Here is a 55,709-nt window from a genome sequence, read left to right on the forward strand (position 1 = left end):
GCCGACTTCACCTGCGCGGATGCCATCGGCACGCGGTAGGTGATCGGGTTCGGGGTCTTCGGGCCATGCAGCGTCACCGGCAAGCGGTCGCCTTCGGTCGAAGAGACCTGCACGCCCATTTCGCGCAGCGGGTTCAAGACGCGGCCCATCGGGCGCTTGGAAAGCGATGCGTCGCCGATGAAGGTCGAGGCGAAATCGTAGACGCCGACCAGACCCATGGTGAGGCGGCAGCCGGTGCCGGCGTTGCCGAAATCGAGCGGCGCTTCGGGTGCCAGAAGCGCGCCATTGCCGGTACCTTGAATGATCCACTCGGCGCCGACCTTTTCGATCCTGGCGCCCATGGCGCGCATCGCCTTGCCGGTGTTGATGACATCTTCGCCTTCCAGAAGGCCGGTGATGCGGGTTTCGCCCGAGGCGAGACCGCCGAACATGAAGGAGCGGTGCGAGATCGATTTGTCGCCGGGAATCCGGATCGTTCCTTTAAGAGCTTCCGAGCGAGCCGACTTTGCCGGCTTCAACGCGATACCATGCGACATTGAGTGTCCCTATTCCTCAAGCGTTTCTGAATTTTGCGCCGTCGTTATCATAAAGCGTTTTGGCGGTCATCCGCTTGTTGGCTCAAGGAGGGCAAGAAAGCCCGGAAAGTTTGGCTTTGACATCAAGAGCCGTTAGCCTTAAGGGGACCGGCTTAGATTTTTCACCCATTCATCCATCGCCGCACCCGCGGCGCGCCGATCTGATCGGCCGGCTCATGAGGCTTAACAGTGGCAAAAGCGGAACTCGGAACCAAACGTACCGACCCGGATACCGGAAAGAAGTTCTACGACCTGAACCGTGATCCGGTCGTTTCTCCCTATACGGGCAAGGCCTGGCCGCTGTCCTTCTTCGCTGAACACAGCGCCGCCATCAAGATGGAGGAGGCTGCCGAAGACGAGGACGACATCAAGGAAGTCGATAGCGAGAGCCAGGAAGCCGAAGTCGTTTCGCAGGAAGACGCCGACGGCGACAACAGCGGTGACGACATCCCGGATATGGGCGATGACGATGACGTTGATATCGGCGACGACGAAGACGACACCTTCCTTGAGCAGGAAGACGAAGACGACGACGACATGACCGGCATTATCGGTGTCGGCGGCGACGACGACGAACAGTAATTGACGCTAACGCCCGACAATTTCAGAAAAATTGTCGGGCGTTTGATTTTTCGGCTTGCACTTCCAAAAATGGCGAAGTAATAAGCCGCCACTTCCGGAGCAAACATCGCTTCGAAGTTTCCCAGGACCGGAAAATACCGGACCACCCTGATGGGGCTATAGCTCAGCTGGGAGAGCGCTTGCATGGCATGCAAGAGGTCAGCGGTTCGATCCCGCTTAGCTCCACCAAATCTTCCCAGACGATAAATCAGAGATTTGAACCAAAACTCAAGCGTGCTTGAATTTGTGCGTATGCGCCATGCAAGCACGGTCAACCTTTCGCCTTGCCAGGGCGGCATTGCGAAGACGCGTCGATTCGGCCTGCAGCGGTCGCTTGCTGCGCGCCGCCCCCTTGAGTGCAAGTTCGTTCAAGGCAAATTCATCGCGATAATGGTCGCGATATGCGATTGCCTTTTGGCGGATCACCAATGCGACCAGAGTGCAGAACAATCCGAAAGTGATGAGCAGTACAGATGCTGTTATCATGACCCTTCCTCTGCCTTATTAACGCAGAGGACGGCATAAGGTTCTCGATCGAGATCAAAGTCCGGGTCTTACAGATTGATGAGGGCCGCTTTTATGCAATTGCCCGGTCGTTTACGTCGAACCGGTGCATGAAGGCCTTGTCCGGTGTGGCGAAGACAATGTCGTCCGCACCATAACGATGCTCACCGAACAGACGTACCGTCACGAGGCCAGCCTGCTCCGTTTCGAGATAGAGGATGGTATCGGCACCGAGATGTTCGGCATGGACGACCTTGCCTTTCCAGTCGCCCGCCTCCCGTGACAGGGCGATATGTTCCGGACGGATGCCGACCGTCTTCGCTCCCGCCTCGCCCAGCCGTTCCGCCGGGATAAAATTCATTTGCGGCGAGCCGATGAAACCGGCGACGAACATATTGGCAGGCTTGTTGTAGAGATCCATCGGCGAGCCGACCTGCTCGATCGCACCGGCATTCAGCACGACAATCTTGTCGGCAAGCGTCATCGCCTCCACCTGGTCGTGCGTCACATAGATCATCGTCGCCTTGAGGCGCTTGTGCAGGCGGGCGATTTCCAGCCTTGTCTGGACGCGCAATGCCGCATCGAGGTTGGACAGTGGCTCATCGAAGAGAAACAGGCTCGGTTCACGCACGATGGCGCGGCCGATCGCCACGCGCTGGCGCTGGCCGCCGGAAAGCTCTGCCGGGCGGCGAGCAAGATAGGGATCGAGCGACAGCATCGACGAGGCTTTCGTCACACGCTCCTCGATCTCCGCTTTCGGTGTGCCGGCCTGCTTCAGGCCAAGGCCCATATTGTCCTTGACCGTCAGGTGCGGATAAAGCGCGTATGACTGGAAGACCATGGCGATACCGCGCTTGGCGGGCGGCACGGTCGCCACTTCCTGGCCGTCGATACGGATCGAACCGGAAGTGGCATCCTCAAGACCTGCGATGACCCGAAGCAGCGTGGACTTGCCGCAGCCGGACGGGCCGACGAAGATGACGAATTCGCCTTCCTTGACGTCGAGATCGATACCCTTCAGCACCTCGTGGTCACCGAAGGCCTTGCGGATGGATGTCAGTTGCAGCGAACCCAAGAGCGTCTTCCTTTAAAATTCCGTACCGGCGTCAGAGATGGACAGGTTTGCCCGTGCGGGCGCTTTCGTCCGCCGCAAGGCAGATCCTCAGCGATTGAACCGCATCGTCCATGTGCCGGGTGAGATCGATATTTTCGCGGATGGCCCGCAGCATATAGGCCTGTTCCAGATCGCAGAGTTCCTGGTGGCCCGGCTCACCGGCCATCCTCATATCCTCGTCGGGGCGGATGAATTTCCCGTCGGGGCCGGTGTCTGCGCTGTGCAGACGGATGACCGCGGTTTTCGTGTGGGTGTCGATGTCGTCCGACTTGGCATTCGGATCCATGACGATCGAGACCGAGCCCTTGGGCGATATGACATCCTTCACGAAGAAGGCGGTTTCCGAGATCATCGGCCCCCAGCCGGCCTCGTACCAGCCGACGGATCTGTCGTCGAAAATCACCTGCAGATGACCGTAATTATACATGTCCGGCGCGATCTCGTCGGAAAGGCGCAGACCCATGCCACGAACCTCCACCGGCTTCGCATCGGTGATCTGGCACATGACATCGACATAATGCACGCCGCAATCGACGATCGGCGGCGTCGTGTTCATCAGCGCCTTGTGAACGTCCCAGGTCGGGCCAGAGGATTGCTGGTTGAGGTTCATGCGGAAGACGTAAGGCGGGCCGAGCTTGCGCGCTTCCTCGATCAGCCGGATCCAGGACGGGTGATGGCGCAGGATGTAACCGATCACCAGTTTCCTGTCCGCAGCCTTCGCGGCTGCCACGACCCGCTCGGCATCGGCAACCGTGGTCGCCAGAGGCTTTTCGACAAAGACGTGGCAGCCGGCCTCGAAGGCGGCAACGGCATAATCAGCATGGCTGTCGGAATAGGTGCAGATCGAGCAGAGATCGGGCTTCAGCTCCGCCAGTGCATCCAAGAAATCAGGATGAATCTCGTAGCCCGACAGCGCCGGATCGAGTTTCGGCACAGAGCGGTTGACCAGCCCGACGATCTCGAAGCCCGGATCGTTGTGATAGGCGAGCGCATGGCTGCGGCCCATATTGCCGAGACCCGCGACGAGAACGCGAACGGGTTTATTCGTCTCACTCATTTGACGGCTCCAGAAGTGATGCCGCGGATCAGCTGGCGGGAGAAGATGACATAGAGAACCAGAACCGGCAGGATGGCGAGCGATAGGGCCGAGAGAACCGCGTTCCAGTTGGTAACGAACTGGCCGATGAACATCTGTGCGCCCAATGTCACGGTCTTGGTCGCTTCACCCGGTGCGAGGATCAGCGGGAACCAGAGATCGTTCCAGATCGGGATCATGGTGAAGACGGCAACCGTCGCCATGGCCGGACGCACCAGCGGCAGGACGAGGCGGAAGAAGATCGCGTATTCCGACAGGCCGTCTATGCGCCCGGCATTTTTCAGGTCATCGGAGACCGTGCGCATGAATTCCGACAGGATGAAGATGGCGAGCGGCAGGCCTTGCGCCGTATAGACCAGAACCAGAGCCGTCAGAGTGTTGACGAGGCCGGCCGCCACCACGCCCTGCAGGATGGCGACGGTGCCTAATCGAATCGGGATCATGATGCCGAGCGCCAGATAAAGCCCCATCAGCAGATTGCCGCGAAAACGGTATTCCGACAGCGCGAAGGCGGCCATGGCGCCGAAGAGCAGCACGAGCGCGATGGAGACTACGGTGACAATCAGGCTATTCTGGAAATAGCCGATGAAATCGCCCTGTTTCAGCACGGTCTCGTAACCGACGAGACTGAAGGTCGAGGGCGTCGGGATCGCCATCGGTTCGCGGAAGATGGCGTTGCGGGTCTTGAACGAGTTGACCAGCGTGAGAAAGACCGGGAAGAGCGCGATCAGCGTGTAGCTGATCAGGGCCAGATGGATCAGTCCGGTGCGCAGGTACGAGGTGCGGGCTGTTGCCATGATCGTCCTCCTCAGAACTGGTAGCGACGCATGCGCCGCTGGATGACGAAGAGATAAAGCGAAACGCCGGCAAGGATGATCAGGAACATCACGGTCGCGATCGTCGCACCCATGGAGCGATCCCCCATCTGGTTCTGGAAACCGAAGAAGGTGCGGTAAAGAAGCGTACCCAGAATATCGGTCGAGCCGTCAGGTCCCGCAAGCGCGCCCTGCACCGTGTAGATCAGGTCGAAGGCGTTGAAATTGCCGACGAAGGTAAGGATCGAGATGATGCCGATCGAGGGCAGAATCAGCGGCAGCTTGATCTTCCAGAACTGGCTCCAGCCGGTAATGCCGTCGCATTCGGCGGCTTCCAGCACCTCGTCGGGAATGTTCAGGAGCGCCGCATAGATCAGCATCATCGGGATGCCGACATATTGCCAGACGGAGATCAGCGACACGGTGATCAGGGCGCTTTCCGATTTGCCAAGCCAAGGGGCAAAGGCCCATTTTAGCCCGACCCAATCCATCATGCCGGGCGCAATGCCCCAGATCGGCGAAAGGATCAGTTTCCAGATGAAACCGACGATGACGAAGGAGAGCAGCGTCGGCACGAAGATGGCGGTGCGGTAGAAGGTGGCGAACCTGAGCTTGGACACCGACAGCATGGCCGCAAGCGCGATGCCGACCGGATTCTGCACCAGCATATGGATGACGAAGAAGATCAGGTTGTTGCCGAGCGCATTCCAGAAGCTGGCAGAAAGTCGCGGATCGGAAAACAGTGTGATGAAATTGGTAAGGCCGACAAACACGGTCTGGCCGTCGACCAGATTATAGAGCGACAGGCGCAGCGTCTCGATCAGCGGCAGGATCATGATTGCCGTATAGACGAGGAATGCGGGCGCGAGGAACACGAGAATGTGCCAGCGGAAGGGACGCTTGATCGGGGCCAGATCGGATGGATTGTCGGCTTCGCTCATCAGTCTCATCTTGCTCTTGAGGCTAGGCAGCTCTTACCGTGCTGAACCTTGAGGAAATAAAGACCCCTCCCCACCCTCCCCACAAGGGGGAGGGCTTAACCCGGCCGACCCGCCGAGATTCAATTGAACCGAGGTGGGTGCAGCAGGTCTTCTCCTCCCTTGTGGGGGAGATGGCCGGCAGGCCAGAGGGGGCTTTTTTATGTATGACGCTCCCACTTACAGGGAGCGGCAGCTCACTTCGCCGGCTTGTACCAGCTATCGAGGCCCTTCTGGGTCTCTTCGGCGGCCTGTTCCGGGGTCTGCGTGCCGTTGATGACATTCGCAGACACGCGCCACATTTCCAGGTCGAGGTTCGGCTGGCCGCGGCCGACGATCGCCGCACTCGGGCGGATGGTCGGCTTGCAGTTCTGCCGCCAGGAGACGAATTCCTGTGCCAGCGGATCCTCCATCTTCACCGCCGTCGAGTTGAGACTGAAGAAGCCCGGCAGCGAGTTGGCGTAAAGCGTGGCGAATTCCGGCGAGGCGACCCAGGCGAGGAATTTCTTGGCCGCTTCCGGGTTCTTGCCCTTGGCGTTCAGACCGATGCCGATGTCGTTATGGTCGGAAATGTAGCAGGTATCGCCTGCCTTCTTCACCGGCGGCGGGAAGGCGCCCATTTCGAAATCGGCCTGCGCCTTGAACGGCGCGATTTCCCAGGAACCGGCCGGATAGATGGCGGCGCGACCAAGTGTGAACAGGTTCTGGCTGTCCGGATAGGTCTGCGCTTCGAAACCGTCGCCGAGATAGGGCTTCCACTTGGCGAGCGTCTTGTAAGGCTCGACCCAGTCGGCATCAGTCAGCTTCTGGGTGCCGGCGATCAACGCCTTGCGGCCTTCCTCGCCCTTCCAGTCGTTCGGGCCGATATTGTAATAGCCCATCGTGGCGGCTTCCCACTGGTCCTTGGTGCCCATGGCCATCGGGATATAGGTGCCGTCCGCCTTGATCTTGTCGAGCAGCGCGAAGAACTCGTCCTCGGTCTTCGGCACTTCGACCTTCAGCTCTTCAAACGCCTTCTTGTTATAGATGAAGCCGTGGATGACCGATGCCATCGGCACGCAGAAGGTCGTCTTGCCATCGTCCGTGGTCCAGGCGGACTTGGCCGTGTCGGAGAAGTTCTTGATGCCGTCGAGATCGTTCAGCGGTGCGAGCTGGCCCTTCTGGAACATGGCGAGCGACAGGTCGAACGGGCGGCAGGTGATGAGATCACCGGCGGTGCCTGCTTCCAGCTTGGCGTTGACGGCGGAATTGTATTCGGTCGGCGCCATCGGTGCGAAGGTCACCTTGATGCCAGGGTTCTTGGCTTCGAAGGCCGGGATCAGCTTTTCCTGCCAGATAGACAGGTCGTCGTTGCGCCAGCTTTCGATGGTCAGCGATGCATCCTGCGCCAGAACCGCGCCTGCCGGAGCAAACATGGTCGTGGCTAAAAGCATGCCTTTCAGTAGACGGGTCATGATGTTCTCCCTGTTTGTTAGCGCCCTCAAGCGCATTTCACGGTATTTTCCGTCATGGTCAGTTCCGTCAGTGCTTTCCTCAACACTTGTCCGGAACGATCTAGTAATTCTCTTGCCGTATCCGCATCGGCGGCGCCTGCGGCCAGCAACACGGCAATCTTGACCGATCCATCCGCCTGGCCAAACCATTCCCTGGCCTCGTCGAAACCGATGCCGGCAATCTCGGCCACCATGCCGGCGGCGCGGATGCGCAGTTTCTCGTTATCGGCGCGCAGATTGACCATATGGCCGTCATGCACATGGCCAAGCCTGACGGCGGCAAGCGTGGACAACATGTTGAAAGCAAGCTTCTGGGCCGTGCCGGCACCCATCCGCGTGGAGCCAGCCACCACTTCCGGCGGCGTCTCAAGCAATACGGAAACATCCGCGCCGTCGAACAGGCGGGCACCGGGATTGTTGGCGATCGCCACGACCTTTGCGCCGCGGCTGCGGGCGATTTCGGCAATCTTTACGACATAAGGGGTGGAGCCGCTGGCGGAAACGGCGAGCACGCAATCGCCCTGCCCGATAACCGCAGCATCCGTTTCAGCCAAAGCCACATCGTCTTCCGGAGCGCCCGGCATTTCGCCATGGCTCGACAGGCCGCCGGCCAGCAAAAGCACGATCTGCTCGCGGGGAATGCCGTAGGTTCCCGGAAGCTCTAGCGCATCGGCCATGGCCATCAAGCCCGAACTGCCTGCAGCGGCATAAACGAGCTTTGCCCCCGAACGAAGAGCATCGGCCACGAGCTCAGCAGCGTCGGCCAAAGCCGGGATGGCCGCGTCAACCGCGCGTGCCGCTTCCTGCTGGCCGGATGCCAGAAGCGCGAGAACATCCTCCGGCGCTCGCGTATCGAGGCCTTCCGCTTTCCCGTGCCTGGCTTCGGTGGCTTTTTGGCTCATCCGTTTCTCCCTCTGACTAAAATGATGCCAAAAAAATACCAATTGTCCAGCGAGAAATTAATAAACGTTACCACGCAAGGCTGCATCAATCCGATTGAGCGCTAAAACATTAGGAAAATCGGCCTGTTACGCTTGAAATTCTTGATCCGTTCATTTCTCCCTTGGTAAATGGTATTTTTTTGGTATCATCCGCATCGGAGGTACCAATGACGGGTTACATTCTCGGGATAGATGGCGGCGGAACGAGTTGCCGGGCGGCGCTGGCCGATCAGGCCGGCACCATGCTCGGCCGCGGCAAGAGCGGTGCGTCCAATATCCTGACCGATCCTGATACCGCACTCAGGCATATTACCGAGGCGGCAAGGCTTGCCTTCGAGGATGCGGGGCTGACAGCGGATCTCGGTTCGGCATCGGCCATTCTCGGGCTTGCCGGCAACAATGTCGGTGATGCCGTCGGTTATGTGACGGCACGGCTGCCCTTCAAAGCTTCGCAGATCGTTTCCGATGGCGTTATCGCGCTGCAGGGTGCGATCGGCGACGAGGATGGTGCGATCGGCATCGTCGGAACCGGAACCGTCTACATCATTCGCGACCAAGGCCAGTTCAAATCCATAGCCGGATGGGGTTTTCAGGTCAGCGATCTCGGCAGCGGCGCAAGGCTCGGCCAGCTGGCGCTGCAGGAATCGCTGCTCGCTTTCGACAAGATCCGGCCGATGAGCGCTCTGACTGAGGCCATCCTTCAAGAATTCGATGGCAATCCCGAACTGATCGTCGATTTCGCACGGTTGGCAAAGCCGGGTGATTTCGGCCGCTACACGCCGAAGGTGTTTGAATTCGCGGGCCGGAACGATGAAACCGCGCTGCGCATTCTGAAGGCAGGCGCAAACGGCGTCGACGAAGCGCTCGATGCAGTCAGCGCGGTTACCGGAGCCAAGGGCAAACTCTGCCTGCTCGGCGGTCTGGCGCCGCTTTATCCGCCCTATCTCTCCGAACGGCACCGGATACGTCTTTCCGAGCCTCGCGCCGATGCGCTGACGGGTGCTGTCGAACTGGCCGTGAAGGCTTATGCGGGCAAGGCGGAGATGCGCGCATGAGCGATACGCTGACCGCCATCCTGCCGCTCGACGGCCTGCAATCTGCAGGTTCCGGACCGCTTTACCTGAAACTGCGCCAGAGCCTCGAAGAGGCCATTCTTTCAGGCAAGCTCGGTCACGGCGATGCGCTGCCGGCCGAACGGGATCTTGCCGATTATGCCAATGTCAGCCGTGTCACGGTGCGCAAGGCGGTCGACGATCTGGTCAAGGACGGGTTGCTTACGCGCAAGCACGGGTCCGGCACGTTCGTCGTCAAGCCGCTGTCGCGCGTGGAACAGCCGCTCACCAAGCTTACCTCGTTTACGGAGGACATGGCGCGGCGCGGCCTCATCTCCCGTTCCGAATGGCTGGAACGTGGGCTGTTCCATCCGTCGCCGGAAGAGATGATGATGCTGGGCCTCGCCCCCGGCACGATGGTGGCGCGGATCGGCCGCCTGCGTTTCGGCAACGACATGCCGCTGGCAATAGAGCGAGCCAGCATTTCCGCCGAATTCCTGCCCGATCCGACCTCGCTCACCGGTTCGCTTTATGCCGAGCTGGAGAAAAAGGATGCGCGGCCGGTGCGCGCCATCCAGCGGATTTCCGCCACCAACATGAAAAAGACCGATGCCGGGTTACTGGAAGTGCCGATCGACGCCGCCGGCCTTTCGATCGAGCGGGTTTCCTATCTGGCATCCGGCCGAGTGGTGGAGCTGACGCGCTCGCTTTATCGCGGCGACGCCTATGATTTCGTGGCCGAGCTTTCGCTCGGAGAAAACTGACAATTCGAGGATTGCAAGATGCTGACCCATATGCGCCAGGAGATCAACGAGATACCGGAAGCGGCGGCTCGGCTGCTCGACCGATCGGCTGCCGACCTTGCCAAGGCGGGTAAGGCACTTCGCGAGAAGGATCCGGCATTTCTCGTGACAATCGCACGCGGCTCTTCCGATCACGCCGCAACCTTCATCAAATACGCGATCGAACTGACCGCTGGCCGGCCGGTCGCTTCGCTCGGACCATCGCTTGCTTCGATCTATGGCGCCGACCTCAAGCTTGGCGGCGGCGCGGCAATCGCCATCTCGCAGTCCGGCAAAAGCCCGGATATCGTCGCCATGGCTGAAGCGGCAACCAGGAGCGGTGCAGTAACGGTGGCGCTCACCAACACGCTTCCCTCACCGATCACGCAGGCTTCGCTGCATGCGGTCGATATCAATGCCGGGCCCGAACTTGCTGTCGCGGCGACAAAATCCTTCGTCAATTCGATCGTTGCCGGACTTGCGCTCCTGTCGGAATGGACGGGCGACGATGCGCTCAAGGCTGCGGTTCGCGCCCTGCCGGACCATCTGGCAAAAGCCGTCACGCTCGACTGGAGCGAATTTGCCGGTCAGCTGGGTGACGCGGAATCGCTCTACATGCTCGGCCGCGGCCCGGCGCTGGCGATCGCAAGCGAGGCGGCGCTGAAGTTCAAGGAAACCTCCAACATGCATGCAGAGGCCTATTCCGCGGCAGAGGTGCTGCATGGGCCAGTGGCCTTGGTGGAAGACAAATTCCCGGTATTGGCCTTTGCCGCGCGTGATGCGGCCGAGGCTTCGATCGTCGAAATCATCGACAGCCTTGCCGGCAAGCGGGCTCTGGCCTTCGCCACATCCGGCGAAGTGAAAGCCGCCAGTAAGCTGCCTTTCATCGCGACCGGCCATCCGCTGACCGATGCGCTGGCGCTGATCGTACCGTTCTATGGTTTCGTCGAGGCGTGGTCCCGCTCGAAAGGCTTCAACCCCGACCAGCCTGCAGCTTTGAAGAAGGTCACGGAAACGCTATGACCCAGCAAAAGGCTCTCATCGGCAAGCGTATCTTCGATGGCTCGGACTGGCATGAAGATGCCGCCGTCGTTTTCGAAGGCGGAAAGATTACGGGCATTCTTCCGGTCGATCTGCTCTCTGCGGAGATGGAAACGATCGAGGGTGGCGAGATCATCGCACCGGGCTTCATCGACCTGCAGGTCAACGGCGGCGGTGGCGTGCTTCTCAACGAGGAGCCAACCGTCCAAGGCATCGCAACGATCTGCGCAGCGCATGCCAAATTCGGCACGACGGCGCTTTTGCCGACGCTGATTACCGACACGTTCGAGATCACCAGCCGCACGGTCGCGGCCGGGATCGAGGCGAAGAAACAGGGCATTGCCGGTTTCCTCGGCCTGCATCTGGAAGGTCCGCATCTTTCGCTTGCCCGCAAGGGCGCACATGATCCGGCGCTGATCCGGCCGATGGAAGATGAGGATCTCGACCTGATCCTTTCCTGCGGCGAGGCGCTCGACGCGCTGATGGTGACGATCGCGCCGGAAAGCGTGTCTCCCGAACAGGTCAACACGCTTGCACGCGCCGGCATCACCGTCAGCCTCGGCCACACGGAAGCCAGCTACGATACGGCCCGGCTCTATGCCACGGCAGGCGCCCGGACCGTTACCCATCTGTTCAACGCCATGAGCCCGCTTGGTCACCGCGAGCCGGGCATGGTCGGCGCGGCGCTCGACACGAGAAACCTGCATGCCGGTCTGATCGCAGACGGTATCCATGTGCATCCGGCAGCGATGACGGCCGCCCTGCGCGCCAAGAACGGGCCGGGAAAGATCTTTCTCGTCACCGACGCCATGTCGCCGATCGGTACCGACATGACATCGTTTACCCTCAACGGCCGGGAAATCCTGCGCCATGACGGCCGCCTGACGCTTGCGGACGGCACGCTTGCCGGCGCCGATATCGACATGGCTGCCTGTGTGCGGCTGGTTCACGAGACGCTCGAACTTCCGCTCGAAGAAGCACTGCGAATGACCTCGCTCTATCCGGCGGATGCCGTGCAGATTGCGGATAAAAAGGGATCGCTCAAGCCCGGGTTCGATGCCGATTTCGTGGTGCTGGATGCCAGCCTTCACACGCAAAGCACATGGATTGGCGGCGTCAGCGTCTATCAGGCTTGATCAGATCATCAGAAAAGTAACGCGTACCTTGAGGCCTCTGCCTTCTGAGCCATCTTCGAGGCCGAGGCTTGCGCCGTGCAGCCGGGCGATTTCGTCCACGATCGGAAGGCCAAGCCCGGTTCCCGGCCGCCCCTGGCCGCTTGTATCGCCCCGCTCGAAGCGCCTCAGCACGGTTTCGCGGCGTTCGGGCGGAATGCCCGGTCCGTTATCCTCGACCTCGACAAAGGTCGCGCCCTGCTGCGTCCCAACACGCACCGTCACCTCGGCACCCGCCCCGGCATAGAGCAACGCGTTGGAAACCAGATTTTTCACCAGCTCACCGATCAGGATGGGTTCGACGACCGCCATCACCTCCCCCTCTCCTTCGAAACCGAGATCGATGCCTGCTTCGGCGGCGCGCGGCACATGCTCGGCAGTTACGGTGCGGGTCAGATCGACCAGATCGAGCTGGCGCATGGCGGTCGAACGGCTGGCAGCGTCGATGCGGGCCATGAGGAGAAGCTGGGCAAGGATACGCTCGGCGTCGCCTACGGCTTCATCCGCCTTTTCCGCCGCCTGCTGGACTTCACCGAGATTGCCCGAACGTCTGGCAAGCGTCAGCTGGGTGCGGACAATGGCAAGCGGAGTGCGCAGCTGGTGGCCGGCATTGCCGGTGAAATGGCGAAGCGCATCGAGCGCGCCTTCGAGCCGGACCATGAAGGAATTGACGGTATCGACCAGGCCTTGCACCTCGTTCGGAACGCGTTCGGTTATCGGATGCAAGTCATCGGGGCTGCGCTCGGAGAGTGCTTCGCTGAAGCGATAGAGCGGCCGGAGTGACAGCGTGACGGCGACCCAGACGATCGCCGCTGCACCAAGAATCATGAAAAGAATACGCAAGGCCGAGCGCAGCAGGATCGCATGGGTCAGTTGCTGGCGGGCAATGGTGGTTTCGGCCACAGTGACGGTGAAGGGAACCGAATTGATGCCGGTAGAGGCCGAGCGCGCCAGTGCCGCCACCCGGATCGGCTCGCCACGAAAGACGGCATCACCGAAAGCCGCCGCCTGTCCCTCGCGTCGCTGGATCGACGGCAGGTTCTGGTACCCGGTGACAAAAGTGCCGGGCGGCCCGTCGACCCGATAAAAGACCCTGTCCTGCGCGGCGGATGTCAGCATTTCCAGCGCGACATAGGGAATATCAACTTCCAGCGAACCATCTTCCGAGACGATCACTCGCTCGGCGATGGCAAGCGCCGAACCGGCAAGCACACGGTCGGAAACCTCGTTTGCGGTATCGATTGCCTCGTCCCATGTATCAATCATGGCGATCGCGCCGATCGCAGCCGTGGAAACCAGCAGCCAGGCAAGCAGGCGGCGACGCAGGGAATAGGCGCTCAAGGCAGCAGCCGTCATGGCGCGGCGCTCGCGGCTTCGAGATAATAGCCAATGCCGCGAGCGGTTTTCACGGTCAGGCCGTGCGGCACGAGCCTCTTCCTTAGCCGGCTTACATATTGTTCGATGGCATTGGCCGACAGGTCGTCGTCGAAACCGGTGAGGGAGGCGACGATCGCTTCCTTGGAGACGACTTTTCCCATTCTGAGGAACAGCAGTTCGAGAAGCGCGATCTCGCGCGCCGGAATGTCGAGCGGCGTGCCACTGCAGGAAAAGGTGCGGGATGTCAGATCGAAGGTAACACCGCCATGGCTGATGACCGAACTGCGCAGGCCTGCCTGACGACGCAGCAGAACGCGGATACGCGCTTCGAATTCCGGCACATCGAAAGGCTTGATCATGTAGTCGTCGGCGCCGAGATCGAGCCCGCGTACCCGCTCTTCCGGCAAGCCTCGCGCCGTCAGGATCATAACGGCGGCACGATTCTGCCGGGCGCGCATGGCGCGCAATACGTCGAGACCATCCATTTCTGGCAGATTCAGATCGAGGATCACCAGATCATAGGCCTGAGCGGCGGCAGCGGCTTCCGCAGAGGCACCATCAGCGACGAAATCTACGACATAACCGCTACTACGCAGGATGGCCTGCAGACCTTCGGCCAGCGCCAGATTATCCTCGACCAGAAGTATGCGCACGAAATCCCCCCGCTTCACCCCGGATTATATGCGGTGAAGCAGAGAGATGTCACGATGGCGCTACGCTTATAGTCAGGGACGGCCGAGATAATCCATCTTGCCGACCGGCACGCCCTTATGGCGCAGGATGGCGTAGGCCGTGGTGGCGTGGAAATAGAAATTCGGCAGCGCGAAGCCGAGCACATAGTCCTTGCCGCTGAAAGTCATTTCGCCCGAGCGGTTCTTCAGCACGACTTCGATATTCTCGCGATCCGCCATGCTGGCCGGAACGACCTCCTTGAGGAAGGCGACGGTCTTTTCGATACGGGCATGGAGATCGGCGAAGGTTACTTCCTCATCGGCCATGGCGACGTTTTCGACGCCGCCGATGCGAACCGGCACGAATTTAGCGCTGTCGCTTGCGCGCTGGATCTGGCCGGTCAGCGGCAGCATGTCTTCGATCAGCCGGGCTTCGAGAAGCTCCTTGTGAGCGATACCCTTTTCATCGGCAAATGCCTCCCCCTTTTTCAGGATTTCGGTAAGGTTGGCAAAGCCGCGCAGGAAGGCGGGTACGGAAACGTCATAAAGCGAAAGCGACATGGGGTTCTGACCTCGTTGAGGGGAATAAAACAGGAAAGCCGCCCTCAGATAGTCCGCCAAAATCGCGAAACAAGACAGGCCGCAAGAAACTCCATCGACCGCTGCCGGAAGGTCCATCCGCTGCGGCGGCTTGCCGCAAGCCGTAGGGTCGGGCATTCTCAAATGATGATGCGATCCCTTATCCTCTGTCTCTGTCTTGCCGGGCTCTGTTCCGGCGCGCTGCCCGGTTCTGCGACGGCGCAAGTGCTGATGTTTCCGGCTCTCTCGGGCAAAAAAGATGCGCCAGTCCTGACCGTTTACTCCTCGCTCGACGAACCGCTGGCCAAGCCGATGATCGACGGTTTCCAGGCGGCTAATCCGGACGTCGCGGTCTCCTACGAGGATATGCTGACCGGCGAGATCTACGACCGGATCGTACGTGAGACGGATGCAGGCAAAAAGACGGCCGATTTTGCCTTTTCGTCAGCCATGGACCTGCAGGTGAAGCTCGCCAATGACGGTTATGCCCAGGCAAGCGACCTGCCGATGAGCGACCGCTGGCCCGACTGGGCGAACTGGCGCAACACCGTCTATGCACTCACCTTCGAGCCTGCCGTCTTTGTCTACAACAAACCGAGCTTTCAGCACGAGGCGCCGCCTTCCACCCGCGCCGAGTTCATCGAGTTCCTGCAGAAACACGGCGATTCGATCCATGGCCGGATCGGCACCTATGACATCGAGCGTTCCGGGGTCGGCTTCCTGTTCATGTCGCGCGACCAGGAGCAGTTCGGCGACATCTGGTCCGTCGTGCGTGCCATGGGTGCCGCCGGGGTAAAGCTCTATTCCACCAGCGGCGCGATCCTCGAGCGTGTCGCGGACGGGCGTTTCCTGCTCGGCTACAATATCGTCGGATCCTATGCAGCCGACTGGGCTTCACGCAGCCCGAATGTCGGGATCGTGTTGCCGAAGGATTATACCGTCGTCATGTCGCGTATCGGGCTAGTGCCGCAGGCTGCCGCCCATTCCGATCTCGGCAAACGTTACCTGGAATTCTTCATGTCGAAAGAGGGCCAGACGATCATGGCGCGCGAGCTGCAGATCCCGGCTGTCAGCCCGGAGGTCGCCGGCAACAACACGGCCACGACGATGCGCGAAATGCTTGGCGGGCAATTGAAGCCCGTGCCTGTCAGCCTCGGACTTATGGTCTATCTGGACCAGGTGAAAAGGGCACGGCTGATCTCGAAATGGAATGAGGAACTGCGACATCAGTGAGACTTGAAAAAGCTGGCGCCTTCATTGCGCTTGCTGCAAGAATGACAGCCATCAAGCGATGTCAGGTAAATGTCAGGTTCTTGTGATCGCTTGAGCGCATTCGGGTTCCATGGAGGTGGAGCCGTCGATAACGGGAGGAGAACCGGCGGGCGTCCATCGCTTCGCTCAACATACCCTCTCGTTGCGTAAAAAACACTTCGTCCCGCGGGACGACAACGGAGGACATACCTTGAAACATTTCTTGCTCGCTTCCTTCCTCGCGGGTGCAATCGCCCTTCCGGCGGCTGCGGCCGATTATTCGATCATGGCACCGGCGGCACCGGGCGGCGGCTGGGACCAGACAGCGCGCACGATGCAGAACGTCCTGCAGCAGGAGAAGATCTCCAACCGCGTCCAGGTCATGAACGTACCGGGCGCCGGCGGCACGATCGGCATCGCGCAGTTCGCCAGCCAGCAGAAGGGCAACCCGAACGCGCTTCTCGTCGGCGGTTACGTCATGGTCGGTGCGATCCTCACCAACAAGTCGCCCGTCACGCTGAAGGACGTCACCCCGATCGCACGCCTCACCGGCGAATACGAAGTTATCGTGGTTCCCTCCTCATCCGACATCAAGTCGATCGGCGATCTGGTTGCCAAACTGAAGGCTGATCCGGGCTCGGTTTCCTGGGGCGGCGGTTCGGCCGGCGGTACCGACCATATCGGTGCAGGCCTGATCGCAAAGGCGGCAGGCGTCGATCCGACCAAGATCAACTACATCGCGTTTTCCGGCGGCGGCGAAGCACTGGCCGCAATTCTCGGCAGCCAGGTGACCGCAGGCATCTCGTCCTATGGCGAGTTCGAAAGCCAGATCAAGGCCGGTTCGCTGCGCCTTCTCGCGATCTCTTCCGCTGAAAAGATCGACGGCATCGACGCTCCGACGCTGAAGGAAAGCGGTCTGGACGTCGTGCTGCAGAACTGGCGCATGGTCGCTGCTGCTCCGGGCATCACGGAAGAGCAGAAGAAGGCGATCGCCACGGATATCGAAAAGCTCGCCAAGTCCGGCAAGTGGCAGGAAAACCTGAAGACCAAGGGTTGGATGGATACCTATCTGTCGGGCGCTGCCTTCGACGAACAGCTTGCCAAGGACATCGCCTCCACGGAGACGATCCTGAAAGAAATCGGACTGGTTAAATGAGTTCTGACACCAACAAGAGCTCGAGCGAGCGCCGCCCTGATTGGGCGGCGCTTGTCATCGCAGCCGTTCTCGCCATCGTTGCCGCCGTCATCTTCGTCGATGTTTCCCGTCTGACGAGCACGACGGGTTATTCGCCGGTCGGACCGGCGTCGGTTCCCTATTGGATCGGCTTCGGATTGATCGGCCTTGCCATCTGGACGGTCTTTGCGGCCTTCCGTCACGATTTTCCCGAGCGAGAACACCAGGAAGTCAGCCCGGTCCTCTGGGTCGTCGGCGGTCTTCTCGCCCAGATGATCCTGATCCGTTTCGCCGGCTTCTCCATCGCCACCGGCCTGCTGTTCGGTCTTGCTGCCCGTGGTTTCGGCGCACGCAAGCTGCATATCAGCATTCCGATCGGCATCGTCATCTGTCTTGCCATCTGGTGGCTGTTTGCGGGCGTATTGCAGCTCTCGCTTCCCGCCGGCCCGCTTGAAAACCTGCTCCAGTAACCGGAGCCGGAGAGTAGACCCATGAGCACATTCGAATTCCTCCTCCAGGGCCTGGCATCGGCAGCAGAGCCGATGAACCTGCTCTATGCGCTGATCGGCGTGACGCTCGGCACCATGGTCGGCGTCTTGCCGGGCATCGGGCCTGCGACCACCGTCGCGCTTCTTCTGCCCGTCACCTACCAGCTCGACGCCACCGGCTCGCTGATCATGTTCGCCGGCATCTATTACGGCGGCATGTATGGCGGCTCGACGACGTCGATCCTGCTCAACACGCCTGGCGAAAGCGCCTCGATCGTCACCGCGCTCGAAGGCAACAAGATGGCCCGTGCAGGCCGTGGCGGACCGGCGCTGGCGACAGCCGCGATCGGCTCCTTCGTCGCCGGCCTGATCGCGACGCTCGCGCTTGCCTTTATCGCCCCCTACATCGTCAAGCTGGCGCTGGTGTTCGGCCCTCGCGAATATTTCGCGCTCATGGTTCTCGCCTTCGTCACCGTATCGTCCGCCTTCGGCAATTCGACCTTGCGCGGCCTCACCTCGCTGTTCATCGGTCTTGCCCTGTCGCTCGTCGGCATCGACCAGCTGACCGGTCAGAACCGCCTATCCTTCGGCGTGCCTGACCTGCTCGACGGGATCGAGGTCACGACCATGGCGGTCGCGATGTTCGCCATCGGCGAGACGCTGTTCATCGCAGCCCAGGGCGCGCAGGCGCCCGATAAGGTGGAAGCGATCAAGGGTTCAGTCTGGATGACCGCAAAGGACTGGGCACGTTCGTGGAAGGCCTGGCTGCGCGGTACCGTGATCGGCTTCCCGATCGGCGCCATGCCGGCCGGTGGTGCTGAAATCGGCACGTTCCTGTCCTATGCAACGGAAAAGAAGCTGTCCAAGCATCCGGAAGAATTCGGCAATGGCGCCATCGAAGGCGTCGCCGGACCGGAAGCCGCCAACAATGCGTCTGCTGCCGGTACGCTCGTGCCGCTTCTGACGCTCGGCCTGCCGACGTCTGCAACGGCCGCGATCATGCTTGCCGGTTTCCAGCAATACGGTCTGCAGCCCGGTCCGCTTCTTTTCGCGACCAATCCGCAGCTCGTCTGGGGCCTGATCGCCTCGCTTCTGATTGCCAACCTGATGTTGCTGGTTCTGAACCTGCCGCTGGTCGGCCTGTGGGTGAAGCTGCTGACCATCCCGAAGCCGTGGCTCTACGCCGGTATTCTGGTGTTTGCGACGCTCGGCACGATCGGCGCCAATCCGTCGGTGTTCGAACTCGGCATGCTGCTGGTCTTCGGCCTGATCGCTTACGTCATGCGCGTGTTCGATTATCCGATCGCACCGGTCATCGTCGGCCTGATCCTCGGCCCGCTGGCGGAACAGCAGCTGCGTCGCGCATTGTCGATCAGCCAGGGTGATTTCACCGTGCTGTTCACCTCGCCGATCGCCGCCGTGCTGCTGTTCATCGCCGCCGTGGCGCTGATCCTGCCGCTGGTGCTGCGCATGCGTGGACGCGGCGACGTGCTGACCCAGATGGCTGCCAGCGAAGACTGAACAAGTCCTCCCAGGACGAAAAAGCCCGGCACTTCGACAAGAGGTGCCGGGCTTTTTTATGGCTGCCTCAAATGAAGTGTCAGTGGCCGAATACCGACCAGCCTGTCCGATCCGCCAGCATTTCGAGCGCCAGCGACCCGACCAGCGAATTGCCGTTGTGATTGAGCCCCGGCGACCAGACGGCGATCGAGGCACGGCCCGGCGCAACCGCCATGATGCCGCCGCCGACACCGCTCTTGCCAGGCAGGCCGACGCGATAGGCAAATTCGCCCGACCCGTCATAATGGCCGCAGGTCAGCATCAGTGCATTGATGCGCCGCGCCCTCTGCCTTGAGACGACCGTGTGCCCCGTCATCGGGTTCCGGCCATTGGCCGCCAGAAAAAGGCCCGCTTTGGCAAGCTGGGTGCAGGTCATGGCGATGGCGCAATGGTGGAAATAGACGCCGAGCACATGTTCCACCGGATGGGTAAGCTTGCCGAAGGAGCGCATGAAATTGGCGAGCGCGAAATTGCGGTATCCGGTCGCCTCTTCCGACTTCGCCACGGCCGGATCGATGGCAATCTCCTCGTCATCCGCCAGATAACGGACAAAGCGCAGGATTTCGCCGATCGCCTCGCGCGGCGTGTGACCGGCCAGCACGAGATCGCTGACGGCAATAGCACCGGCATTGATGAAGGGATTGCGCGGCTTGCCTTCCTCCTGCTCCAGCTGGACGATGGAGTTGAAGGCAGAACCGGACGGCTCGCGGCCAACGCGGTTCCAGGTCGTCTCGCCGTGCTTGCCGAGCGCCAGTGTCAGGGTGAAAACTTTCGAGACGCTCTGGATCGAAAACGGCTCGTTGCAATCCCCGGCGCTATGAACCTTGCCATCGACAGTGACGACCGCGATGCCGAATTTCTTCGGATCGATATGGGCAAGCTGGGGGATGTAGTCGGCTACCTTGCCTTCGCCAAGCCGCTCCTGCAGCTTCACATGGATGTCTTCAACGATGGCCTGCAGGTCGTCTGTCATTGCGGCTCCGGGAACAATGGTCGACAAACACCTAGAGTGTTTTCGGGGCCGATGAAAAGCCCCTATTCGTCGGCGCTGCCGGAAAGGTGATTGCTGGCGGATACCTTGACCGCGCCGATTTCACTCCAAAGCGAAGAGACCATGTCCGGATCGACATCGGCCATGATGTCCTTGAGCCAGCGTTCGTGCGCCGCCGCCATGCCGGTGAAAAACTCGACGCCAGATGGCGTCAGCCTTGCGACGGTCACACGGCGATCGGCATGCGGTGTGACACGCTCGACATAACCATCCGCCTCCAGCCTTTCGACCAGCCCGGTGACATTGCCGTTGGTCACCATTGTACGTTTCGACAGCTCGCCAAGCCGCAGGCCTTCCCGCTCGCGATAAAGCTGCGCCAGAAGGTCGAATTGCGGCAGCGTGGCGCCGAATTCGGCGCGCAGGCGGCGGCGGATCTCGTTGGTGATCAGCTTGGTGGTCGAGAGCATGCGCAGCCACAGCCGCGTCTCCGGCTTGTTGTTGCCGTGGGCATCGTGAACGATAAGCTCGAGATCCGCGCTTGCCGCTTCCATTGTCATACTCCGAGATAGCGATCCTGGACGTCGGCTGATACTTCGCCGCTTAATCCCTGCCAGACGCTTCGCCCGTTTTCGAGGATGACGCAACGGTCCGCAACCGGCAAAAGCTCGGAAAGCGTCTTGTCCACCACGAGAATGGACAGGCCTTCCACCTTCAACTGGCGGATCGCCCGCCAGATATCCTGCCGGATGACCGGGGCGAGCCCCTCCGTCGCCTCGTCGAGAATAAGCAGGCGCGGATTGGTCATCAGCGCACGGCCGATCGCCAGCATCTGCTGCTCCCCGCCCGAGAGCGATTTTGCCATCTGCGCATGCCGCTCTTCCAGCCGCGGAAACAGCGCATTGACCTTTTCCAGTGTCCATTCGCCGGGCCTTGCGGCCGCGACGAGATTTTCATGGACGGAGAGATTGGGAAAACAGCGACGGCCTTCCGGTACCAGTCCGACGCCAAGCCGCGCCACCTTGTAAGGTGCCATCCGCTCGGTGGCTTTACCGCCGAAGGTGATGCGGCCGGTCTTCGGGGCCAGGAGATTGCAGATCGACTTGATCGTCGTCGACTTGCCCATGCCATTGCGGCCCATCAGCGCCACGACCTCGCCTTCCGCCATTTTCAGATCGACGCCGAACAGCGCCTGGCTTGCGCCGTAATAGGTGGTGATGTCCTGAACATCCAAAAGCATCAGGCGTGATCCCCCAGATAGGCGGTGCGCACCGTCGGATTGCTGCGGATTTCATCCACTGTCCCGGTGGCGATGACCTTGCCGTAGACGAGAACCGAAATCCGGTCGGCCAGCGCAAAGACCGCATCCATATCGTGTTCGACCAGCAGGATCGGGGCTTCGCGACGCAGCGCATCGAGAAAGCCGGTCAGCTTTTTCGAACCTTCAGGCCCCATGCCCGCCATCGGCTCGTCGAGCAGAAACGCCTTCGACTGCAATGCAAGCGCCATGGCGATTTCCAGCTGGCGGCGTTCGCCATGGGAAAGCTCGGCCGCCGGCAGGCGCGCGCGGTCGGCGAGACCTACCCGTTCGAGGATCGCCATTGCCGGATCGACAAGCGAGCGATCCCGCATCACCGGCCTGAAGAAACCGAAGCTCGAACCCTGCTTGGCCTGCACGGCCAGCATGACATTCCTCAGCGCCGAAAACTCCGGCGCCAGCGACGAGACCTGAAACGTCCGGCCGAGGCCTTTCTGCGCGCGCTGCGCGGTATTCAACGCACCTATATCCTCGCCGGCAAAACGGATCGTGCCGCTATCGGGCCTCACCGTGCCGCAGATCTGGTGGATCAGCGTCGACTTGCCGGCACCGTTCGGGCCGATCAGCGCATGAATTTCACCCGGACGAAGATCGATCGAAACGCCATCCGTTGCTCTCAGGGCGCCGAACGATTTGGTGAGATTGTTTATCTGGAGGACCGGCTCAACCATGTTTCGCCTTTCCGGCCAGCAGACCGAGCAAGCCACCGCGTGCGAACAGCACGACACCAAGAAGGATGAGGCCGAGGAAGAACTGCCAGCGTTCCGTCAGTCCACCGAGCGCAAATTCGAAGGCGACATAAAGGGCTGCCCCCGCCAGCGGGCCGAACAGCCTTCCGGTGCCGCCGAGAATGATCAGCACGATCAGTTCGCCCGACATGTGCCAGGAGAGCATGGACGGGCTGACGAAGCGGTTGAGATCGGCATAAAGCGCACCGGCAAGCGCCGTGATCATCGCCGAAATGACGAAGCCGGTCAGGCGGATGCGATAGGGATGGATGCCGACGGTCGCGACACGCGTCTCGTTCTGCCTTGCCGCCTGGAGGGCCGCGCCGAAACGCGAGGCGCGGATCAGGGCGAATAGTCCGATGCCGGCCAAAAGCACGAGATAACAGACGAGGAAGAAGCTCAGCGGCTTCATCGTATTTGCGCCGGGAAACTGGTTGCGGACCATGATCGACAACCCGTCTTCGCCGCCATAGGCCGGCCAGGAGATGGCGAAATAATAGACCATCTGGGCGAAGGCGAGCGTGATCATGATGAAGTAGACGCCGGAGGTCCGCAGGCTGATCGCGCCGATCGCCAGTGCCACCAGACCCGAGGCGACCACCGCGACTATCCAGATTACCGGCATCTGCACCGTGCCGGGCAGACCGAAGATCATCGGCTCATAGGAAAGCGCATGGCTGGACAGAATGCCCGCCGCATAACCGCCGATACCAAAGAAAGCGGCGTGGCCGAAAGAGACGAGGCCACCGAGACCGAGCGCCAGATTAAGGCCAAGCGCCGCCAACGCCAGGATGGCGATGCGGGTGGCGAGCGTGACATAGAAAGGCTGGCCGAATGCATTGGCAGCCAGCGGAGCGACCAGCAGCAGAAGGGCAAGCACAAGATTGACGGTATTTTCGCGTGTCAGCATTGTTTGCCCTCACGCATGCGCCGGCGGGAAAAGCCCGCGCGGCTTGACGGCCAGAATGACGGCCATGACGACATAGATCAGCATCGAGGCCATGGCCCCGCCGATCATGCCCGCTTGGGACGGATCGACGAACAGCGCCAGAAGCTGCGGCAAAAGAAAACGCCCGAGCGTATCGGTCACGCCGACCAGTAGCGCACCGTAAAGTGCTCCCTTGATCGACCCGATGCCGCCGATGACGATGACAACGAAGGCGAGGATCAGAACCGGTTCGCCCATGCCTACCTGCACCGATTGCAAAGCGCCGACAAGCGCACCGGCAAGGCCTGCAAGCGCCGAACCGAGCGCAAAGACCAGCGTATAGAGCGTGCGGATATCGACGCCGAGCGCGCCGATCATCTCGCGGTCGCTTTCGCCGGCGCGGATGCGCATGCCGAGACGGGTCTTGCCGATCAAGAGATAAAGGCCGAGCGCGATCAGCGCGCCGACGGCAATGATCGCCAGCCGGTAGACGGGATAACTCGCGTCACCCGGCAAATTGACGATGCCCTGAAGCAGTGGCGGAATATCGAGATAGAGCGGGAAATCTCCGAAGAGCCAGCGGGTGCCTTCGGAAAAGATGAGGATAAGCGCAAAAGTGGCGAGCACCTGATCGAGATGATCACGGTCATAAAGCCTGCGGATAACGGCAAGCTCGACGATGGCGCCGGCCGCGGCCGCGCAGGCGAGACTGGCGATCAGGCCGAGCCAGAACGAACCGGTCCAGGCGGCGACGGTGGCGCAGGCAAAAGCGCCGACCATGTAGAGTGAACCGTGAGCGAGGTTGATCAGGCCCATGACGCCGAAGATCAGCGTCAGCCCGGCTGCCATGAGAAACAACATGACGCCGAGCTGGATGCCGTTCAGCAACTGCTCGAGAGCAAGTGCGATGGTCACATCTATGCCTTAGATCTTGCAGTCTTTGGCATAGGCATCACCGTGATCGGTGAAGATCTTTTCGACCGTCTTGTTGGTCAGAACGCCGTCCTTCTTCACCACTTCCGTCAGGTAGATGTCCTGGATCGGATGCTGGTTGGTGTTGAACTTGAAGTTTCCACGCGGCGACTGGATGTCGGCTTTCAGCAGCTCGTTGCGGAATGCATCTGCATCCTTGACGCTTGCTTTTCCGGCAGCCGACACAATCAGCTGCGCCGCATCATAGGCCTGAACGGCATAGATGGACGGAAGGCGGTTATATTCTTTCTGGAAGTCGGCCGTGAACTTCTTGCTGACTTCGGTATCGAAATCGGGCGCCCACTGGCCGGAAGCCTTTGCGCCCAATGCCGCATCACCGATGGCCGGCAGAACGTCCTGGCTGAAGGAGAAGCCGGGGCCCATGACCGGGATCTTTACGCCCGACTGTGCGAACTGCTTCATGAAGGCGATGCCCATGCCGCCCGGCAGGAAGACGAAGATGCCATCGGCACCGGATGCGCGCATCTGGGCGATTTCGGCAGCGTAATCCGTCTGACCGACCTTGGTATAGACTTCACCGGCCAGCTCGCCCTTGTAATAACGCTTGAAGCCGGTGAGCGAATCCTTGCCGGCCGGATAGTTCGGGGCGAGGATGAACATCTTCTTGTTGGTTTTGTTGGCGTATTCGCCCATCGCCTCGTGAAGATTGTCGTTCTGATAGGCGGCGTTGAAATAGAGCTTGTTGCAGCCCTGGCCGGCCAGTGCGGCGGGCGCCGCGTTTGTCGAAACATAGAACTTGCCCTGCGCCACCGCGCCCGGCACCACGGCCATCAAAAGGTTCGACCAGACGATGCCGGTCAACACGTCGACATTGTCGCTCTGGATCATCTTGTCGGCGATCTGGACGGCAAGTTCCGGCTTCTGCGCGTCGTCCTCAGTGACGACGGTGATATCCTTGTTGCCGGACTGCTTGATCGCCAGCATGAAACCGTCGCGGGTGTCGACGCCGAGGCCTGCACCGCCGCCCGAAAGCGTGGTGATCATGCCGATCTTGAGCGGCTCGGCCATAACCAGACCCGATGCACCGAGGCTGAGCGCCATCGTGGCGGCTGCCAGCATTGTCTTCATTGCGGTACTCCCCTTTTTGTCGTTCCCCTGTCGCCCGGCGAGTTCACCGTGGCGGAACCGTTACCTTCCACATTCACACAGAAACTTCCACCGTTGACCAAGACGATTTCGCCGGTGGGAGCGCAATTTACGCCGAAAGAGCCTGCTTTAATCGGAAGCGCTGGATCTTGCCGGATTCGGTCTTCGGAAGCGTGTCGGTGAAGACGACCGAGCGCGGATATTTGTAGGGCGCGATCACCGTCTTCACATGTTCCTGCAGAAGCTTCGCCATGGCGTCGCATGGGTCGGAACCCGGCACCAGCACGACATGCGCCTCGACGACCATGCCGCGAATATCGTCCGGCACACCGATCACCGCGCATTCCTGCACCGCCTCATGCTTCAGAAGCGCCGCCTCCACTTCCGGGCCGGCAATGTTGTAGCCACCGGAAACAATCATGTCGTCGGAGCGGGCGGCGAAGTGGAAATAGCCGTCCGCATCCTGCACGAAGGTGTCGCCGGTGACATTCCAGCCGCCACGGACGAAGTTTTTCTGGCGATCGTCGGCGAGATAACGGCAACCGATCGGGCCTCTGACTACGAGATGACCGGGCGTGCCGCGCGGCACTTCGTTGAGCTCGTCATCCACCACCTTGGCCTGATAGCCCATCAGCGGCTTGCCGGTGCTGGATGCCCTGAAATCGTTCAGGCGGTTGGAGATGAAGATATGCAGCATTTCCGTGCCGCCAATGCCGTCGAGGATCGGCGTGCCGGTCTTTCTCATCCACTCGTCGAAGACAGGCCCCGGCAATGTTTCGCCGGCAGAGACTGCGATCCGGAGCGAAGACAGATCCGCGCCACCATCCATTGCCGAAAGCATGGCGCGATAGGCGGTGGGTGCGGTGAAACAGATGGTCGCCTTATGCGTCTCGATGATCTCGATCAGCTTCGGCGGCGATGCGTTTTCGAGAAGCGCCGCGCTCGCGCCGAAACGCAGCGGGAAAACAGCAAGACCACCAAGCCCGAAGGTGAAGGCAAGCGGTGGCGAACCGACGAAAACATCGTCCGACCGGACGCCGAGAACTTCCTTGGCATAGGCATCGGCGATGATCAGGATATCGCGATGGAAATGCATCGTCGCCTTGGGCACGCCGGTCGATCCCGATGTAAATCCGAGCAGCGCCACGTCGTCGCGCCCCGTCTTCACCGCCTCGAATTTCACCGGCTTGTTGAGGGCTGCACGATCCAGTTCGGCATCGTGATTTGCGGTGCCGTCGAAACCTATGACCTGGGTCAGGAAATCGCTTTCCTTGGCGGCGGCGACCAGTTCGTCCATCAGCCGCGTGTCGCATAGCGCCAGTGTCACTTCCGCCTTGTCGATGATCTTGGCGAGTTCACCTGAACGCAGCATCGGCATGGTGTTGACGACGACGGCACCGGCCTTGGTCGCGGCCAGCCAGCAGGCGACCATGGCCGGATTGTTGGCCGAGCGGATCAAAATGCGGTTACCGGGCTTTACCCCATAATCCTCGGTCAGCGCCCGGGCGATGCGGTTCGTCCAGTCCGTCAGTTCCTTGTAGGTGCGCTGCCGGCCATTGCCGATCAGCGCCGTATGGTCGCCGAAACCACGCTCGACCATACGGTCGGTCAGCTCGACGCCGGCATTCATCCATTCGGGGTATTCGAAGCCATCGAGCCTTATTTCCGGCCATTCTTCGAAGGGCGGAAGGTTATCGCGGGCATAGGTATCCTGATGGCCTGACGGTCCCAGCATAATCACGTTCCCATTATTCTTATCGATGCGGCTTTTTGCCTTTTGTTCAGAATTGCACCGAGTTTCTGGACTGGCAAGAGAGAAATTTTAAGTTTGTAATATTTTTCGGAAGCGCCTGTTTTCACGACATTCTTTCCGATGAAAGGACTGGTCAGAGGCTTCCAATGCGGTATGTCTGAAGCAAAGGAACAGGTTAAGGAGAGCCGCATGCGCCATAAGATCATCGACTGGGACGACGCCTACGCCAACGGGATAAACATTCCGCAGGGCGAGCGCTGGCCGGATGCATGGGCAGAACCGGCCAAGACCTATCGTGATCGCATGGTCGAAACCGGTCGGGCGAAACTGGGCCTGACCTATGCCGACAAACCGCGCAATCGCTTCGACCTGTTCCTGCCGGCCGGCGATCCGATCGGCCTCGTCGTCTTTGTCCATGGCGGTTTCTGGATCAGGCTCGACAACGGCTATTTCTCGCATCTGGCCCATGGCGCGGTGGAAACCGGTTATGCGGTCGCCATGCCGAGCTACACGCTGGCACCGGAAAACCGGATTTCGGAGATTACCCAGGAAATCGGAAAAGCCATCGAGGCCGCTGCGGAAATCGTATCCGGTCCGATCCGGCTGACCGGGCATTCGGCCGGCGGGCATCTCGTCACCCGCATGGTCAGCGCCTCGTCTCCATTACCGGAGGAAATCCGCAAGCGGATCGTCAATGTCGTGTCGATCTCGGGCGTCCACGACCTGCGGCCGCTGATCGACACGCAGATGAACAAGATGCAGCAGATCGACATCGAGGAAGCCTATCTCGAAAGCCCTGCTTTGCTCGAACCGCTCAATCGCACCCGACTCACCTGCTGGGTCGGCGCCTCCGAGCGCTCGGAATTCCTGCGCCAGAACGCCCTGCTCGCCAATATCTGGAAGGGACTGGGTGCCGAGACGGATTGCGTCGAGGAACCGGATCGCCACCATTTCAACATTCTCGACGGACTTGCCGATCCGCATCATCCACTGACGGAAGCGCTGCTTACCTGACGCAGCTGCGCCCCCCTCGGCAACGGCTGATGCGTTTGCGGCATGGGAATGCGCAAGCAGTGCTTGTGGCGGTTCGAAGCCGGGATTAACGTCCCGGCTTTCTTCATTCTTGTCGGGGTCGCAACGATGTCCAGCGAAGACAGCCAGTATCGCCTGGGGGTGATCTATGTCGGCCTGTCGGCGCTGGCCTGGTCGCTGTCGGGACTATTCATGCGGGCGATCTCGACCGACCTGCCGACGATCATCTTTCTGCGCGGTCTGGTGTCGGGCACGGCAACGCTGCTTTTCTTCTTCTATCTGGAACGCGGCCGCGCCTGGCCGATCCTGAAGGCGATCCGCTGGCCGACGATCCTTGCCACCCTGTTTTCCGCCGGCAGCATGATTTCCGGCCTCGGCTCGATCTACTACACCTCTGTTGCCGATGCGATGGTGATCTATGCGACCGTGCCCTTCGTCACGGCCGGGATCGCCTTCCTGGTGATCGGCGAAAAGGCCAGCCGCTCGACCCTGATCGCCAGCAGTGTCGCCTTTGCCGGTGTCGCCATCATGCTGACCGATGCGGGCGGCGGCGGATCCATGCTTGGCAAGGGACTGGCGGGGATCATGACGCTCACGGTCGCCGCACTCGCCGTCATCATGCGCCAGCATCGTGACGTGCCGATGCTGCCTGCCATGGCATTTTCGGCCTATCTCTGCTCGGCCGTCACCTTCTTCTTCGCCAGCCCCGGCACCGCAACCGGGCAGGACATGACGCTGATCTTCCTGTTCGGCATCATGCAGAATGCACTCGGTCTCATTCTCTATACCTTTGGTGCAAGGCGCATTCCGGCCGCGGATGCCAGCCTCATCATTGCGCTGGAAGTACCGCTTACGCCGCTTTGGGTGTGGATGTTCATGGCCGAAATACCGCCGCAGGCAACGTTGATCGGCGGCCCCATTGTGCTTGCCGCTCTCTTCGGGCACATCTTCGTCGAATTTCGACGCAGTCGCGGGCCACTTCCCGCCGCATCACAACAAAGTCTCTGACTGACTGAGCGCATGACAAAGACAATCGCAATCATCGGCGGCGGCCCGGCCGGGCTTGCGGCGACAGAACTGCTTTCCGCGGAAGGTCTTTCCGTGACCGTCTATGACGCGATGCCGACATTGGCGCGTAAATTCCTGCTTGCCGGCAAATCCGGCCTGAACATCACCCATTCGGAGGATTTCGCCCGTTTTGCGGAGCGTTTCGGCAATGCTTCCCCTCGCCTGCGCCCGGCGCTCGATGCATTTACCCCGGATGATGTGCGCCGATGGGCAGCGGAACTCGGCACCGAAACATTCGTCGGCACGTCCGGCCGGGTTTTTCCTAACGTGATGAAAGCCTCTCCGCTGCTGCGCGCATGGCTGAAGCGGCTGGAAGCGCAGGGCGTGACACTCAAGACCCGGCATCGCTGGATCGGTTTCGACGGCGACGGATTTCGGTTAGAGACACCCGACGGCGAGATCACCATCCAGCCCGACGCTACGCTTCTGGCGCTCGGGGGCGCAAGCTGGCCGCGGCTTGGTTCGGATGCCGCCTGGGTGCCGTGGCTGAAGGATCAGGGCGTAACCGTTCACGATCTGCAACCCGCCAATTGCGGTTTCGACGTCGCCTGGAGCGATATCTTCGTCGAGCGTTTTTCCGGCGCGCCGTTGAAATCCGTGTCGACGACATCCGATGCCGGCAGCTATCCCGGCGAATTCGTCATTTCGAAACACGGTATCGAAGGTAGCCTCGTCTACGCCCATTCGGCTGCGCTGCGCGACCGGCTTTTCCGCGACGGCAAAGCTGCCATTACCGTCGACCTGATGCCGGGTCGAACACAGGAACGCCTTGCCCGCGATCTGGCAAGACAGGATGCCAAGGCAAGCTTTTCCAACCGGTTGCGCAAGGGTGCCGGGCTGGATGGCGTAAAGGCCGCGCTTCTCCGCGAACTGTCTAAAGGCGCAAACCGGATGCCTGCGGAACAACTTGCCGATCTGATCAAGACCCTGCCGATCCCGGTTTTGCGCCCCCGCCCGATCGCCGAGGCCATCTCGTCGGCCGGTGGCATCGCGTGGAGCGACATCGACGAGCGCTACATGCTGAAATCTCGTCCCGGATTGTTCGCAGCCGGTGAAATGATCGACTGGGAAGCGCCAACGGGCGGATATCTTCTGACCGCCTGCTTTGCGACCGGGCGCGCGGCGGCACGCGGTATCCAGAACTGGCTGTCGGACAGTTAGTTTGGACAGGACTGCGGCCCTTTCTGCCGCTATTGTCTTGGATCAATGCCATGAAGCCGTTTTGCGGCAGATTGCGCGACAAGCCACCCCAACCACGTTCGTCAAATGACACGCCAGAGACGTCGACACATCATCCGCAAACGGCGGACCACAACCGGTTTGGCGCTTGTCGCCGCAGTCTCCTTCATTGCCGGCATGACGGACGCGATCGGTCTCATCCTTTCCGGTGACTTCGTCTCGTTCATGAGCGGCAACACGACGCGCGCGGCGATATCCTTTGTCGATGGTGACTATGGTCATGCCTTGACCCTGTTCGGCGCGATATGGGTTTTCATTCTTGGCAATGCGCTGGGTATCGTGCTTGCCCACCGCGTCTCGGCGCGGCGCGCCTTTGTGGTGCTTTCGACCGTGGCAATCCTGCTCGCAGTAGCCTCGACCTTACCTGCGGATTATCTACGGGCGCAATTCTACCTCGTCGTGCTTTCCATGGGGCTGATTAACGCGACAGTTGAACAGATCGAAGGCCTGCCGATCGGACTGACCTATATCACCGGGGCATTGTCCCGCTTCGGTCGCGGCATCGGGCGATGGATGATCGGCGATCGCAATCCGCGCGGCTGGCTGATCCAGACGGTACCATGGACCGGAATGGCGGCCGGAGCCGTGACCGGAGCCTTTACCACTCATTATATGGGCAAGGATGCACTGTCCGTCGTCGCCATGCTGACCATCGTCGTTGCGCTCGCCACAAGGGCGTTGCCACGTCCGCTTCACCTGCATTTCCAGCAGCCGATCGTTCACCGCCGCCGCGACGCGCTGTAGACTGCCCGCGAATCGAATTCGCGAGCCTCAATGTTTCTTCTTTCCAAGTTGTTCTGGGTTTTCGCCCAACCGCTCTCCATCGCCTTCCTGCTTGCCACGCTAGCGGCTGTGCTTGCTGTCATCGGCTGGCGCAGGCTTTCCGGCCTTTCGGCTTTCCTTTCAGCGCTGACGCTCTTCATCACGCTGTTCACGACAATGGGTGTGGTCGCATTGCAGGTACTGGAAGCGCGGTTTGAAAGACCGGCAGAGGATCCTGCCGAGGTCTCGTGCATGATAATCCTTGGCGGTGCCTTCGACAACGAGATCAATACGGCGCGGGGCGGCATGGAGCTCAACCAGTCGGCCGACCGTTTCGTCGAAGCCCTGCGGCTTGCCCGCAACCATCCTGAGGCGCGCATTCTGGTTTCGGGCGGCGACGGGTCGATCAGCGGCACTTTCGAGGGCGAGGCGCAGACGGCGGAACGTTTCTTCTCGGCCTTCGGCATTTCTAGCGACCGGTTGATCAAGGAAAACACCTCGCGCACGACCTACGAGAACAGCCTCAACACGGCCGAACTTCTGAAAGCGCAGGGGCTCAAGAACTGCCTGTTGATCACCTCGGCCTTCCACATGCCACGTTCCGTCGGCCTGTTCGCCAAGGTCGGCATCACCGTCACGCCCTGGCCGGTCGACTATCGAACGAGCGGCGTGGTCACGCCCGGCCTGGATTTCACCCAGCCGGCGCTCAACGCCCAGATCACCACCACTGCCGTACGCGAATGGATGAGCCTTGCCGCCTATTACCTGACGGGCCGGATCAGCTCGTTCTTCCCGAGATAGCTATTTCTTGGAGATCGTGACGAATTTCGTTCCGCGAACACGGACACGCATTTCGCAAGGCACCGCATCGGTGCGTTCGCAAAAGCGCGGATGCATTTTGAACATGAAGACCATGTTGCCGAAATACTGGACGAAATCGTAGCCATAGACCTGAGCGGTGGCGATCATGATATAGCCGCCCTCCTTGGCCTGGACATAGAAATTCTGCGGGCAGCCGTCCTGATTGCATTTCGGGCCGCGAACACCGTCACAGGTGAGCGCGCTGTGGTCGATGACGACATCGGTAATATTGTCGTTGTTGATATCGAAGCGCTTGACGAAATTCGGACCGAAATCGACCGTCTTGCAGCTTTTCCGAAAGAAGCCCTTTTCGAACATTTCCGGATCCTGCAGCAGCTGTTGCTGGGCCAATGCCATCACGGGCATCATCACCAAAAGGGCGATGGCTTGGATTATCGCGACAAAATGCTTATTCACGGCGTTCACCACAGGCAAATTGATCTGTCTATGACGCTGCAGCACGAGTTACGTATATGCAGGTCACGAGCTAATGTCCTCAACACTTAGGCTCAGGCACTTGCGCGACGCTGGAGAATGACATGCCGCTGCTGATGATACTCGATTATATGGGCGTGGCGGTATTTGCTGCAACAGGCGCGCTTGCCGCCTCGCGCAAGGAGCTTGATCTCATCGGCTTCCTGTTCTTTGCCGCTGTGACCGGATCGGGTGGAGGAACCGTGCGTGATCTGATCCTCGGTCGCCCGGTGTTCTGGGTCATCGATCCGATCTACATTCTGATCTGCGTCGCCACCGGCGCCTTCGTCTATTTCACCGCCTATTACGTGGAATCGCGTTACAAGCTGCTTTTATGGCTCGATGCGATTGGCCTTGCCGCCTACTGCGTGCTCGGCGCTGCCAAGGGCATGGCCGCAACCGGATCGCCAACGATTGCGATCGTTACCGGCGTGATGACCGCGACCCTGGGCGGCGTGTTGCGCGACGTTCTGGCAAACGAGCCTTCGGTGCTGTTGCGTCCGGAAATCTACATCACGTCCGCGCTTGCCGGAGCCGCAACCTTTACGGCCGTACACGCAATGGGCCAGCCGCTTTTCGTCAGCGCCGGCTGCGGTGTGGTAATTTCCTTCGCGCTACGCGGCGGCGCGCTCCATTACGGCTGGACCCTGCCGCGCTATATGTCGCGACCAGGCAGGCCTCCCGAGGAAGCTCTGAAGTCAAGCAAAAGAAAGAAGCGCCGCTAAAGCGGCTTCAACGAAATTTCAGCAAAACCGGTGCCCGGTTTTGTCGGAATGTCTTCAAGCGTCAGGAGCGCTTTTCACGCAGGCGGATGACGACGTCCACATGGGCGATCTCCATGCCTTCCGGAGGTTCCGGCAGATTGCCGATCTCCAGATTGCCGACGGGAAGGTCCATGACCTCGTTGCGGCCTTCGATAAAGAAGTGATGGTGATCCGACGTGTTGGTGTCGAAATAGGTCTTGGCGCCCTCGACGGCGAGAACGCGGATCAGGCCGGCTTCGGTAAACTGGTGAAGCGTGTTGTAGACGGTTGCCAATGAGACCGGCACGCCTGCGATGATCGCTTCTTCGTGCAGTTCCTCGACCGTCAGGTGGCGGTCACCCTTGGCAAAAAGAAGATCGCCCAGCGCCACGCGCTGCCGTGTCGGCCGCAGGCCATGATGGCGCAACTTCACTTCGATTTCGGGTATGGCTTCTGCCATTCTGATCTGGAGCTCCTGCAACTCGCGATACTTCTCGAGTTTCGGATATAACTTTTGGCGGCTTGAGTTTCAACAGTTTCCCGCGTCGGATGCGCACGCAATGCCGCAAATATTCGGATTTTATGCCCGTCCCTCTGGTTTGCACGCTCCGGTTCCTATATGCGGACGTGACAAAATGATGTTCCAAGGCCCAATATCCCGGACCCGGAATGTTCAACGCTTCAATCATGGCTGTGCCTGAAACAGGGCCTGGCCCGCCTGACCTAGCGATCATAGGGGATGCGGAATTCGATGACGACCAGACAATCCAGCTTCAATTACGAAGAAATTCTCGCCTGCGCACATGGTGAGCTCTTCGGGCCGGGTAACGCGCAATTGCCGCTGCCGCCGATGCTGATGGTCCACCGTATCACCGATATTTCCGAAACCGGCGGCGCCTTCGACAAGGGCTATATTCGCGCGGAATACGACGTGAAGCCGGATGACTGGTACTTCCCCTGCCATTTCGAAGGCAACCCGATCATGCCGGGCTGCCTCGGCCTTGACGGCATGTGGCAGCTGACCGGTTTCTTCCTCGGCTGGCTGGGCGAAGAAGGCCGCGGCATGGCGCTTTCGACCGGCGAGGTGAAGTTCAAGGGCATGATCCGCCCGACCACGAAGCTTCTCGAATTCGGCATCGACTTCAAGCGCGTCATGAAGGGCCGGCTCGTGCTCGGCACCGCTGACGGCTGGCTGAAGGCCGATGGAGAAACTATCTATCAGGCAACCGACCTTCGCGTCGGCCTGTCCAAGGACAAGACGGCCTGAGGCAAACTCAAGGCCAACTGACGGAAACAACAAGGGTTACAGCAAATGAGACGGGTAGTTGTCACGGGCCTCGGTATCGTGTCCTCGATCGGTAACGACGCAGGCGAAGTCACCGAATCCTTGAGGGCTGCGAAATCCGGCATCTCTTTTTCTCCCGATTTCGCCGAGCACGGCTTCAAGTGCCAGGTCTGGGGAAAGCCGAATATCGACACGACGGACCTCGTTGACCGCCGCGCCATGCGCTTCCTCTCTCAGGGCGGCGCCTGGAACCACGTTGCGATGAAGCAGGCGTTGGCAGACAGCGGCCTGGAAGAAAAGGACTACGCCGAAAACGAGCGTGCCGGCATCATCATGGGTTCGGGCGGTCCTTCCACCCGGACGCTGATCGAAGCCGCCGATATCACGATCAAGAACAACAGCCCGAAGCGCATCGGCCCGTTTGCGGTGCCGAAGGCAATGTCGTCCACGGCATCGGCAACGCTTGCCACCTGGTTCAAGATCCACGGCGTCAACTACTCGATCTCGTCGGCCTGCTCGACTTCGGCGCATTGCATCGGCAATGCCGCTGAGATGATCCAGTGGGGCAAGCAGGACATCATGTTCGCCGGCGGCCACGAAGATCTCGACTGGACCATGTCGAACCTGTTCGACGCCATGGGCGCCATGTCTTCGAAGTATAACGACAACGCAGCCAATGCCTCGCGCGCCTATGACGCCGATCGCGACGGTTTCGTCATCGCCGGCGGTGCAGGCGTTCTGGTTCTCGAAGAACTGGAACATGCCAAGGCTCGCGGCGCCAAGATCTATGCCGAAATCACCGGTTACGGCGCAACCTCGGACGGTTACGACATGGTCGCTCCGTCGGGCGAAGGTGCCATCCGCTGCATGCGTCAGGCACTTTCCACGGTGAAGGGTGAAGTCGACTACATCAACACCCACGGCACCTCGACGCCTGTCGGTGACTCGAAGGAAATCGGCGCGATCCGTGAAGTCTTCAAGGACAAGATCCCGCATATCCAGTCGACCAAGTCGCTGACCGGCCATTCGCTGGGTGCAGCCGGCGTGCAGGAATCGATCTACGGCCTGCTGATGATGCAGGCCGGCTTCATCGGCGAAAGCGCTCATATCCAGAACCTCGATCCTGAATTCGATGGCGTGCCGATCGTGCGCAAGCGTATCGACAATGCCAAGATCGATACGGTTCTGTCGAACTCGTTCGGTTTCGGCGGCACCAACGCAACGCTCGTCTTCCAGCGCTACAACGGATAAACCCATGACGGGTATCATGCAGGGGAAGCGCGGCCTCATCATGGGGGTCGCGAACAACCATTCCATCGCCTGGGGCATCGCGAAAGCCCTTTCAGCCCAAGGCGCGGAACTTGCCTTCACCTATCAGGGCGAGGCATTGGGCAAGCGGGTAAAGCCGCTTGCGACGGAAATCGGCTCCGATTTCGTCATTCCCTGCGACGTTGAAGATATCACATCGGTCGACGCAACCTTTGCGGCGATCAAGGAGCGCTGGGGCTCCTTCGATTTCCTCGTTCATGCGATCGGCTTTTCCGACAAGAACGAGCTGAAGGGCCTCTACGCCGACACCACGCGCGAAAACTTTTCGCGCACCATGGTGATCTCCTGCTTTTCCTTCACCGAGATTGCCAAGCGAGCTGTCGAGCTGATGCCCAATGGCGGCTCGCTGCTGACGCTGACCTATAACGGCTCGCAGCGCGTCATTCCTAACTACAACGTGATGGGCGTTGCCAAAGCGGCTCTCGAAGCCTCCGTGCGCTATCTGGCGGCCGACTACGGCCCGCGTGACATCCGCGTCAACACGATCTCTGCCGGCCCCGTACGCACGCTTGCCGGCGCCGGCATTTCCGATGCGCGGGCGATCTATTCCTGGAACCGGGAAAACGCGCCCTTGCGCCGCACCGCCACGATCGAGGATATCGGCGGCTCCGCGCTCTATCTCCTCTCCGATCTCTCGCGCGGCGTAACCGGCGAAGTGCATTACGTCGATGCCGGCTACAGCATCACCTCGCTGCCGACACTCGACAAGTTGCGCCGAGCCGACGCCGAGTAACAACAGCGTCCCGCGTCGTATTCTAGTGCTTGGGATCAATCCGTTTGAGCTCCTCAGCGGCTTGGGCGTTCCCAGCCTCTGAGGCCTCTTTCAGCAACGATTTCGCCCTCTTTGGGTCGACAGCTTCGATCAGCTGGGCCAGCTTCCATTTCGCCCAGTGGTCGTTTGTCTTCGGCAGGCTGAGCTCGAGATAGCGCCTTGCCAGCCCGACATCCTTCTTCATGCCCTCACCATCCGCGAGCATGAAGGCCAGCATGTGATAACCCCAGATATTGCCGTTCTCGGCCGCGACGCGATACCAGATGGCGGCGATCGATGGATCAGCCGTGACAGCGATCCCCTTCTGGTAACACCAGCCGACCTTGAGCTGGCCATGCTTGTCGTTCCCGGCCGCCGCCTTCATGTACCATGAGAAAGCCTGAACAGGGTCTGGAGCGAGCCCCTGGCCGTTCTCGTAGATCTCACCGAGCTTGTAGGCAGCCGCGATATTGCCCTTGTCTGCGGCAAGCCTGAAATAATGAGCCGCAAGCTTCTGATCGGTCGGGCTTGCCACCTTGCGTCCCTGATGGACCTCGGCGGCGTTATACCATTCCCATGTGATACGGGCTGAATCGGCAAAGGCCACATTCGCTGCGGCCAGCCATGCTGCGAAGATCAAGATCAGCCGTCTCATTCGCCTGCCCTAACGCCACCCCGTGCAACTCTAGTTTGCAAGCGTGACTTCAGGCAAGCGATGAATATAAGGCGGGCCCTGCTAGTCGGAGGCGCTTACTTCTTGCCCCACATAACCTTGAACTTGGAGTTACGGCAGGTTTCGCCGTATTCACGGAAGGCTTCAGCAAGGACCGGCTCGTAGGGCAGGCCGCGATTGGCGACCATCATCAGGCGACCGCCCTGCTTGAGTGCAGCTGCAGCCGTGCGGATCATCGTCCTGCCCAGTTCCGGATCGGCGGCCTGCGCCTCGTGGAAGGGCGGGTTCATGATGACGAGATCGTATTTTTCCTTCGGCGGCTCGGCTCCGAGATCCTGCCAGAAGAAACGTGCCTGCAGATCCGGGCAGTTATGCGCCAGGTTCTGCTTGGCGAATTCTAGCGCCCGGTAATCAGCCTCGAACAGGTCGATGCGGTTCACCCGTGGAGACTTTTCAGCCAGCATCACCGAGAGATAACCCCAGCCTGCGCCGAAGTCGGCGACATTGCCGTCGAAATCGGTCGGGAAACGGCCTGCGAGCAGTTCGGAGCCCGCATCGATGCGATCATGGCTGAACATGCCCGGAGCAGCCTGGAAGCGTCCCTCGACCGTCACAGCGGTCTTCTTCAGTGCCTTGATTGCATCGCTTGCATCTTCCGGCCGTGCGAACCAGATGGCGACGCCGTGATATTTCGGCGCGTAATCGAGAATGATGCCGAGCTTCAAGAGCATGGTGCGGATCGGCTGGATGCCGTCTTCCTTGCCGCCGGCAACCACGATCAGGCCACCGACCTTGACGCGGGCCAAAGCCTCGGCGATGCGGTTCTCGTTGTCACCGCGATGTTTGCCGCACAGAACCAGCGCGCCGTCATAATCCTCGCCCTCGGCTTCCGGAAAGGCGTTTTCGCGCAAGGAGCGGAAGAGCGGACGGAACGGTTGCACGGAGGTGATTTCCGCGTCAAAGCCTTCCGGCCTCGCATTGCCGGCCTCGGCGCCGAGAAAGATCACCCGCTCGCCTTCGCCGGGCATGGGCACGGCATCGGTAACGAAGGGATGGAAGAGGGTTTTCAGGGCGTCGCGGCTCATGGGTTCGGACCTTAGCGGATCGTGTTTCGTATCTATGAATAAAGAAAAGGCGCGGAAGAAGAAACTTCCGCGCCCCTGATTTCAATCGGCTGAAAGCTTATTCGGCGGCAGCGTCGCCGTCGGCCTTCTTGATTTCCTCGCCGGTGGCCTGGTCTACGACCTTCATCGACAGGCGAACCTTGCCGCGCTCGTCGAAGCCCATCAGCTTGACCCAGACCTTGTCGCCTTCCTTGACGACGTCAGAGGTCTTGGCAACGCGCTCGGAAGCGAGCTGCGAGATGTGGACCAGACCGTCGCGGGCGCCGAAGAAGTTGACGAAGGCGCCGAAATCGGCGGTCTTCACAACGGTGCCTTCGTAGATCACGCCGACTTCCGGCTCGGCAACGATCGAGTGGATCCACTTGCGGGCCGCTTCGATTTCCTTGCCCGAGGAAGATGCGATCTTCACGGTGCCGTCGTCTTCAATGTTGATCTTGGCGCCGGTCTTTTCGACGATTTCGCGGATGACCTTGCCGCCCGAACCGATGACTTCACGGATCTTGTCGACCGGGATGTTCATCACTTCGATGCGCGGTGCGAATTCGCCGAGCTGCGAACGGCCTTCGGAGATCGCATTCGACATTTCGCCGAGGATGTGGGTACGACCGCCCTGTGCCTGGGCAAGAGCGACCTTCATGATCTCTTCGGTGATGCCGGCGATCTTGATGTCCATCTGCAGCGAGGTGATGCCGTCGGCAGTACCTGCAACCTTGAAGTCCATGTCGCCGAGGTGGTCTTCGTCACCGAGGATGTCGGAGAGAACCGCGAAACGGTCACCTTCGAGGATCAGGCCCATGGCGATACCGGCAACCGGCTTTGCGAGCGGAACGCCTGCATCCATCAGAGCGAGCGAGGTGCCGCAAACGGTTGCCATCGAGGACGAGCCGTTGGACTCGGTGATCTCGGAGACGACGCGCAGGGTGTAGGGGAACTGTTCTGCCGAAGGAAGCATCGGACGGATAGCGCGCCATGCGAGCTTGCCGTGACCGATTTCGCGGCGGCCCGGGGAACCCATGCGGCCGGTTTCACCAACGGAATAGGGCGGGAAGTTATAATGGAGCAGGAAGCGCTCCTTGTACATGCCCGTGAGGCTATCGACATACTGTTCGTCTTCGCCGGTGCCGAGCGTGGCGACAACGATCGCCTGCGTTTCGCCACGGGTGAACAGAGCCGAACCGTGGGTGCGCGGCAGGAGGCCGACTTCCGAGACGATCGGGCGGACGGTGACGAGGTCACGACCGTCGATACGGCTCTTGGTGTCGAGAATGTTCCAACGAACGATCTTCGCCTGCAGGTGCTTGAAGACAGAGCCGATGACTTCGGCCGTGTATTTCGGCTCAACGCCTTCCGGGAAGAAGTGAGCCTTGACCTTAGCCTTGACGGCGTCGACGGCAGCGTAACGATCAGCCTTCTGGGTGATCTTGTAGCCTTCGCGCAGTTCGGCTTCGAAATGCTTCAGCATTTCGGCTTCGAGTTCGGAATAGTCTTCCGGCTGGAAGTCGCGCGGTTCCTTGGCAGCCACTTCAGCGAGCTTGATGATCGCGTCGATAACCGGCTGGAAACCCTTGTGGCCGAACATGACGGCGCCGAGCATGACGTCTTCGTTCAGTTCCTTGGCTTCGGATTCAACCATCAGGACGGCGTCCTGGGTACCGGCAACAACGAGGTCGAGAACCGATTCTTCCATCTCGTCGAGATGCGGGTTCAGGACGTATTCGCCGTTGATGTAGCCGACGCGTGCGCCGCCGACCGGGCCCATGAAGGGAACGCCGGACAGGGTAAGAGCCGCAGACGTGGCAACCATGGACAGGATGTCCGGGTTGTTCTCGAGGTCATGCTGGACGACGGTGACGACGACCTGGGTATCGTTCTTGTAGCCTTCCGGGAAGAGCGGGCGGATCGGACGGTCGATCAGGCGCGAAACCAGCGTTTCGTTTTCCGACGGACGACCTTCGCGCTTGAAGTAGCCACCCGGGATCTTGCCGGCGGCGTAGGTCTTTTCCTGGTAGTTGACGGTCAGCGGGAAGAAGTCCTGGCCCGGCTTCGGCGCCTTGGCCGAAACGACGGTGGCGAGAACGACGGTTTCGCCGTAGGTGGCGAGAACCGCGCCGTCAGCCTGACGGGCGATCTTGCCCGTTTCCAGCTTCAGCGTACGGCCGGCCCATTCGATTTCGACGGAGTGGGTATTGAACATATATTGTCCTTCAACGCGGGAAACGGCGTCTCGCCCCGGCTTTTCTCAAAGCGAAGAGGCGGCAACACATTCCACCGCAGTCATTGCGACACATCACGGGCAAGACAACGAGAAGCTTTTCAGATTGACCGAAGCCGTTTTGCGGCTCCGGCCAAAAGCATCCGGCAATCCTGCCCCATGACAGGTCTGGTTTTGGTGGCGAAACCGGCCCATCCGGGTCCGCCTCAGTCTGGCACCCGAAAGGTGCCGAAATAGAGATCCGGCGGACCCTTCGGATGAAGAGCCCGCCGAGAACTTGTTAGCGGCGCACGCCCAGGCTGGTGATCAGCTTGGTGTAACGGGCTTCGTCCTTCTTCTTGAGGTAGTCAAGAAGCGAACGACGGCTCGAAACCATGGTCAGAAGGCCACGACGGGAGTGGTTGTCCTTCTTGTGGCCCTTGAAGTGTTCCGTCAGATTGTTGATCCGCTCGGTGAGGATAGCAACCTGGACTTCCGGCGAACCGGTGTCGCCTTCGACGGTTGCGTATTCCTTGATGAGTTCGGCCTTACGTTCTGCAGTGATCGACATCGTCTGATCCTTTACATTGAAGAGGAAATAGGGTCGCCAAAGGCCGGGATGTCGTCCAGCCTTGGCCGTGAAAAGCCTCGGAGACCGAGAGCTTGCGGGGCCTATAGACGAATTCCGGGCAAAAGGAAAGAGGTGTGAGATAGGCGGAGCATGGGCCTGCATGCGCGCAAGCCCCCCTCCCCGGCTCCGCTTCGCTCGGCGCACCCTCCCCCCGTAAACGGGGCGAGGAGAACGGAGACTGCGGCAAGTCCCTTCACCCCGCTTGCGGGGAGAAGGCGGCGGCAGCCGGATGAGGGGCAGCCGCCAACGCTAAATTCTACCCAAAGACGCGCTTCGGGCGGAACTCGCCCTGGCCAATCTCGCCGATGGCGATCAGCTTGCCACGCACGGTGGCATAGGCTTCCGGCTCTTCGACCGGAACATCGCGGCCGCGCAAAATGATCGGGTTGCCCATCTTGATGCGGTGGGCCTGCTCTTCGGTCACCGGCAGATGCGGCAACGAGGAGAGCGCCTCGGCGGTATCGATCAGATAGGCGTCGAGAGCGGCAAGCCGCTCGTCGCGGTCCTCGATCTCTTCCAGCGCAACCAGATCGGCAAGCGGCACCATCTTGTCCTCGCCGAAGGGCGCGACGAAGGTGCGGCGCAGATTGGAGATATGACCGTAGCAGCCGAGTTCGCGGCCGAAATCGCGGGCGAGCGAACGAACATAGGTGCCCTTGCCGCATTCGACCTCGAAATGCGCCTCGTTCTCACCGACACCGAGCAGCGTCAGACGGAATATTTCGACTTCGCGGGACGGGATTTCGACGGTTTCGCCGTCACGGGCGAGATCATAGGCGCGCTCGCCGGCGATCTTGATTGCCGAAAACTGCGGCGGGATCTGTTGAATGACGCCGGTATAGTTCGGCAACAGATCGCGGATCGCCTGTTCGGCCGGGCGCGTGTCGGAGGAAGCCGTCACCTCGCCTTCCAGATCGTCGGTCGAGCGTTCCTCTCCCCAGGTCACGGTGAATTCGTAGATCTTGCGACCGTCCATGACGTAAGGCACGGTTTTCGTCGCATCGCCCAATGCGATCGGCAGCATGCCGGAGGCAAGCGGGTCGAGCGTGCCGGCGTGGCCGGCCTTCTGGGCGTTGAGCAGCCACTTGATCTTGGACACGGCTTCGGTCGAACCGAAGTCCACCGGCTTGTCGAGGATAAGCCAGCCGGAAACCGCCCGGCCCTTGGGTTTGCGTGGTTTGGACATGCGTTCTCTTTAGTAGATTATTCTTTGTCTTCGTCTGTCGCACCAAGATCCCGCTGGACCTCGGGCGAACGCAGCAGCTCGTCGATCTTCTTGTAGTTGTCGAAGCTGGTATCGTCGCGGAAGCGGACTTCCGGCATGTATTTCATCTGCCTAAGCTGGCCGCCGAGCCGGCCGCGAATGAATTTCGCGTTGCGGTTCAACGCTGCAATCACGGCCTCATGGTCGGGAAGACCGAGCGGCGTCACATAGGCGGTCGCGATCTTCAGATCGGGCGACATGCGCACTTCCGATACGGAGATAACGGTCTTTTCGAGCAGGTCGTCGCGCACTTCGCCGCGCTGCAGGACCTGGGTGATGGCGGCGCGAACCTGTTCGCCAACGCGAAGCATGCGCTGGGACGGCGCCGAAGATGTAGCCTTTGCCATGTCTTGTTCTCTTTGCTAACGCCGCCGGGGTTCGTCCCGCCAGGGTGAGACCCTTGGGCGCCTTTTCAATCAAGGGCGTCAAATGACCCAGAGCCGGCCAAAGGTCAAGGCGCAGGCGCCGATAAATCGCGCCCCGCCACCGCGGGACGCAGGCTGTGTCTCTCAGAGACGGATGACGAGATCAGGCCTCATCAGAACAGGGCGTCGTCGATATCGTCATCGCTCATGACAGCCGCAACAACGGCCGTTTCAACAGGAGGCGCGGTGCCCAGAACAGCTGCATGCAGTTCACGTTCGGAAACCATGGTGTAAAGCTTGCCGATGCGGGCGCCGAGATCGGCCAGTACCGGTTCCAGGTCGGCGGAGAGTTCGGCCGCCTCGACCATCGAAATCTCGTCGGCGCAGTTGCGCAGCACTTCGCCGAGTTCGGCCTTGAAATCGAGGCGCGACAGGGAGTGTTCCATCTGATCGATGGCGACGCCGCTCTGCTCGCTCAGACCATCCATTTCTGCATCCATCCGATCGCCGACCTCGCGGATGCTCTGCATTGCCCTTGCCAACCGATCGTCCAGCAGTTCCTGGCTATCGCCTTCATGACCGATATTCAGTTTGTCGGAAGCCGTTTCCAGGGTCTTCAGTTCGGCCAGCACCCTCTCTGCCGTTTCGTCCAGCTGCGCCGCAAAATTGCGCAGTTCAGCAGTAACGACATTAAGTGCCTTGCCGTGTTCGCCGATCTTGCCGCAGCGCAGATTGGTGTTCAGCGCCATATAATGAATGTCGGTGCGTACCAGTTGCAGCAGGCCGACACCATCGATCAGCTCGCGAACTGTGGTTCCGGTCGAGCGGCTGAGTTCGCCTGCCTCCATCGCCACGGCCTCGATTTCCTGGACCGCCTCGCGCGCTACGCCGACATTGGCTTCAAGCCGGCGCATCGCGTTATCGCCGCCACCTTCGGTCATCATCCGGCGCAGACCATCAATCTCCCCGAGATCGGAACGGAAGCTTGCCACCGTCTCGACGATCTTCATCGTATCACGATCGAAATCGTCGATTGACTGGCTGAGCTGCAGAGCGACAAGATTGGTGATGATCGACGACAGGTTTGTCCGGTCGGCTGCCATCAGCATTCCGGCTTCAGTTTCAAGGTAACCGTCGAGAAGCGTCAAGGTGCTCTGGCAATGTTCGATGCGCTGGCGGGTGATATCGCCGATCTGCATGGCAGATAGAACGGAGGCAAGCTTGCCCTGAATGCCGGCCGCGATCTGGCGCACGCGAGCGGCGCGCTCGACCAATACCTTCTGCTGAGCGCTGATCTCGGCGCCACCGGTCGAAAGACCGGTCACGATGCCCGGAATGGTCGCTTCATAACGCTCAACCGTTGCTGCGCCGCGCTCCATGACCGAACCCAGGCCCGAACCGAGCGACTTCAACTTGTCGCCGAACTCGTTCACCTGCCTTGTCCCGGTCTGGATGCGTTCGAGAATTTCTTCAGCGAAGCCTGCGAAATCAGGAATGCCTGCGCCGGTTATCTTGGCTGTCACTGCAAAGGTGCGCAGATAGCGCATGGTTTCCTGCATATCCGCCACATGCGGCCGCAGATTGCGTTCGGCCCCGGAAATATCGACAAAACCGGCCTGACGCGCGGTTTCGATTGCGCTGAGTTCGGAAAGCCGGCCGACAGTCTGTTGCAATTCGGCCATGGTGGCATTGGCCGTTTCCTCGTCGAGCGATCCGGTAATCTGGTCGAGCGATCCGATCAGCTTGTTGAGAACGTCGAGAACGGAAAGAAGTGCTGCGCCCCCGTCGAGAAAGCGCTCTTCAATACGGGATCTCGCGGTCTCCATTCGCTCAACAAGACCAGAAACCGAGCCCGAGCCTTCATAAGGCTCCGCCCTGTTCACCAAAACTGCCGCAACTGCCACTTCGGCCACCCTTCACGTTCTGCCGGGGTTTTTCACCCTTATCGGCAACGATTTGCCCTGTTCATTATGGGACAACTCTCCGCCAGCAGCGAAAGCCGGGCACGGGTTGTCCTCACATGCTCAGCAATCTGCCCCGGCGACAGTTAACCGGGTCAAAACACCCAGTTGGTTTCAGTGCTCGTGGTTAATTTTCGGAAGATATGAACATTAGCTAAACGCGAATTGTGACTAATGCACATGAAAACTCACTGGCGCCAATTAACCTCTGGTTAAGCATAGTGTCTCAAATTTGGCAGACCATTTCAGCATATTCTAAAGGCTTTTGGAGCGGGTATGGATATTGCCAGTCAAAATGAGGCATGCCTCCGCTTGCCCGAAAATCTTACGGTCCGGGCTATCGTGCCAATGCGCGAGGACATACTGAAATTCATCGACGCACACGAGGCCGCCAAGATCGAGCTTTCGGATGAGGTGCAGGTCGATATCAGCTTCATTCAGATGGTCGAGGCCGCCCGCGTTTACGCCGGGACCGCCGGCAAGGTCATCACGCTTGCACAGCCGGCAAGCGGTGCACTTCTCGAAACTCTCCGCAGAAGCGGTTTCCTGGAAGGCATGTCGGACGACGACGCGAAATTCTGGCTTCACCAAGGGAAAATTCAATGAGTGCCAACATCCTGACCGTCGATGACTCGGCGAGCATTCGCCTGACCACGAGGGTCGCACTGACCAATGCCGGCTACCAGGTTACGGAAGCCGTCGACGGGGTCGATGGCATTGCCAAGCTGAATGCAGGGCAGTTCGATCTGGTCATCACCGACCTCAACATGCCCAATATGGACGGCCTGACGATGATCCGGGAATTGCGCAAGCTGCCCGCCCATATGGGCGTTCCGGTAATCTTCCTCACCACCGAATCCGATGGTGAAATCAAGCAACAGGCCAAGGCTGCAGGCGCTACCGGCTGGCTGACCAAGCCCTTCGACCCGGAAAGCCTGGTCAAGATTGCCAAGAAGGTGCTCGGCAAATGAGCTTCCCTGATCCTATCGCAGTATTCAGAACAGAAGCAGCCGAGCTTCTGGAACAGATCGAGGCAGGGCTTCTCGATCTCAATGTGAATCTCGGCGACAAGGATCAGGTCGACGCGGTCTTCCGCGGCCTCCACACGCTCAAAGGCTCCGGCGCCATGTTCGGCTTTGAGGCGCTTGCAGCCTTCACCCACCATTGCGAAACGGCCTTCGACCGGGTGCGCAAGGGCGAGGTTCCCGCGACCCATGCACTCGTCACCGCCGTTCTCGAAGCCAAGGATCACATGCGTGCACTGGTGGAAACACCTGCTGGCGATCATGAAGCAGTGAGCGAGGTACTGCTCGCCAATCTGCGCCACGCCGTCGACGGCAGCGGCGATCAGGCCGCATCATCTGTTTCCGCGGCTCCGGCCAAGACACTGTTCAAGATCCGTTTCAGCCTGCCGCAGAATGCCATGGCCAACGGCACTAATCCGCTGCCGCTGCTCGACGAGCTGCGCGATCTCGGAACCTGCCGCATTGTCGCCGACCGTTCCGGCATTCCCGCACTCGATGAACTCGTGCCGACCGACCTGCATGTTTCCTGGGATGTCGAGCTTCTGACCGATCAGCCGCGTTCCGCGATCGATGACGTGTTCATCTTCGTCATGGACGATATGGAACTGGCCGTTGAAGAGATCGCAGTTGCGGCACAAATGCCAACTGTCGCAGCACCGGCACCTGTTGCAACGGCCGCGTCCGTCGCGGCCGAACCGGTTGCTTCCGCGACATCGACAGCCGCTGCGGCACCGGCAGCACCGGCTCCGGGCGACGCGAAAGCCGCCAAGGCGAATGAAAATGTCCGCGTTCCAGCCGAAAAGCTCGACGAACTGATGGACCGGGTCGGTGAACTGGTGATTGCCCAGTCGCGACTCTCTCAGCTGGCAGGCGGCAGCGGCGATCTCACGCTACGTGCCGTCTCCGAAGACGTCGAACGTCTTTCCGGCGAGCTGCGCGACACGATGATGGTCCTGCGCATGGTACCGGTTACACATCTGTTCAGCCGCTTCCGCCGCCTTGTCCACGATCTGGCGAACGAGACCGGCAAGAGGATCGAACTCGTCACCGAGGGCGAAACCACGGAAGTCGACAAGAGCGTCATCGAGCGCTTGGCAGATCCACTGGTGCATCTGGTCCGCAATTCCTGTGACCACGGTCTCGAGACACCGGAAGATCGACTTGCAGCGGGCAAGACCGAGGCTGGCCATATCCACTTGTCCGCCCGCCAGCAGGCCGGCGAAGTAATTATCACGATCAAGGACGACGGTCGCGGCATCAACAAGGAGCGTGTTCGCGCCAAGGCGGAATCCTCTGGTCTCATCGCTGCCAATGCCAGCCTTACCGATCAGGAACTCTACCAGCTGATCTTCCAGCCGGGCTTCTCGACAGCGAGCCAGGTCACCAACCTGTCGGGCCGCGGCGTCGGCATGGACGTGGTCAAGCGCACCATCGACGCCCTGCGCGGCACGATCAACGTCGTCAGCCGTCCGGGTGAAGGCTCGGAGATTTCGCTCGCCATCCCGCTGACGCTTGCCATCATTGACGGTCTGCTCGTGCGTGTCGGCAACGGCCGCTACGTCATCCCGCTTTCAGCGGTCGAGGAATGCCTCGAGCTTTCGATCGAGGAAGACATGCGCTCTCGCGGTCGCAGCTTCATCTCGCTGCGCGACAGCCTCGTCCCCTTCCTTCGCCTGCGGGATCTGTTCCGTACGAACACGACGCCCGACCCCTTCCAGAAGGTCGTTGTCATCTCGACCGGCTCGGAACGCGTCGGCCTCGTCGTCGACCAGATCATCGGCGACCATCAGACGGTCATCAAGGGCATGTCGAAGCTTCACCATGACGTAGCGACCTTCTCGGGCGCAACCATTTTAGGCGACGGCGATGTCGCTCTTATTCTCGATGTCGGCCACCTCGTCGCCGAGGGCCAGCAGCAGGAGGCGCATCTGCGCGCAGCCGGATGAACCAAGCCTTAGCAAAACTTTCGGAAGACCTGTGGGAAGGACGCGACGAACTCGAGGTGCTTACCTTCGAGATCGCCGGTGAAACTTTCGCGCTCGAAGCCTTCATCGTTCAGGAAATCCTTGATCTCTTGCCGGAAACGAGCGTTCCGGGTGCCAAGGCCTTTGTCGGTGCCGTGATCAACTTCCGCGGCAAGGTCATTCCGCTTGCCGATATCCGCCTCGCCTTCGGCATGGAGGCGACGAAGCCGACCATCGACAGCCGGATCATCGTCATCGAGATCGAAATCGATGGGGAGCCGGTACTTGCAGGTATCCGCACAGACAAGGTGAATGAAGTCACCACGCTTTTGCAATCCGCCAGCGAACCGCCGCCAAGTGTGGGCATGCGCTGGCGGCCGGATTTCATCAACTGCCTCGTGAAGCGGGGAAGCGAATTCATCATCGTTCCCAATCTGCAGGTCATCTTTTCGGCCAGACACGAGCGTTCCGCAACCGCGCCGACCCACGGTTGATCATATTTGACGGAGATTACACATGCGTGCCTCGATCAAGTTAAAGCTCGCTTCGGCCTTCGGCTTCATCATCCTGATGCTGATGGTCACCGCTGGTTACGGCATCTTCAGCCTCGGCAACCTCAACGATACTCTGGAACAGGTTATCCAGGGTCCGGCGACGCGCCTCAAGCTTACTCAGACGCTCAATGCCGAGCAATTGCAGCAGCTTCGCCAGCAGAAAAACCTTCTGCTCGCTTCCAATCATGCTGACATGCAACGCTACATCGAAAGCAACGACGCGGCACGCAAGGCCTATGACGAAAGCTTCCAGATGATCCAGGCGCGTGCGACTGAGCAGGGCAAGGTCTACTGGGACAAACTTTCTGGCTTCACCGCAGAGTTTCGCAAACAGGACGATCGCATCCGTGCTCTTATGCTGGCAGGCGACCAGACCGGTGCCAATCAGGTTTCCAGCAACGAGGCGCGCGTAGTGATCAACCAGATCGACGCTCTTCTGGAAGAAGTCATTAAGCTCGAGGACAGCCGCCTTCAGGCCGCTGACGAACAGTCTGATGTCGACTATGCCCAGACCCGGATGATCATGATCTCGGTTGCCGTGGCGGCCTTTCTGATCGCAACGCTTGCCGCATTGTGGATCGCGATGAGCATCAACAAGGGTCTGCGCAACGCTGTCAGCGCCGTGCAGAATGTTGCCGAAGGCGATCTCACCCGTTTCGCGACGATTTCCAGCAAGGACGAGATCGGCGACCTGCTCACTTACGTCAACACGATGATCGAGCGCCTGCGCGGCGTGGTCGGTGATGCGTTGTCGGCTTCCGACAACGTTTCTTCCGGCAGCCAGGAGCTTTCAGCAAGCTCGGAACAGCTGTCGCAGGGCGCAACGGAACAGGCGTCTTCCGCCGAAGAGGCTTCCGCCTCGATGGAAGAGATGGCTGCCAACATCAAGCAGAACGCCGACAACGCCGCCCAGACGGAAAAGATCGCGCGTCAATCCTCAAGGGATGCGGAAGCCTCCGGTCAGGCCGTCAACCGTGCCGTCGGCGCGATGCGGACGATCGCCGAAAAGATTTCCATCGTTCAGGAAATCGCTCGCCAGACCGACCTTCTGGCCCTCAACGCCGCCGTCGAGGCTGCGCGTGCCGGCGAACACGGCAAGGGCTTTGCCGTCGTCGCTTCGGAAGTCCGCAAGCTCGCCGAGCGTTCGCAAGCCGCCGCCGCCGAAATCAGCGCGCTTTCGGGTGATACCGTTCAGGTCGCAACCGAAGCCGGCGAAATGCTGAACCGCCTGGTGCCGGACATCCAGAAGACAGCCGAACTGGTGTCGGAGATCTCCGCCGCCTGCCGCGAGCAGGATATCGGTGCTTCGCAGATCAACGAAGCCATCCAGCAGCTCGACAAGGTGACCCAGCAGAATGCCGGCGCATCGGAAGAAATGTCGGCAACGTCGGAAGAACTCGCCTCCCAGGCTGAAGAGCTTCAGGCATCGATCGCCTTCTTCCGCGTCGATCAGGCGGGTGCAAAACCGGCACCCAAACGGTCTGCCGCCACTGCCCCGCGCGCTGCTGCAAAGCCCGCCTACCGGGCGCCGGCTCAGAGCGGCCATTCCGTCCATGCTCAACAGGCCAAGGCCAAGGGTTTTGCCCTCGACATGTCGATGGGCGGCCCGGACGCGGACGACCAGCACTTCCGCGAAAGCGCTTGAGACAAATTAGCTGGTCCGGGCCGCCTTGTGGCCCGGACCACCGCCGCCGTGTGTATGCGTCGACGTCAGACCGGTTTGAATTGAGGTTCCGGGGCGAATGTCTTGCCCGAATACCGATCCATTCAGCTTTCACCATCGAGGTTGAAAGCTCCACGTCGCCATCCATGCATATCGGGGTATTTCCTTGCGCTTCACCATCAAACTCAAGCTGGCCTTGTCTTTCGGACTGATGATTGTCCTTCTGGCATTGACCGCCGGTTACGGCATCTTCAGCCTCTCCAACCTCAATACCGCCATCTCCGAACTCATCGCAGGCCCCGCAAAGCGGCTCGAACATGCGCAGAATGTCGGCGCGCTGCAGCTGCGCATCGTCCGCGCCCAGATGAACATGGCCACAGCGACCAACTCGGCTGATGTCGACAGCTATCTCAAGGCCAGCGACACCAACCGTGTGAAATTCAAGGAAGAGATCGCATGGCTGATTGCAGCCGCGACCTCCGATGAAGGCCGCAAGTCCTGGCAGGATGTCGGCGATCTCGGTGACAAGCTGTTTGTGATCGATGACAAAATTCGCGAACTGGCTAAATCCGGCAACGGCGCCGAAGCAGTACGGCTTGCGACGACCGAAGGTCGTTCAACGGTCGACGCGATCGAAGAGTTGGCAAATGCACGCGCCGATGCAAGCCGTGCGGCCATGCAGAAGGCCGATGCGGACACCAACGATCAGTATACAACAACCCGCAACTTCATCGTCGGCTTGGCCGCAATCGCACTACTCATCGCAATCGTTGCAGCTCTGTGGATTGCACTCAGCATCAGCAATGGTCTGCGGAAGATCATGGGCGTTGCAGAGGCCGTTTCGATCGGCGATCTCAACCAGGACGTCCAGATCAAGTCCAACGATGAAATCCGCGACCTGGTCAACACGATCAACGTGATGACAGCAAACCTGCGCAATACGGCCGATATCGCCGACCAGATTGCCAACGGCAACCTGACCGTTACGCCTAAACCGCTCTCCGACAAGGATACGCTCGGTATCGCGCTCGAAAGCATGGTCCAGCGTCTGCGCGGTGTCGTCGCCGACGCTCTTGCTGCTGCCGACAACGTCTCCTCCGGCAGCCAGGAACTGTCTTCCAGCTCCGAACAGCTGTCGCAGGGCGCAACCGAACAGGCATCGTCGGCCGAAGAGGCTTCCGCCTCGATGGAGCAGATGGCCGCCAACATCAAGCAGAACGCGGATAACGCCGCCCAGACGGAAAAGATCGCACGCCAGTCCTCCAAGGACGCGGAAGCTTCCGGCGAAGCGGTTGCCCGTGCCGTCGGCGCCATGCGCACGATCGCCGAGAAAATCTCGATTGTTCAGGAAATCGCCCGCCAGACCGACCTTCTCGCGCTGAATGCCGCCGTCGAAGCCGCGCGTGCCGGTGAACACGGCAAGGGCTTTGCCGTCGTCGCTTCGGAAGTCCGCAAGCTTGCCGAGCGTAGCCAGGCTGCCGCTGCCGAAATCAGCTCGCTCTCCGGCGAGACGGTGCAGACAGCTGCCGAAGCCGGCGACATGTTGAACAAGCTGGTGCCCGCGATCCACAAGACCGCCGAACTGGTTTCGGAAATCTCCGCCGCCTGCCGCGAGCAGGATATCGGTGCCAGCCAGATCAACGAAGCCATCCAGCAGCTCGACAAGGTGACCCAGCAGAACGCCGGTTCGTCGGAAGAAATGTCGTCGACGTCGGAAGAACTCGCCGCCCAGGCCGAAGAACTGCAGGCCTCAATCTCCTTCTTCAAGGTCGACACGACCGGTTCCCGCAACCACGCGGCGCCGGCTGCAAGGGCACCAGCCTACAAGCCGGCACAGCAGGTCCAGCGGACGAGTGCTCCGGCATCGGCCAACAACATCAAGTCGCAGCAGGCCCGCGCCAAGGGTTTTGCCCTCGACATGTCGATGGGCGGACCGGATAGCGACGACGCCGATTTCAGGGAAAGCGCTTAAACCATGGCCGCATCATCCGAATCCCAGTTCGTAACTTTCAGCCTCGGCGAAGAGATCTTCGCCGTGCCTGTCGAGGTGGTGCGGGAAATCCTCGATCATGAGGATGCCTTCAAGATCCCGCACGGGCCGGATTATCTTCTCGGCCTGCGCGATGTCCGCGGACAGGGCGTGCCGATCATCGATCTTCGGATCAGGCTCGGCATGAGCCCGACCACAAGGACCCCGCATACGCGCATGCTGGTTCTCGACGTGCCGATCGGCGACAAGGTCCTGGCGCTCGGTCTCGTTGCCGATCGCGTCTACGAGGTCGTGCCGTTCCGCGTCGAGCAGATCGAGAATGCGCCCGATATCGGCATTCGCTGGCGGTCAGACTACATCGCCGGCGTGGTGCGCAAGGATGGCGGCTTTGTCGTCATCATCGATCTCGCCCGGCTGTTTTCCGATACCGGCCCGGCGCTTGCCGGCGTCGCGCCCAGATCACAGGTTGCATGACGGATCCCAGCGTGAGCGTAGCATTAAAGACCCAGCCGCTGGACGACCGGCTCAGCAAGCGCAATTTCGAGGCGCTGTCGAAATTCATCTACAGCTATAGCGGCATCAAGATGCCGCTGAGCAAGTCGACCATGCTCGAAGGCCGGCTTCGCCGCCGGCTGCGGGTAACGGGCATCGCCACTTTCGATGACTATTGCGACTATCTCTTCAATCACGACGGCATCGAACGCGAGGCCATCTACCTGATTGATGCGGTCACGACCAACAAGACCGACTTCTTCCGCGAGCCGAAACATTTCGACTACATGCGGGATGTGGCGCTTGGCGATATCGTGCGGCAGTTTTCCGAGCGACGGCTGCGGATCTGGAGTTCCGCCTGCTCGACGGGGGCCGAGCCCTATACGCTGGCCATGGTGATGTCCGATTACCTGCAATCGCAGGCACCGGACCGGGACTATTTCATCCTGGCGACGGACCTTTCAACCGATGTGCTGCAGAAAGCACAGAAGGGCATCTATTCCTCCGACATGATGGCGCCTGTACCGCCCGAGATGATGCGCCGCTATGTCATGCGGGCAACCAACGCGCATCGGCAGGAAATGCGGGTCGCTCCGATGCTGCGCCAGAAGGTCGGGTTTGCGCGAATGAACCTGATGGATGCGAAATATCCGATCGGCGATCCGATGCACATCATCTTCTGCCGCAACGTGCTGATCTATTTCGACAAGCAGACCCAGAGCCAAGTTCTGACCCGGCTATGCAACAGCCTGGCTCCCGGCGGCTATCTGTTCATCGGTCATTCGGAAACCGTCAGCGGCTTCGATCTGCCGATCCGGCAGGTCGCCAACACAATCTTCAAGCGGATATAGGCAAAGCATGGGCGGTAAAATTCGTGTCCTGATCGTCGACGACTCGGCGAGCGTGCGGCAGACGCTCTCGACACTTTTGTCGGAAGACCCGGATATCGAGATCATGGGGGTCGCCAACGACCCGTTCATGGCCGCCAAGAAATTGCGCGACGAAATACCGGACGTCATCACGCTCGATGTCGAGATGCCGCAGATGGACGGCATTACCTTCCTGCGCAAGCTGATGAGCCAGCATCCGATCCCGGTCGTGATGTGCTCGTCGCTGACAGAAACCGGCTCGGAAACACTGATGCAGGCGCTTGAGGCCGGTGCCGTCGACATCATCCTCAAGCCGCGGATCGGGGCTGCCGACCATCTGGCCGAACATGCCGAGCAGATCCGCCAGACGGTGAAGGGGGCCGCACGCGCCAGCGTTTCCAAGCTGCGGGCGAGCCGCCTGAAAGAGCGTCCCGTCCAGGGCAAGCTGACGGCCGATGCCGTGCTGCCGCCGCCGAAGATCGGCGCGATGGCGAAAACCACGGAAATGGTCGTCTGTGTCGGCGCTTCGACCGGCGGCACAGAAGCCCTGCGCGAGCTTCTGGAAGCGCTGCCCGCCAATTCGCCGGGCATGGTCATCGTCCAGCACATGCCGGAAAAGTTTACCGCCGCCTTTGCCAAGCGCTTGAACAGTCTTTGCGAAGTCGAGGTGAAGGAAGCCGTCAACGGTGATCCGGTGCTTCGCGGCCACGTGCTGATCGCGCCGGGCGACAAGCACATGCTGCTGGAGCGCCGTGGCGCACGCTACGAGGTTTCCGTTCGCGAAGGCCCGCTGGTCAGCCGGCACCGGCCTTCGGTCGACGTCCTTTTCCGCTCCGCCGCACGTTCCGCCGGCGCAAATGCGATGGGCGTGATCATGACCGGAATGGGCGATGACGGCGCACGCGGCATGAACGAAATGCACCAGGCCGGCGCGTTCACGGTGGCACAGGACGAGGCAAGCTCGGTCGTGTTCGGCATGCCGAAAGAAGCGATCGCCCATGGCGGCGTCGACCGTATCGTACCGCTCGACCAGATCGCGCGTGAGATACTGGCTGCGGACAAGCGGCGGTAACGCCTGACACCGCCACGATCACTCTTCGAAAATATCCTCGATCCTTCGCTCCAGCACGCGGGCAATGGCAAATGCCAGCGGCAGGCTCGGATCGTAACGCTCATTTTCGATCGCGTTGACCGTCTGCCGCGACACGGAAAGCCGGGCCGCAAGCTCACTCTGCGACCAGCCTTTCTCGATGCGGAGAGCCTTCAACCTGTTCTTCATCGAAAACGACGACCACTGATGAAGCCGCCGAGCATCCAGAGAACAGCCATCAGTGGCCAGACGAAAAACATAGAAAGCCTTGGATAGCCGACATTTTCGAGAAAACCGTAGCTGAACGTCGCCAGCGCCGTACCGGCAAAAGCCAGAGAAAGCGCTTCAAGCTGGATCCGTCGCTGGAGCTCGTCGGACGACCTCACCTGCCGCATGACGGATAACGCCACCGCAGCTCCCGGAAGCATGGGCGCCAGCGCCACAGCAGTTTTCCAGCCGCCCTCGATCCCGCCGATATTGAGAACCCATACCGATCCGACCAGCACGATCATATAGGCGACCATGCTCGCGCTGAATTCGACAATGAAACGACGTCTGTGCATATTCGACTCCTGTAAAGCGTCCTTTACATAGCGAGATGATCAATATGTCAAGTTTGCTTTACATGACGGACGGAAGGGCGTGAGGGTAATGTCTGATTTGCGCCAACAGCGGTCATCCATTTCGTGATACTCGGGCAGCTAAGTTGGCCGCCCGAGTAAGCTTTTCGCTCAATGGCTGTGATCGACCGGCAAGATCGACTCGACGCGGGATCGCTCGGTTGTCATCGACCAGATTTCTTCTGCGAGGGAATCCGGGCTGATCGTCGAGAAACGTGGATCATCGATAGGCAAACCGTTTGCTGCGGCAACACGGAGCCCTGTCGAGTTTTGGATCATGGCGCCGATATGAAGCATACCGGCGAACACTCCTAGGCCTTTGATCTCATCGTGAAGTCCAAGCATGTAGTTACGTGTCGCGGCAAAAGCTGGACCTGGGCCGCTCATGCCGGGCATGGGCGTGACGGCCGACAGCCCGTCCGCTACAACGATCGCGCCACTGCCGCGAGAGAGCATCCCTGGCAGTACGGCACGCACGACTTCGATAGGCGCGAAGGTCAGGATGTTCGCAAGTTCTCGTAGAGCTTCAGATGTAAGCTCCGTCGCCGGCAGCATGCGGAAGTTGCCGAGGGGTGCGAAGATCGCTGTGTCGATCGGGCCAGAATTCTTTTC

At 60.3% G+C, this 55,709-nt stretch carries 58 protein-coding genes and 1 tRNA gene (2 of these 59 cut by a window edge); 28 read left to right on the top strand and 31 right to left on the bottom strand.

Annotated elements, in window-relative coordinates:
* Positions 1-536: the 5' portion of a 3-phosphoshikimate 1-carboxyvinyltransferase gene (gene aroA / locus HNQ72_RS15090; protein WP_183992976.1), read on the bottom strand. The gene continues 832 nt to the left of window position 1, outside the view; only the first 536 of its 1,368 coding nucleotides appear in the window; the start codon lies at positions 534-536; its stop codon lies off the left edge, out of view.
* Positions 537-764: 228 nt separating this feature from the next.
* Between aroA and HNQ72_RS15095 the strand changes: the two genes are divergently transcribed.
* Together HNQ72_RS15095 and HNQ72_RS15100 are read left to right on the top strand one after the other, a co-directional pair.
* On the top strand, positions 765-1,157 hold the full coding sequence (locus HNQ72_RS15095) for a TIGR02300 family protein (RefSeq protein WP_183992977.1): 393 nt from the start codon (positions 765-767) through the stop codon (positions 1,155-1,157).
* Positions 1,158-1,309: 152 nt separating this feature from the next.
* Positions 1,310-1,385, top strand: a tRNA-Ala gene (locus HNQ72_RS15100).
* Between the two features lie 39 nt (positions 1,386-1,424).
* On the opposite strand, the gene HNQ72_RS15105 is transcribed toward HNQ72_RS15100, so the two are convergent.
* The 7 genes from HNQ72_RS15105 to HNQ72_RS15135 all read right to left on the bottom strand — a co-directional run bounded on the left by HNQ72_RS15105 (position 1,425) and on the right by HNQ72_RS15135 (position 8,097).
* Positions 1,425-1,682 (bottom strand): hypothetical protein, encoded by a 258-nt coding sequence (locus HNQ72_RS15105; protein WP_183992978.1) that lies wholly within the window; start codon positions 1,680-1,682, stop codon positions 1,425-1,427.
* Between the two features lie 91 nt (positions 1,683-1,773).
* On the bottom strand, positions 1,774-2,775 hold the full coding sequence (locus tag HNQ72_RS15110) for an ABC transporter ATP-binding protein (protein WP_183992979.1): 1,002 nt from the start codon (positions 2,773-2,775) through the stop codon (positions 1,774-1,776).
* A 31-nt stretch (positions 2,776-2,806) separates the two neighbouring features.
* Complete coding sequence (locus HNQ72_RS15115) at positions 2,807-3,871, bottom strand: Gfo/Idh/MocA family protein (protein WP_183992980.1); 1,065 nt, start codon at positions 3,869-3,871, stop codon at positions 2,807-2,809.
* Complete coding sequence (locus HNQ72_RS15120; RefSeq protein WP_183992981.1) at positions 3,868-4,707, bottom strand: carbohydrate ABC transporter permease; 840 nt, start codon at positions 4,705-4,707, stop codon at positions 3,868-3,870. Before HNQ72_RS15120 ends, HNQ72_RS15115 begins: the two co-directional genes overlap by 4 nt.
* A gap of 11 nt (positions 4,708-4,718) precedes the next feature.
* Positions 4,719-5,666: a carbohydrate ABC transporter permease gene (locus tag HNQ72_RS15125; RefSeq protein ID WP_183992982.1), complete on the bottom strand. Its 948-nt coding sequence runs from the start codon at positions 5,664-5,666 to the stop codon at positions 4,719-4,721.
* A gap of 233 nt (positions 5,667-5,899) precedes the next feature.
* Positions 5,900-7,156: an ABC transporter substrate-binding protein gene (locus HNQ72_RS15130; protein WP_183992983.1), complete on the bottom strand. Its 1,257-nt coding sequence runs from the start codon at positions 7,154-7,156 to the stop codon at positions 5,900-5,902.
* A gap of 26 nt (positions 7,157-7,182) precedes the next feature.
* Positions 7,183-8,097, bottom strand: a complete 915-nt coding sequence (locus HNQ72_RS15135; RefSeq protein WP_183992984.1) for an N-acetylmuramic acid 6-phosphate etherase — start codon at positions 8,095-8,097, stop codon at positions 7,183-7,185.
* Positions 8,098-8,303: 206 nt separating this feature from the next.
* On the opposite strand from HNQ72_RS15135, the gene HNQ72_RS15140 reads away from it, so the two are divergent.
* Genes HNQ72_RS15140 through nagA form a run of 4 tightly spaced genes read left to right on the top strand, consistent with a single transcriptional unit; the run spans position 8,304 to position 12,147 of the window.
* Positions 8,304-9,191 carry a glucosamine kinase nucleotide-binding domain-containing protein gene (locus tag HNQ72_RS15140; protein WP_183992985.1) on the top strand — a complete coding sequence of 296 codons (888 nt, stop codon included), beginning with the start codon at positions 8,304-8,306 and terminating at the stop codon, positions 9,189-9,191.
* A complete protein-coding gene (locus tag HNQ72_RS15145) occupies positions 9,188-9,952 on the top strand; it encodes a GntR family transcriptional regulator (RefSeq protein ID WP_183992986.1) in 765 nt (254 codons plus the stop codon). Before HNQ72_RS15140 ends, HNQ72_RS15145 begins: the two co-directional genes overlap by 4 nt.
* Before the next feature lie 18 nt (positions 9,953-9,970).
* Positions 9,971-10,993, top strand: coding sequence for an SIS domain-containing protein (locus tag HNQ72_RS15150; RefSeq protein WP_183992987.1), 1,023 nt, complete (start codon positions 9,971-9,973; stop codon positions 10,991-10,993).
* Positions 10,990-12,147 (top strand): N-acetylglucosamine-6-phosphate deacetylase, encoded by a 1,158-nt coding sequence (nagA, locus tag HNQ72_RS15155; RefSeq protein ID WP_183992988.1) that lies wholly within the window; start codon positions 10,990-10,992, stop codon positions 12,145-12,147. Before HNQ72_RS15150 ends, nagA begins: the two co-directional genes overlap by 4 nt.
* On the opposite strand, the gene HNQ72_RS15160 is transcribed toward nagA, so the two are convergent.
* The 3 genes from HNQ72_RS15160 to HNQ72_RS15170 form a co-directional block, all read right to left on the bottom strand.
* On the bottom strand, positions 12,148-13,539 hold the full coding sequence (locus tag HNQ72_RS15160) for a sensor histidine kinase (protein WP_183992989.1): 1,392 nt from the start codon (positions 13,537-13,539) through the stop codon (positions 12,148-12,150).
* On the bottom strand, positions 13,536-14,213 hold the full coding sequence (locus HNQ72_RS15165) for a response regulator (protein WP_183992990.1): 678 nt from the start codon (positions 14,211-14,213) through the stop codon (positions 13,536-13,538). Before HNQ72_RS15165 ends, HNQ72_RS15160 begins: the two co-directional genes overlap by 4 nt.
* Before the next feature lie 72 nt (positions 14,214-14,285).
* Positions 14,286-14,792 carry a DUF1993 domain-containing protein gene (locus tag HNQ72_RS15170; RefSeq protein WP_183992991.1) on the bottom strand — a complete coding sequence of 169 codons (507 nt, stop codon included), beginning with the start codon at positions 14,790-14,792 and terminating at the stop codon, positions 14,286-14,288.
* Positions 14,793-15,041: 249 nt separating this feature from the next.
* Here HNQ72_RS15170 and HNQ72_RS15175 point away from each other — a divergent pair, with 249 nt between their 5' ends.
* The 4 genes from HNQ72_RS15175 to HNQ72_RS15190 all read left to right on the top strand — a co-directional run bounded on the left by HNQ72_RS15175 (position 15,042) and on the right by HNQ72_RS15190 (position 19,244).
* Positions 15,042-16,043, top strand: a complete 1,002-nt coding sequence (locus tag HNQ72_RS15175; RefSeq protein ID WP_373289437.1) for an ABC transporter substrate-binding protein — start codon at positions 15,042-15,044, stop codon at positions 16,041-16,043.
* Between the two features lie 229 nt (positions 16,044-16,272).
* Positions 16,273-17,217, top strand: coding sequence for a Bug family tripartite tricarboxylate transporter substrate binding protein (locus HNQ72_RS15180; protein ID WP_183992992.1), 945 nt, complete (start codon positions 16,273-16,275; stop codon positions 17,215-17,217).
* Positions 17,214-17,705, top strand: coding sequence for a tripartite tricarboxylate transporter TctB family protein (locus tag HNQ72_RS15185; RefSeq protein WP_183992993.1), 492 nt, complete (start codon positions 17,214-17,216; stop codon positions 17,703-17,705). Before HNQ72_RS15180 ends, HNQ72_RS15185 begins: the two co-directional genes overlap by 4 nt.
* Positions 17,706-17,726: 21 nt before the next feature.
* Positions 17,727-19,244, top strand: coding sequence for a tripartite tricarboxylate transporter permease (locus HNQ72_RS15190; protein ID WP_183992994.1), 1,518 nt, complete (start codon positions 17,727-17,729; stop codon positions 19,242-19,244).
* Between the two features lie 79 nt (positions 19,245-19,323).
* Here the strand turns inward: HNQ72_RS15190 and HNQ72_RS15195 are convergent, their stop codons facing one another.
* The 8 genes from HNQ72_RS15195 to HNQ72_RS15230 form a co-directional block, all read right to left on the bottom strand.
* A complete protein-coding gene (locus HNQ72_RS15195; protein ID WP_183992995.1) occupies positions 19,324-20,256 on the bottom strand; it encodes a glutaminase in 933 nt (310 codons plus the stop codon).
* 62 nt (positions 20,257-20,318) lie between these two features.
* Positions 20,319-20,831: a MarR family winged helix-turn-helix transcriptional regulator gene (locus HNQ72_RS15200; protein ID WP_183992996.1), complete on the bottom strand. Its 513-nt coding sequence runs from the start codon at positions 20,829-20,831 to the stop codon at positions 20,319-20,321.
* Positions 20,828-21,514 carry an ABC transporter ATP-binding protein gene (locus HNQ72_RS15205; RefSeq protein WP_210319621.1) on the bottom strand — a complete coding sequence of 229 codons (687 nt, stop codon included), beginning with the start codon at positions 21,512-21,514 and terminating at the stop codon, positions 20,828-20,830. The genes HNQ72_RS15200 and HNQ72_RS15205 overlap by 4 nt, the downstream gene beginning before the upstream one ends.
* Positions 21,511-22,260: an ABC transporter ATP-binding protein gene (locus HNQ72_RS15210; RefSeq protein ID WP_183992998.1), complete on the bottom strand. Its 750-nt coding sequence runs from the start codon at positions 22,258-22,260 to the stop codon at positions 21,511-21,513. Before HNQ72_RS15210 ends, HNQ72_RS15205 begins: the two co-directional genes overlap by 4 nt.
* Positions 22,253-23,227, bottom strand: a complete 975-nt coding sequence (locus tag HNQ72_RS15215) for a branched-chain amino acid ABC transporter permease (RefSeq protein ID WP_183992999.1) — start codon at positions 23,225-23,227, stop codon at positions 22,253-22,255. Before HNQ72_RS15215 ends, HNQ72_RS15210 begins: the two co-directional genes overlap by 8 nt.
* Before the next feature lie 9 nt (positions 23,228-23,236).
* Positions 23,237-24,160, bottom strand: a complete 924-nt coding sequence (locus tag HNQ72_RS15220) for a branched-chain amino acid ABC transporter permease (RefSeq protein ID WP_183993000.1) — start codon at positions 24,158-24,160, stop codon at positions 23,237-23,239.
* Between the two features lie 9 nt (positions 24,161-24,169).
* Positions 24,170-25,306, bottom strand: coding sequence for an ABC transporter substrate-binding protein (locus HNQ72_RS15225; RefSeq protein ID WP_183993001.1), 1,137 nt, complete (start codon positions 25,304-25,306; stop codon positions 24,170-24,172).
* 127 nt (positions 25,307-25,433) lie between these two features.
* Positions 25,434-27,059 (bottom strand): AMP-binding protein, encoded by a 1,626-nt coding sequence (locus HNQ72_RS15230; RefSeq protein WP_183993002.1) that lies wholly within the window; start codon positions 27,057-27,059, stop codon positions 25,434-25,436.
* Between the two features lie 207 nt (positions 27,060-27,266).
* Here HNQ72_RS15230 and HNQ72_RS15235 point away from each other — a divergent pair, with 207 nt between their 5' ends.
* The 5 genes from HNQ72_RS15235 to HNQ72_RS15255 all read left to right on the top strand — a co-directional run bounded on the left by HNQ72_RS15235 (position 27,267) and on the right by HNQ72_RS15255 (position 31,979).
* Positions 27,267-28,091: an alpha/beta hydrolase gene (locus HNQ72_RS15235; protein WP_183993003.1), complete on the top strand. Its 825-nt coding sequence runs from the start codon at positions 27,267-27,269 to the stop codon at positions 28,089-28,091.
* Positions 28,092-28,217: 126 nt separating this feature from the next.
* The gene (locus HNQ72_RS15240) at positions 28,218-29,117 is read left to right on the top strand and encodes a DMT family transporter (protein ID WP_183993004.1); all 900 of its coding nucleotides are present in this window, start codon (positions 28,218-28,220) and stop codon (positions 29,115-29,117) included.
* Positions 29,118-29,129: 12 nt separating this feature from the next.
* On the top strand, positions 29,130-30,338 hold the full coding sequence (locus HNQ72_RS15245; protein WP_183993005.1) for a TIGR03862 family flavoprotein: 1,209 nt from the start codon (positions 29,130-29,132) through the stop codon (positions 30,336-30,338).
* Positions 30,339-30,443: 105 nt separating this feature from the next.
* On the top strand, positions 30,444-31,160 hold the full coding sequence (locus tag HNQ72_RS15250; RefSeq protein WP_183993006.1) for a YoaK family protein: 717 nt from the start codon (positions 30,444-30,446) through the stop codon (positions 31,158-31,160).
* A 30-nt stretch (positions 31,161-31,190) separates the two neighbouring features.
* Positions 31,191-31,979, top strand: a complete 789-nt coding sequence (locus HNQ72_RS15255) for a YdcF family protein (protein ID WP_183993007.1) — start codon at positions 31,191-31,193, stop codon at positions 31,977-31,979.
* On the opposite strand, the gene HNQ72_RS15260 is transcribed toward HNQ72_RS15255, so the two are convergent.
* Positions 31,980-32,408, bottom strand: a complete 429-nt coding sequence (locus tag HNQ72_RS15260; protein ID WP_183993162.1) for a hypothetical protein — start codon at positions 32,406-32,408, stop codon at positions 31,980-31,982.
* 170 nt (positions 32,409-32,578) lie between these two features.
* Between HNQ72_RS15260 and HNQ72_RS15265 the strand changes: the two genes are divergently transcribed.
* Positions 32,579-33,238, top strand: a complete 660-nt coding sequence (locus HNQ72_RS15265) for a trimeric intracellular cation channel family protein (RefSeq protein WP_148146258.1) — start codon at positions 32,579-32,581, stop codon at positions 33,236-33,238.
* 61 nt (positions 33,239-33,299) lie between these two features.
* Here the strand turns inward: HNQ72_RS15265 and irrA are convergent, their stop codons facing one another.
* Positions 33,300-33,716 (bottom strand): iron response transcriptional regulator IrrA, encoded by a 417-nt coding sequence (gene irrA, locus HNQ72_RS15270; RefSeq protein WP_148146259.1) that lies wholly within the window; start codon positions 33,714-33,716, stop codon positions 33,300-33,302.
* 291 nt (positions 33,717-34,007) lie between these two features.
* On the opposite strand from irrA, the gene fabA reads away from it, so the two are divergent.
* Genes fabA through fabI form a run of 3 tightly spaced genes read left to right on the top strand, consistent with a single transcriptional unit; the run spans position 34,008 to position 36,603 of the window.
* Positions 34,008-34,523, top strand: a complete 516-nt coding sequence (gene fabA, locus HNQ72_RS15275) for a 3-hydroxyacyl-[acyl-carrier-protein] dehydratase FabA (protein ID WP_148146260.1) — start codon at positions 34,008-34,010, stop codon at positions 34,521-34,523.
* A gap of 45 nt (positions 34,524-34,568) precedes the next feature.
* On the top strand, positions 34,569-35,792 hold the full coding sequence (gene fabB / locus HNQ72_RS15280) for a beta-ketoacyl-ACP synthase I (protein ID WP_112506941.1): 1,224 nt from the start codon (positions 34,569-34,571) through the stop codon (positions 35,790-35,792).
* 4 nt (positions 35,793-35,796) lie between these two features.
* Complete coding sequence (fabI, locus tag HNQ72_RS15285; protein ID WP_183993008.1) at positions 35,797-36,603, top strand: enoyl-ACP reductase FabI; 807 nt, start codon at positions 35,797-35,799, stop codon at positions 36,601-36,603.
* A 22-nt stretch (positions 36,604-36,625) separates the two neighbouring features.
* Here the strand turns inward: fabI and HNQ72_RS15290 are convergent, their stop codons facing one another.
* From HNQ72_RS15290 to HNQ72_RS15320, 7 genes are all read right to left on the bottom strand, one after another.
* Positions 36,626-37,276, bottom strand: coding sequence for a tetratricopeptide repeat protein (locus HNQ72_RS15290; RefSeq protein ID WP_183993009.1), 651 nt, complete (start codon positions 37,274-37,276; stop codon positions 36,626-36,628).
* Positions 37,277-37,371: 95 nt separating this feature from the next.
* A complete protein-coding gene (locus HNQ72_RS15295) occupies positions 37,372-38,379 on the bottom strand; it encodes a class I SAM-dependent methyltransferase (RefSeq protein ID WP_183993010.1) in 1,008 nt (335 codons plus the stop codon).
* A gap of 97 nt (positions 38,380-38,476) precedes the next feature.
* Positions 38,477-40,612 carry a polyribonucleotide nucleotidyltransferase gene (gene pnp / locus HNQ72_RS15300; RefSeq protein WP_148146264.1) on the bottom strand — a complete coding sequence of 712 codons (2,136 nt, stop codon included), beginning with the start codon at positions 40,610-40,612 and terminating at the stop codon, positions 38,477-38,479.
* Positions 40,613-40,910: 298 nt separating this feature from the next.
* Positions 40,911-41,180 carry a 30S ribosomal protein S15 gene (gene rpsO / locus HNQ72_RS15305; protein ID WP_112459048.1) on the bottom strand — a complete coding sequence of 90 codons (270 nt, stop codon included), beginning with the start codon at positions 41,178-41,180 and terminating at the stop codon, positions 40,911-40,913.
* Between the two features lie 316 nt (positions 41,181-41,496).
* Positions 41,497-42,426, bottom strand: a complete 930-nt coding sequence (gene truB / locus HNQ72_RS15310; RefSeq protein ID WP_183993011.1) for a tRNA pseudouridine(55) synthase TruB — start codon at positions 42,424-42,426, stop codon at positions 41,497-41,499.
* Between the two features lie 17 nt (positions 42,427-42,443).
* On the bottom strand, positions 42,444-42,851 hold the full coding sequence (rbfA, locus tag HNQ72_RS15315) for a 30S ribosome-binding factor RbfA (RefSeq protein ID WP_148146266.1): 408 nt from the start codon (positions 42,849-42,851) through the stop codon (positions 42,444-42,446).
* A gap of 191 nt (positions 42,852-43,042) precedes the next feature.
* Entirely contained in the window at positions 43,043-44,773 is a 1,731-nt protein-coding gene (locus HNQ72_RS15320; RefSeq protein ID WP_183993012.1) for a hypothetical protein, read from the bottom strand.
* 405 nt (positions 44,774-45,178) lie between these two features.
* Between HNQ72_RS15320 and HNQ72_RS15325 the strand changes: the two genes are divergently transcribed.
* From HNQ72_RS15325 to HNQ72_RS15365, 9 genes are all read left to right on the top strand, one after another.
* Positions 45,179-45,436 carry a hypothetical protein gene (locus tag HNQ72_RS15325; protein WP_244654362.1) on the top strand — a complete coding sequence of 86 codons (258 nt, stop codon included), beginning with the start codon at positions 45,179-45,181 and terminating at the stop codon, positions 45,434-45,436.
* On the top strand, positions 45,433-45,801 hold the full coding sequence (locus tag HNQ72_RS15330; RefSeq protein ID WP_183993014.1) for a response regulator: 369 nt from the start codon (positions 45,433-45,435) through the stop codon (positions 45,799-45,801). Before HNQ72_RS15325 ends, HNQ72_RS15330 begins: the two co-directional genes overlap by 4 nt.
* Positions 45,798-47,801: a chemotaxis protein CheA gene (locus HNQ72_RS15335; RefSeq protein ID WP_183993015.1), complete on the top strand. Its 2,004-nt coding sequence runs from the start codon at positions 45,798-45,800 to the stop codon at positions 47,799-47,801. The genes HNQ72_RS15330 and HNQ72_RS15335 overlap by 4 nt, the downstream gene beginning before the upstream one ends.
* Entirely contained in the window at positions 47,798-48,313 is a 516-nt protein-coding gene (locus HNQ72_RS15340; protein WP_148146271.1) for a chemotaxis protein CheW, read from the top strand. Before HNQ72_RS15335 ends, HNQ72_RS15340 begins: the two co-directional genes overlap by 4 nt.
* Positions 48,314-48,335: 22 nt before the next feature.
* Positions 48,336-50,018 (top strand): methyl-accepting chemotaxis protein, encoded by a 1,683-nt coding sequence (locus HNQ72_RS15345; RefSeq protein WP_183993016.1) that lies wholly within the window; start codon positions 48,336-48,338, stop codon positions 50,016-50,018.
* A 184-nt stretch (positions 50,019-50,202) separates the two neighbouring features.
* The gene (locus HNQ72_RS15350) at positions 50,203-52,008 is read left to right on the top strand and encodes a methyl-accepting chemotaxis protein (RefSeq protein WP_183993017.1); all 1,806 of its coding nucleotides are present in this window, start codon (positions 50,203-50,205) and stop codon (positions 52,006-52,008) included.
* Between the two features lie 3 nt (positions 52,009-52,011).
* Complete coding sequence (locus HNQ72_RS15355) at positions 52,012-52,500, top strand: chemotaxis protein CheW (protein ID WP_183993018.1); 489 nt, start codon at positions 52,012-52,014, stop codon at positions 52,498-52,500.
* Entirely contained in the window at positions 52,497-53,369 is an 873-nt protein-coding gene (locus HNQ72_RS15360) for a CheR family methyltransferase (RefSeq protein ID WP_183993019.1), read from the top strand. Before HNQ72_RS15355 ends, HNQ72_RS15360 begins: the two co-directional genes overlap by 4 nt.
* Positions 53,370-53,376: 7 nt before the next feature.
* Positions 53,377-54,459 (top strand): protein-glutamate methylesterase/protein-glutamine glutaminase, encoded by a 1,083-nt coding sequence (locus HNQ72_RS15365; protein ID WP_183823989.1) that lies wholly within the window; start codon positions 53,377-53,379, stop codon positions 54,457-54,459.
* An 18-nt stretch (positions 54,460-54,477) separates the two neighbouring features.
* Here the strand turns inward: HNQ72_RS15365 and HNQ72_RS15370 are convergent, their stop codons facing one another.
* From HNQ72_RS15370 to HNQ72_RS15380, 3 genes are all read right to left on the bottom strand, one after another.
* Positions 54,478-54,654, bottom strand: coding sequence for a helix-turn-helix transcriptional regulator (locus HNQ72_RS15370; protein WP_280518263.1), 177 nt, complete (start codon positions 54,652-54,654; stop codon positions 54,478-54,480).
* A gap of 8 nt (positions 54,655-54,662) precedes the next feature.
* Positions 54,663-55,040: a hypothetical protein gene (locus tag HNQ72_RS15375; RefSeq protein WP_183993020.1), complete on the bottom strand. Its 378-nt coding sequence runs from the start codon at positions 55,038-55,040 to the stop codon at positions 54,663-54,665.
* A 168-nt stretch (positions 55,041-55,208) separates the two neighbouring features.
* On the bottom strand, positions 55,209-55,709 hold the 3' portion of the coding sequence (locus HNQ72_RS15380) for an SDR family NAD(P)-dependent oxidoreductase (protein WP_246450328.1). The gene runs 267 nt beyond the window's last position; 501 of the gene's 768 nt are visible here — the last part of the coding sequence; the start codon falls outside the window, past its right edge; it ends in the stop codon at positions 55,209-55,211.

Origin of the sequence: Aliirhizobium wenxiniae, from assembly GCF_014201355.1 — a bacterium.
Lineage (GTDB): Bacteria > Pseudomonadota > Alphaproteobacteria > Rhizobiales > Rhizobiaceae > Neorhizobium > Neorhizobium wenxiniae.

Excerpts from the sequence above, each read along its gene's own strand:
- fabB (WP_112506941.1), top strand. The coding sequence starts at position 34,569 with ATGAGACGGGTAGTTGTCACGGGCCTCGGTATCGTGTCCTCGATCGGT.
- HNQ72_RS15170 (WP_183992991.1), bottom strand. The coding sequence starts at position 14,792 with ATGTCGCTTTCGCTTTATGACGTTTCCGTACCCGCCTTCCTGCGCGGC.
- HNQ72_RS15235 (WP_183993003.1), top strand. The coding sequence starts at position 27,267 with ATGCGCCATAAGATCATCGACTGGGACGACGCCTACGCCAACGGGATA.
- HNQ72_RS15160 (WP_183992989.1), bottom strand. The coding sequence starts at position 13,539 with ATGACGGCTGCTGCCTTGAGCGCCTATTCCCTGCGTCGCCGCCTGCTT.
- HNQ72_RS15360 (WP_183993019.1), top strand. The coding sequence starts at position 52,497 with ATGACGGATCCCAGCGTGAGCGTAGCATTAAAGACCCAGCCGCTGGAC.
- HNQ72_RS15295 (WP_183993010.1), bottom strand. The coding sequence starts at position 38,379 with ATGAGCCGCGACGCCCTGAAAACCCTCTTCCATCCCTTCGTTACCGAT.
- HNQ72_RS15195 (WP_183992995.1), bottom strand. The coding sequence starts at position 20,256 with ATGACAGACGACCTGCAGGCCATCGTTGAAGACATCCATGTGAAGCTG.
- fabI (WP_183993008.1), top strand. The coding sequence starts at position 35,797 with ATGACGGGTATCATGCAGGGGAAGCGCGGCCTCATCATGGGGGTCGCG.
- truB (WP_183993011.1), bottom strand. The coding sequence starts at position 42,426 with ATGTCCAAACCACGCAAACCCAAGGGCCGGGCGGTTTCCGGCTGGCTT.
- HNQ72_RS15250 (WP_183993006.1), top strand. The coding sequence starts at position 30,444 with ATGACACGCCAGAGACGTCGACACATCATCCGCAAACGGCGGACCACA.
- HNQ72_RS15115 (WP_183992980.1), bottom strand. The coding sequence starts at position 3,871 with ATGAGTGAGACGAATAAACCCGTTCGCGTTCTCGTCGCGGGTCTCGGC.
- HNQ72_RS15175 (WP_373289437.1), top strand. The coding sequence starts at position 15,042 with ATGTTTCCGGCTCTCTCGGGCAAAAAAGATGCGCCAGTCCTGACCGTT.
- HNQ72_RS15355 (WP_183993018.1), top strand. The coding sequence starts at position 52,012 with ATGGCCGCATCATCCGAATCCCAGTTCGTAACTTTCAGCCTCGGCGAA.
- pnp (WP_148146264.1), bottom strand. The coding sequence starts at position 40,612 with ATGTTCAATACCCACTCCGTCGAAATCGAATGGGCCGGCCGTACGCTG.
- rpsO (WP_112459048.1), bottom strand. The coding sequence starts at position 41,180 with ATGTCGATCACTGCAGAACGTAAGGCCGAACTCATCAAGGAATACGCA.
- HNQ72_RS15210 (WP_183992998.1), bottom strand. The coding sequence starts at position 22,260 with ATGGTTGAGCCGGTCCTCCAGATAAACAATCTCACCAAATCGTTCGGC.
- HNQ72_RS15130 (WP_183992983.1), bottom strand. The coding sequence starts at position 7,156 with ATGACCCGTCTACTGAAAGGCATGCTTTTAGCCACGACCATGTTTGCT.
- HNQ72_RS15265 (WP_148146258.1), top strand. The coding sequence starts at position 32,579 with ATGCCGCTGCTGATGATACTCGATTATATGGGCGTGGCGGTATTTGCT.
- HNQ72_RS15120 (WP_183992981.1), bottom strand. The coding sequence starts at position 4,707 with ATGGCAACAGCCCGCACCTCGTACCTGCGCACCGGACTGATCCATCTG.
- HNQ72_RS15230 (WP_183993002.1), bottom strand. The coding sequence starts at position 27,059 with ATGCTGGGACCGTCAGGCCATCAGGATACCTATGCCCGCGATAACCTT.
- HNQ72_RS15135 (WP_183992984.1), bottom strand. The coding sequence starts at position 8,097 with ATGAGCCAAAAAGCCACCGAAGCCAGGCACGGGAAAGCGGAAGGCCTC.
- HNQ72_RS15325 (WP_244654362.1), top strand. The coding sequence starts at position 45,179 with ATGCGCGAGGACATACTGAAATTCATCGACGCACACGAGGCCGCCAAG.
- HNQ72_RS15335 (WP_183993015.1), top strand. The coding sequence starts at position 45,798 with ATGAGCTTCCCTGATCCTATCGCAGTATTCAGAACAGAAGCAGCCGAG.
- HNQ72_RS15215 (WP_183992999.1), bottom strand. The coding sequence starts at position 23,227 with ATGCTGACACGCGAAAATACCGTCAATCTTGTGCTTGCCCTTCTGCTG.
- HNQ72_RS15185 (WP_183992993.1), top strand. The coding sequence starts at position 17,214 with ATGAGTTCTGACACCAACAAGAGCTCGAGCGAGCGCCGCCCTGATTGG.
- fabA (WP_148146260.1), top strand. The coding sequence starts at position 34,008 with ATGACGACCAGACAATCCAGCTTCAATTACGAAGAAATTCTCGCCTGC.
- HNQ72_RS15125 (WP_183992982.1), bottom strand. The coding sequence starts at position 5,666 with ATGAGCGAAGCCGACAATCCATCCGATCTGGCCCCGATCAAGCGTCCC.
- HNQ72_RS15105 (WP_183992978.1), bottom strand. The coding sequence starts at position 1,682 with ATGATAACAGCATCTGTACTGCTCATCACTTTCGGATTGTTCTGCACT.
- HNQ72_RS15145 (WP_183992986.1), top strand. The coding sequence starts at position 9,188 with ATGAGCGATACGCTGACCGCCATCCTGCCGCTCGACGGCCTGCAATCT.
- HNQ72_RS15225 (WP_183993001.1), bottom strand. The coding sequence starts at position 25,306 with ATGAAGACAATGCTGGCAGCCGCCACGATGGCGCTCAGCCTCGGTGCA.
- HNQ72_RS15200 (WP_183992996.1), bottom strand. The coding sequence starts at position 20,831 with ATGACAATGGAAGCGGCAAGCGCGGATCTCGAGCTTATCGTTCACGAT.
- HNQ72_RS15150 (WP_183992987.1), top strand. The coding sequence starts at position 9,971 with ATGCTGACCCATATGCGCCAGGAGATCAACGAGATACCGGAAGCGGCG.
- HNQ72_RS15330 (WP_183993014.1), top strand. The coding sequence starts at position 45,433 with ATGAGTGCCAACATCCTGACCGTCGATGACTCGGCGAGCATTCGCCTG.
- HNQ72_RS15365 (WP_183823989.1), top strand. The coding sequence starts at position 53,377 with ATGGGCGGTAAAATTCGTGTCCTGATCGTCGACGACTCGGCGAGCGTG.
- HNQ72_RS15260 (WP_183993162.1), bottom strand. The coding sequence starts at position 32,408 with ATGATGCCCGTGATGGCATTGGCCCAGCAACAGCTGCTGCAGGATCCG.
- HNQ72_RS15375 (WP_183993020.1), bottom strand. The coding sequence starts at position 55,040 with ATGCACAGACGTCGTTTCATTGTCGAATTCAGCGCGAGCATGGTCGCC.
- HNQ72_RS15255 (WP_183993007.1), top strand. The coding sequence starts at position 31,191 with ATGTTTCTTCTTTCCAAGTTGTTCTGGGTTTTCGCCCAACCGCTCTCC.
- irrA (WP_148146259.1), bottom strand. The coding sequence starts at position 33,716 with ATGGCAGAAGCCATACCCGAAATCGAAGTGAAGTTGCGCCATCATGGC.
- HNQ72_RS15190 (WP_183992994.1), top strand. The coding sequence starts at position 17,727 with ATGAGCACATTCGAATTCCTCCTCCAGGGCCTGGCATCGGCAGCAGAG.
- HNQ72_RS15245 (WP_183993005.1), top strand. The coding sequence starts at position 29,130 with ATGACAAAGACAATCGCAATCATCGGCGGCGGCCCGGCCGGGCTTGCG.
- HNQ72_RS15140 (WP_183992985.1), top strand. The coding sequence starts at position 8,304 with ATGACGGGTTACATTCTCGGGATAGATGGCGGCGGAACGAGTTGCCGG.
- HNQ72_RS15340 (WP_148146271.1), top strand. The coding sequence starts at position 47,798 with ATGAACCAAGCCTTAGCAAAACTTTCGGAAGACCTGTGGGAAGGACGC.
- rbfA (WP_148146266.1), bottom strand. The coding sequence starts at position 42,851 with ATGGCAAAGGCTACATCTTCGGCGCCGTCCCAGCGCATGCTTCGCGTT.
- HNQ72_RS15240 (WP_183993004.1), top strand. The coding sequence starts at position 28,218 with ATGTCCAGCGAAGACAGCCAGTATCGCCTGGGGGTGATCTATGTCGGC.
- HNQ72_RS15345 (WP_183993016.1), top strand. The coding sequence starts at position 48,336 with ATGCGTGCCTCGATCAAGTTAAAGCTCGCTTCGGCCTTCGGCTTCATC.
- nagA (WP_183992988.1), top strand. The coding sequence starts at position 10,990 with ATGACCCAGCAAAAGGCTCTCATCGGCAAGCGTATCTTCGATGGCTCG.
- HNQ72_RS15290 (WP_183993009.1), bottom strand. The coding sequence starts at position 37,276 with ATGAGACGGCTGATCTTGATCTTCGCAGCATGGCTGGCCGCAGCGAAT.